Annotated in this window: 59 protein-coding genes (2 of these 59 only partly in view); 29 read left to right on the top strand and 30 right to left on the bottom strand. The window is 73.4% G+C overall.

Annotated elements, in window-relative coordinates:
* Window positions 1-586 carry the final stretch of a carboxylesterase/lipase family protein gene (locus BTM25_RS17070; protein WP_103563859.1) on the top strand. It extends 803 nt beyond the left edge of the window, so the window shows 586 of its 1,389 coding nt (coding positions 804-1,389); the start codon falls outside the window, past its left edge; it ends in the stop codon at window positions 584-586.
* A gap of 4 nt (window positions 587-590) precedes the next feature.
* On the opposite strand, the gene lhgO is transcribed toward BTM25_RS17070, so the two are convergent.
* On the bottom strand, window positions 591-1,775 hold the full coding sequence (gene lhgO / locus BTM25_RS17065; RefSeq protein ID WP_103563858.1) for an L-2-hydroxyglutarate oxidase: 1,185 nt from the start codon (window positions 1,773-1,775) through the stop codon (window positions 591-593).
* Between the two features lie 83 nt (window positions 1,776-1,858).
* On the opposite strand from lhgO, the gene BTM25_RS17060 reads away from it, so the two are divergent.
* Window positions 1,859-2,242: a hypothetical protein gene (locus BTM25_RS17060; protein ID WP_146059065.1), complete on the top strand. Its 384-nt coding sequence runs from the start codon at window positions 1,859-1,861 to the stop codon at window positions 2,240-2,242.
* A 7-nt stretch (window positions 2,243-2,249) separates the two neighbouring features.
* On the opposite strand, the gene BTM25_RS17055 is transcribed toward BTM25_RS17060, so the two are convergent.
* From BTM25_RS17055 to BTM25_RS17040, 4 genes are all read right to left on the bottom strand, one after another.
* Window positions 2,250-2,441: a hypothetical protein gene (locus BTM25_RS17055; protein WP_103563856.1), complete on the bottom strand. Its 192-nt coding sequence runs from the start codon at window positions 2,439-2,441 to the stop codon at window positions 2,250-2,252.
* A gap of 109 nt (window positions 2,442-2,550) precedes the next feature.
* Window positions 2,551-3,354, bottom strand: coding sequence for a histidinol-phosphatase (gene hisN / locus BTM25_RS17050; RefSeq protein ID WP_103563855.1), 804 nt, complete (start codon window positions 3,352-3,354; stop codon window positions 2,551-2,553).
* 69 nt (window positions 3,355-3,423) lie between these two features.
* Complete coding sequence (gene rsgA, locus BTM25_RS17045; protein ID WP_103563854.1) at window positions 3,424-4,434, bottom strand: ribosome small subunit-dependent GTPase A; 1,011 nt, start codon at window positions 4,432-4,434, stop codon at window positions 3,424-3,426.
* Between the two features lie 64 nt (window positions 4,435-4,498).
* Window positions 4,499-5,194 carry a DoxX family protein gene (locus BTM25_RS17040; protein ID WP_103563853.1) on the bottom strand — a complete coding sequence of 232 codons (696 nt, stop codon included), beginning with the start codon at window positions 5,192-5,194 and terminating at the stop codon, window positions 4,499-4,501.
* A 9-nt stretch (window positions 5,195-5,203) separates the two neighbouring features.
* Here BTM25_RS17040 and BTM25_RS17035 point away from each other — a divergent pair, with 9 nt between their 5' ends.
* Window positions 5,204-6,070, top strand: coding sequence for an SOS response-associated peptidase (locus BTM25_RS17035; RefSeq protein ID WP_328589648.1), 867 nt, complete (start codon window positions 5,204-5,206; stop codon window positions 6,068-6,070).
* Window positions 6,071-6,215: 145 nt separating this feature from the next.
* Here BTM25_RS17035 and BTM25_RS17030 read toward each other — a convergent pair whose 3' ends face one another.
* Window positions 6,216-7,019, bottom strand: coding sequence for a class I SAM-dependent methyltransferase (locus BTM25_RS17030; protein WP_103563852.1), 804 nt, complete (start codon window positions 7,017-7,019; stop codon window positions 6,216-6,218).
* Window positions 7,020-7,237: 218 nt separating this feature from the next.
* On the opposite strand from BTM25_RS17030, the gene BTM25_RS17025 reads away from it, so the two are divergent.
* The 10 genes from BTM25_RS17025 (at window position 7,238) to bioB (ending at window position 16,210) form a co-directional block, all read left to right on the top strand.
* Window positions 7,238-7,987 (top strand): sigma-70 family RNA polymerase sigma factor, encoded by a 750-nt coding sequence (locus tag BTM25_RS17025; RefSeq protein ID WP_235828448.1) that lies wholly within the window; start codon window positions 7,238-7,240, stop codon window positions 7,985-7,987.
* Between the two features lie 3 nt (window positions 7,988-7,990).
* Window positions 7,991-8,296 carry a mycothiol system anti-sigma-R factor gene (gene rsrA / locus BTM25_RS17020; protein WP_103563851.1) on the top strand — a complete coding sequence of 102 codons (306 nt, stop codon included), beginning with the start codon at window positions 7,991-7,993 and terminating at the stop codon, window positions 8,294-8,296.
* 37 nt (window positions 8,297-8,333) lie between these two features.
* Window positions 8,334-9,260, top strand: a complete 927-nt coding sequence (locus tag BTM25_RS17015) for an NAD-dependent epimerase/dehydratase family protein (RefSeq protein ID WP_103563850.1) — start codon at window positions 8,334-8,336, stop codon at window positions 9,258-9,260.
* Between the two features lie 535 nt (window positions 9,261-9,795).
* On the top strand, window positions 9,796-11,139 hold the full coding sequence (locus BTM25_RS17010) for an HD-GYP domain-containing protein (RefSeq protein ID WP_205648127.1): 1,344 nt from the start codon (window positions 9,796-9,798) through the stop codon (window positions 11,137-11,139).
* Window positions 11,136-12,443 (top strand): HD-GYP domain-containing protein, encoded by a 1,308-nt coding sequence (locus BTM25_RS17005; protein ID WP_103563849.1) that lies wholly within the window; start codon window positions 11,136-11,138, stop codon window positions 12,441-12,443. The genes BTM25_RS17010 and BTM25_RS17005 overlap by 4 nt, the downstream gene beginning before the upstream one ends.
* Before the next feature lie 160 nt (window positions 12,444-12,603).
* Window positions 12,604-13,941, top strand: coding sequence for an acetyl-CoA carboxylase biotin carboxylase subunit (locus BTM25_RS17000; RefSeq protein WP_103563848.1), 1,338 nt, complete (start codon window positions 12,604-12,606; stop codon window positions 13,939-13,941).
* Window positions 13,942-13,991: 50 nt separating this feature from the next.
* Entirely contained in the window at window positions 13,992-14,204 is a 213-nt protein-coding gene (locus BTM25_RS16995) for a biotin/lipoyl-binding carrier protein (RefSeq protein WP_146059064.1), read from the top strand.
* Window positions 14,205-14,219: 15 nt separating this feature from the next.
* Window positions 14,220-14,408: a biotin synthase auxiliary protein BsaP gene (gene bsaP, locus BTM25_RS16990; RefSeq protein ID WP_103563847.1), complete on the top strand. Its 189-nt coding sequence runs from the start codon at window positions 14,220-14,222 to the stop codon at window positions 14,406-14,408.
* Window positions 14,409-14,483: 75 nt separating this feature from the next.
* Window positions 14,484-15,218 (top strand): dethiobiotin synthase, encoded by a 735-nt coding sequence (gene bioD, locus BTM25_RS16985; RefSeq protein WP_168212132.1) that lies wholly within the window; start codon window positions 14,484-14,486, stop codon window positions 15,216-15,218.
* Window positions 15,215-16,210, top strand: a complete 996-nt coding sequence (bioB, locus tag BTM25_RS16980; protein ID WP_103563845.1) for a biotin synthase BioB — start codon at window positions 15,215-15,217, stop codon at window positions 16,208-16,210. The genes bioD and bioB overlap by 4 nt, the downstream gene beginning before the upstream one ends.
* 53 nt (window positions 16,211-16,263) lie before the next feature.
* On the opposite strand, the gene BTM25_RS16975 is transcribed toward bioB, so the two are convergent.
* From BTM25_RS16975 to BTM25_RS16960, 4 genes are all read right to left on the bottom strand, one after another.
* A complete protein-coding gene (locus tag BTM25_RS16975) occupies window positions 16,264-16,470 on the bottom strand; it encodes a hypothetical protein (protein WP_103563844.1) in 207 nt (68 codons plus the stop codon).
* On the bottom strand, window positions 16,455-17,102 hold the full coding sequence (locus BTM25_RS16970; protein WP_168212131.1) for a Uma2 family endonuclease: 648 nt from the start codon (window positions 17,100-17,102) through the stop codon (window positions 16,455-16,457). The genes BTM25_RS16975 and BTM25_RS16970 overlap by 16 nt, the downstream gene beginning before the upstream one ends.
* 125 nt (window positions 17,103-17,227) lie before the next feature.
* A complete protein-coding gene (locus BTM25_RS16965) occupies window positions 17,228-18,037 on the bottom strand; it encodes a GntR family transcriptional regulator (protein WP_235828447.1) in 810 nt (269 codons plus the stop codon).
* 36 nt (window positions 18,038-18,073) lie between these two features.
* Window positions 18,074-19,246 (bottom strand): 8-amino-7-oxononanoate synthase, encoded by a 1,173-nt coding sequence (locus BTM25_RS16960; RefSeq protein ID WP_103563842.1) that lies wholly within the window; start codon window positions 19,244-19,246, stop codon window positions 18,074-18,076.
* Between the two features lie 25 nt (window positions 19,247-19,271).
* Between BTM25_RS16960 and BTM25_RS16955 the strand changes: the two genes are divergently transcribed.
* Window positions 19,272-20,939, top strand: a complete 1,668-nt coding sequence (locus BTM25_RS16955; RefSeq protein ID WP_103563841.1) for a sensor histidine kinase — start codon at window positions 19,272-19,274, stop codon at window positions 20,937-20,939.
* A gap of 105 nt (window positions 20,940-21,044) precedes the next feature.
* On the opposite strand, the gene BTM25_RS16950 is transcribed toward BTM25_RS16955, so the two are convergent.
* Together BTM25_RS16950 and BTM25_RS16945 are read right to left on the bottom strand one after the other, a co-directional pair.
* Complete coding sequence (locus BTM25_RS16950; protein WP_103563840.1) at window positions 21,045-21,305, bottom strand: WhiB family transcriptional regulator; 261 nt, start codon at window positions 21,303-21,305, stop codon at window positions 21,045-21,047.
* Between the two features lie 293 nt (window positions 21,306-21,598).
* Window positions 21,599-22,540, bottom strand: a complete 942-nt coding sequence (locus BTM25_RS16945) for a diacylglycerol/lipid kinase family protein (RefSeq protein ID WP_103563839.1) — start codon at window positions 22,538-22,540, stop codon at window positions 21,599-21,601.
* Window positions 22,541-22,660: 120 nt separating this feature from the next.
* On the opposite strand from BTM25_RS16945, the gene BTM25_RS16940 reads away from it, so the two are divergent.
* A complete protein-coding gene (locus tag BTM25_RS16940) occupies window positions 22,661-23,074 on the top strand; it encodes a hypothetical protein (RefSeq protein ID WP_103563838.1) in 414 nt (137 codons plus the stop codon).
* Window positions 23,075-23,116: 42 nt separating this feature from the next.
* Here the strand turns inward: BTM25_RS16940 and BTM25_RS16935 are convergent, their stop codons facing one another.
* The 4 genes from BTM25_RS16935 to sodN form a co-directional block, all read right to left on the bottom strand.
* Complete coding sequence (locus BTM25_RS16935; protein WP_235828539.1) at window positions 23,117-23,848, bottom strand: RNA polymerase sigma factor SigF; 732 nt, start codon at window positions 23,846-23,848, stop codon at window positions 23,117-23,119.
* Between the two features lie 83 nt (window positions 23,849-23,931).
* Window positions 23,932-24,360, bottom strand: coding sequence for an ATP-binding protein (locus BTM25_RS16930; RefSeq protein WP_378186400.1), 429 nt, complete (start codon window positions 24,358-24,360; stop codon window positions 23,932-23,934).
* A 140-nt stretch (window positions 24,361-24,500) separates the two neighbouring features.
* Window positions 24,501-24,980 (bottom strand): GNAT family N-acetyltransferase, encoded by a 480-nt coding sequence (locus BTM25_RS16925; RefSeq protein ID WP_103563837.1) that lies wholly within the window; start codon window positions 24,978-24,980, stop codon window positions 24,501-24,503.
* Between the two features lie 110 nt (window positions 24,981-25,090).
* Entirely contained in the window at window positions 25,091-25,492 is a 402-nt protein-coding gene (sodN, locus tag BTM25_RS16920) for a superoxide dismutase, Ni (RefSeq protein WP_103563836.1), read from the bottom strand.
* 150 nt (window positions 25,493-25,642) lie between these two features.
* Here sodN and BTM25_RS16915 point away from each other — a divergent pair, with 150 nt between their 5' ends.
* A complete protein-coding gene (locus tag BTM25_RS16915) occupies window positions 25,643-25,999 on the top strand; it encodes a S24 family peptidase (protein WP_103563835.1) in 357 nt (118 codons plus the stop codon).
* Between the two features lie 50 nt (window positions 26,000-26,049).
* Here the strand turns inward: BTM25_RS16915 and BTM25_RS16910 are convergent, their stop codons facing one another.
* Window positions 26,050-27,240, bottom strand: a complete 1,191-nt coding sequence (locus BTM25_RS16910; RefSeq protein ID WP_103563834.1) for an NAD(P)-dependent malic enzyme — start codon at window positions 27,238-27,240, stop codon at window positions 26,050-26,052.
* A 356-nt stretch (window positions 27,241-27,596) separates the two neighbouring features.
* Here BTM25_RS16910 and BTM25_RS16905 point away from each other — a divergent pair, with 356 nt between their 5' ends.
* From BTM25_RS16905 to BTM25_RS16890, 4 genes are read left to right on the top strand one after another with little or no spacing between them, the layout of a single operon-like run.
* A complete protein-coding gene (locus tag BTM25_RS16905; RefSeq protein WP_103563833.1) occupies window positions 27,597-28,568 on the top strand; it encodes an ABC transporter substrate-binding protein in 972 nt (323 codons plus the stop codon).
* Window positions 28,569-28,572: 4 nt separating this feature from the next.
* Window positions 28,573-29,505, top strand: a complete 933-nt coding sequence (locus BTM25_RS16900) for an amino acid ABC transporter permease (protein ID WP_103563832.1) — start codon at window positions 28,573-28,575, stop codon at window positions 29,503-29,505.
* A complete protein-coding gene (locus tag BTM25_RS16895) occupies window positions 29,502-30,269 on the top strand; it encodes an amino acid ABC transporter ATP-binding protein (protein WP_328589646.1) in 768 nt (255 codons plus the stop codon). The genes BTM25_RS16900 and BTM25_RS16895 overlap by 4 nt, the downstream gene beginning before the upstream one ends.
* Window positions 30,270-30,303: 34 nt before the next feature.
* Complete coding sequence (locus BTM25_RS16890; RefSeq protein ID WP_103563831.1) at window positions 30,304-31,272, top strand: zinc-binding dehydrogenase; 969 nt, start codon at window positions 30,304-30,306, stop codon at window positions 31,270-31,272.
* Here the strand turns inward: BTM25_RS16890 and BTM25_RS16885 are convergent.
* From BTM25_RS16885 to BTM25_RS16870, 5 genes are all read right to left on the bottom strand, one after another.
* Window positions 31,269-32,096: a PadR family transcriptional regulator gene (locus BTM25_RS16885; protein WP_103563830.1), complete on the bottom strand. Its 828-nt coding sequence runs from the start codon at window positions 32,094-32,096 to the stop codon at window positions 31,269-31,271. The two genes, BTM25_RS16890 and BTM25_RS16885, sit on opposite strands and share 4 nt — an antisense overlap.
* Window positions 32,093-32,935 (bottom strand): DUF4097 family beta strand repeat-containing protein, encoded by an 843-nt coding sequence (locus tag BTM25_RS16880; protein WP_103563829.1) that lies wholly within the window; start codon window positions 32,933-32,935, stop codon window positions 32,093-32,095. Before BTM25_RS16880 ends, BTM25_RS16885 begins: the two co-directional genes overlap by 4 nt.
* A gap of 96 nt (window positions 32,936-33,031) precedes the next feature.
* Complete coding sequence (locus BTM25_RS29710) at window positions 33,032-33,208, bottom strand: DUF6104 family protein (protein ID WP_168212130.1); 177 nt, start codon at window positions 33,206-33,208, stop codon at window positions 33,032-33,034.
* Between the two features lie 71 nt (window positions 33,209-33,279).
* Window positions 33,280-36,993, bottom strand: a complete 3,714-nt coding sequence (locus tag BTM25_RS16875; protein WP_103563828.1) for a multifunctional oxoglutarate decarboxylase/oxoglutarate dehydrogenase thiamine pyrophosphate-binding subunit/dihydrolipoyllysine-residue succinyltransferase subunit — start codon at window positions 36,991-36,993, stop codon at window positions 33,280-33,282.
* 419 nt (window positions 36,994-37,412) lie between these two features.
* Complete coding sequence (locus BTM25_RS16870; protein ID WP_103563827.1) at window positions 37,413-38,081, bottom strand: AIM24 family protein; 669 nt, start codon at window positions 38,079-38,081, stop codon at window positions 37,413-37,415.
* Between the two features lie 202 nt (window positions 38,082-38,283).
* Between BTM25_RS16870 and BTM25_RS16865 the strand changes: the two genes are divergently transcribed.
* Together BTM25_RS16865 and BTM25_RS16860 are read left to right on the top strand one after the other, a co-directional pair.
* On the top strand, window positions 38,284-38,976 hold the full coding sequence (locus tag BTM25_RS16865) for a DedA family protein (RefSeq protein WP_235828446.1): 693 nt from the start codon (window positions 38,284-38,286) through the stop codon (window positions 38,974-38,976).
* 172 nt (window positions 38,977-39,148) lie between these two features.
* A complete protein-coding gene (locus BTM25_RS16860) occupies window positions 39,149-40,051 on the top strand; it encodes an SDR family oxidoreductase (protein WP_103563825.1) in 903 nt (300 codons plus the stop codon).
* An 82-nt stretch (window positions 40,052-40,133) separates the two neighbouring features.
* Here the strand turns inward: BTM25_RS16860 and BTM25_RS16855 are convergent, their stop codons facing one another.
* On the bottom strand, window positions 40,134-40,982 hold the full coding sequence (locus tag BTM25_RS16855) for a hypothetical protein (RefSeq protein ID WP_103563824.1): 849 nt from the start codon (window positions 40,980-40,982) through the stop codon (window positions 40,134-40,136).
* A gap of 279 nt (window positions 40,983-41,261) precedes the next feature.
* Here BTM25_RS16855 and BTM25_RS16850 point away from each other — a divergent pair, with 279 nt between their 5' ends.
* The 4 genes from BTM25_RS16850 to BTM25_RS16835 are packed head-to-tail and all read left to right on the top strand — an operon-like array spanning window position 41,262 to window position 45,114.
* A complete protein-coding gene (locus tag BTM25_RS16850) occupies window positions 41,262-43,688 on the top strand; it encodes a sensor histidine kinase (protein WP_103563823.1) in 2,427 nt (808 codons plus the stop codon).
* Complete coding sequence (locus BTM25_RS16845; RefSeq protein WP_103563822.1) at window positions 43,685-44,116, top strand: roadblock/LC7 domain-containing protein; 432 nt, start codon at window positions 43,685-43,687, stop codon at window positions 44,114-44,116. The genes BTM25_RS16850 and BTM25_RS16845 overlap by 4 nt, the downstream gene beginning before the upstream one ends.
* Before the next feature lies 1 nt (window position 44,117).
* Window positions 44,118-44,528: a DUF742 domain-containing protein gene (locus BTM25_RS16840; protein WP_103563821.1), complete on the top strand. Its 411-nt coding sequence runs from the start codon at window positions 44,118-44,120 to the stop codon at window positions 44,526-44,528.
* The gene (locus BTM25_RS16835) at window positions 44,509-45,114 is read left to right on the top strand and encodes a GTP-binding protein (protein WP_103563820.1); all 606 of its coding nucleotides are present in this window, start codon (window positions 44,509-44,511) and stop codon (window positions 45,112-45,114) included. Before BTM25_RS16840 ends, BTM25_RS16835 begins: the two co-directional genes overlap by 20 nt.
* A gap of 48 nt (window positions 45,115-45,162) precedes the next feature.
* Here the strand turns inward: BTM25_RS16835 and BTM25_RS30710 are convergent, their stop codons facing one another.
* A complete protein-coding gene (locus BTM25_RS30710) occupies window positions 45,163-45,834 on the bottom strand; it encodes a cupin domain-containing protein (protein ID WP_103563819.1) in 672 nt (223 codons plus the stop codon).
* A 143-nt stretch (window positions 45,835-45,977) separates the two neighbouring features.
* Between BTM25_RS30710 and BTM25_RS16825 the strand changes: the two genes are divergently transcribed.
* Both BTM25_RS16825 and BTM25_RS16820 read left to right on the top strand, forming a co-directional pair.
* On the top strand, window positions 45,978-46,541 hold the full coding sequence (locus tag BTM25_RS16825; protein WP_103563818.1) for a DUF1707 SHOCT-like domain-containing protein: 564 nt from the start codon (window positions 45,978-45,980) through the stop codon (window positions 46,539-46,541).
* Between the two features lie 132 nt (window positions 46,542-46,673).
* Window positions 46,674-49,055, top strand: a complete 2,382-nt coding sequence (locus BTM25_RS16820; RefSeq protein WP_103563817.1) for a hypothetical protein — start codon at window positions 46,674-46,676, stop codon at window positions 49,053-49,055.
* Between the two features lie 137 nt (window positions 49,056-49,192).
* Here BTM25_RS16820 and BTM25_RS16815 read toward each other — a convergent pair whose 3' ends face one another.
* Window positions 49,193-51,046 carry an endonuclease/exonuclease/phosphatase family protein gene (locus BTM25_RS16815; RefSeq protein ID WP_235828445.1) on the bottom strand — a complete coding sequence of 618 codons (1,854 nt, stop codon included), beginning with the start codon at window positions 51,044-51,046 and terminating at the stop codon, window positions 49,193-49,195.
* Window positions 51,047-51,160: 114 nt separating this feature from the next.
* On the bottom strand, window positions 51,161-51,346 hold the full coding sequence (locus BTM25_RS16810; RefSeq protein ID WP_407923391.1) for a ferredoxin: 186 nt from the start codon (window positions 51,344-51,346) through the stop codon (window positions 51,161-51,163).
* A gap of 107 nt (window positions 51,347-51,453) precedes the next feature.
* On the opposite strand from BTM25_RS16810, the gene BTM25_RS16805 reads away from it, so the two are divergent.
* Window positions 51,454-52,134 carry a class I SAM-dependent methyltransferase gene (locus BTM25_RS16805; RefSeq protein ID WP_103563815.1) on the top strand — a complete coding sequence of 227 codons (681 nt, stop codon included), beginning with the start codon at window positions 51,454-51,456 and terminating at the stop codon, window positions 52,132-52,134.
* Here the strand turns inward: BTM25_RS16805 and BTM25_RS16800 are convergent.
* The 4 genes from BTM25_RS16800 to BTM25_RS16785 form a co-directional block, all read right to left on the bottom strand.
* Complete coding sequence (locus BTM25_RS16800) at window positions 52,131-53,246, bottom strand: prenyltransferase (protein ID WP_103563814.1); 1,116 nt, start codon at window positions 53,244-53,246, stop codon at window positions 52,131-52,133. The two genes, BTM25_RS16805 and BTM25_RS16800, sit on opposite strands and share 4 nt — an antisense overlap.
* On the bottom strand, window positions 53,236-53,997 hold the full coding sequence (locus BTM25_RS16795) for a class I SAM-dependent methyltransferase (protein ID WP_207657003.1): 762 nt from the start codon (window positions 53,995-53,997) through the stop codon (window positions 53,236-53,238). The genes BTM25_RS16800 and BTM25_RS16795 overlap by 11 nt, the downstream gene beginning before the upstream one ends.
* 46 nt (window positions 53,998-54,043) lie before the next feature.
* The gene (locus BTM25_RS16790; RefSeq protein ID WP_103563813.1) at window positions 54,044-55,339 is read right to left on the bottom strand and encodes a glycosyltransferase family 4 protein; all 1,296 of its coding nucleotides are present in this window, start codon (window positions 55,337-55,339) and stop codon (window positions 54,044-54,046) included.
* 242 nt (window positions 55,340-55,581) lie between these two features.
* Window positions 55,582-55,673, bottom strand: partial view of a cytochrome P450 gene (locus BTM25_RS16785; protein WP_103563812.1) — the 3' end only. Its footprint extends 1,120 nt past the window's final position; only the last 92 of its 1,212 coding nucleotides appear in the window; its start codon lies beyond the right edge, outside the window; it ends in the stop codon at window positions 55,582-55,584.

Below are 55,673 nucleotides of genomic sequence, written 5' to 3'. Positions count from 1 at the left end.
CCGCTGGGGGGCCACGACCGCCGCGAGCGGGATGGCGTTCATGCCGGTCCTGGACGGCGACGTCTTCCCGCGCCGCGCCGACGAGGCCATCGAGGCGGGGGCGGGCCGGGACGTGGACGTCCTCGTCGGGCACACCCGTGAGGAGTTCAACCTCTACCTCGTCCCGAACCGGCTCATCGACGTCATCACCGACGACCTCTTCGACGCGGTGACGTCCGGGCTCGGCGTGCCGTCCGACGTCCTCGCCGCGCACCCCGCCGCCGGGCGCACCCCCGGCGAACGGCTCTGCGCGGTCGTCACCGACCACGTCTTCCGCCGCCCGGCGCACCGTCTCGCGCGCGGCCACGCCGGACGGACGTGGATGTACGAGTTCGCCTGGCCCTCGCCCGTCCTGGACCTCGGGGCATGCCACGCGCTCGAACTGGGCTTCGTGTTCGACACGCTCGACAGGCCCGGCACGAGCGCGCTGGCCGGGGACGCGCCGCCGCAGCCGCTCGCCGACGCGATGCACCGCGCGTGGGTCTCCTTCATCACCGACGGAGACCCGGGCTGGGCCCCCTACGACGCCGTTCAGACGTTCGCCTGAGCCGCTACGCCACGATGTGCTCGGCGATGGCCAGCGACGACGTCGCGGCCGGGGACGGCGCGTTGCGGACGAGCGTGACCGGGCCGCGCCGGGTGATGCGGAAGTCGTCCACCAGCGAGCCGTCGCGGTCCACCGCCTGCGCGCGGACGCCCGCCGGCGCCGGGACCAGGTCGGCGGCCGTCACCTCGGGCACGAACGCCCGCGCGCGTGCCGCGAAGGCCCGCTTCGAGAACGAGCCGTGGAGTTCTTCGGCGCCCGTCCGCCAGTGCCGCCGCGCCAGGCGCGGGAACCCCGGCCAGCGCAGCGTCTCCAGGAGGTCCGCCGGACGGACGTCGCGCCGCCGGTACCCCTCGCGGGCCAGCGCCAGGACGGCGTTCGGCCCGACGTCCACGCCGCCGTCCACCCGCCGCGTGAAGTGGACGCCGAGGAACGGGTACCGGGGGTCGGGCACCGGGTAGATGAGGCCGCGGACCAGGTCCGTCCGGGACGGCGCCAGCCGGTAGTACTCGCCGCGGAACGGCACGATCGCGGGCGCCGGTCCGTCCCCGGCGAGCCGCGCCAGCCGGTCCGACCAGAGACCCGCGCACACGACGAGCCGGTCGAAGACCAGTTCCTCGTGCGGCGACCCGACCGCGACCCGGTCCCCGAGCGGGCGCAGTCGCCGCACCTCGAACCCGAGCCGCAGCGCGCCGCCCGCCGCGACGACGTCGTCGGCGAACGCGCGGGCCACGGCGGCGAAGTCCACGATCGCGGTCGTGGGGGAGTGCAGCGCGGCGATCCCGGCGGCGTGCGGCTCGACCGCGCGCAACTCCGCCCCGTCCAGCCGCCGCAGCCCCGGCACGCCGTTCGCCGTCGCCCGCGCCTCGATGTCGAGCAGCGCCGCGAACTCGGCCGCGTTCCGCGCGACGACGAGCTTCCCGACCTCCCGGTAAGGCAGCCCGCGCTCGACGCAGTACTCCTTCAACAGCCCGATCCCGCGCCGGCACAACGTCGCCTTCAACGACCCCGGCTTGTAATAGAGCCCGGCATGCGCGACACCGCTGTTGTGCCCGGTCTGGTGCGCGCCGACCCGATCCTCCTTGTCGAGGACGGTGACCACGGCGCCCGGCCGCGTCGCGGCCAGCCGCCGCGCCACCGCCAGCCCGACGATCCCCGCCCCGACAACCCCGATCCGCTCCACGCCGGGCACCCTAGCCTCCCGCACCGGTACTTTCTCAACGGCGAGGGCGCGTCGAGCCCTCGCCGCCTCTTATCGGGAGACAGACCTTCATCATGAACCGAGCGGCCGTCGCTTCCGCGTCCATGCTCCTGCTCGTGACGCCGCTTCTCGCGGGCTGTACCGATGGCGCCGCGAAAGCGCGGGAACGCTCGGCCGCGCAGGCGCAGGCGTTCGCCCGGTCCCTCCCCGGCACGGCGACGGCCACGGAGATCAGGTGGGCGGCGCACACGAGCCGGGGCATAGCGATCCAGTCGATCGGCGCCGTCGGCGGCACGACCCGGGTCGTCCTGCGGAGCGTCGCGCAGTATCACGGCCTGTTCGCCCCGAGCTACACCGTCATCTTCCGCTGCTACCGGCTGGACCTTTCCAGGAGACCCCGGCCCGCCGTCACGCTCGCCGAGATCTCCTGCACCATCCCGGGGCCGATCCGCTCCTGAGCGCGGGTCAGCTTCCGATGCGCTTGCGGGCCTGGCGGTTGACGCGCTTGCGCTGCGACGGGTCGAGCAGCAGGTACCCGGCCACGGGCAGGCCGATCGCGCCGAGGATGATCAGTGTGCTCAGCCACCACGGGAAGACGAACAGCGTCAGCAATCCGACGACGACACCGCCGATGGCGATCTTAGTTCCGGTCGACATCTCCACCTACCTTCGCGAGGGACCGCCCACCTGCCCAACGGACGGGCGCGGGCCGTCGTTCCGATCCACGATATGTCGCGAGCGGCGGATCCGTCACCAGGGACGACGGTCAGCGGACGATGGAGAGCGAGCCTCCGCCGAGCGCGCGCAGCACGTCGGCGTGCAGCAGGCCGTTCGTGCAGACGACGCTGCCGCCGTCCGGGCCCGGACGGCCGGACAGGTCGGTGAACATGCCGCCCGCCTCCTCGACGATCACCTGGAGCGCCGCGAGGTCCCACAGGGACACCTCGGGCTCGCAGGAGACGTCCACCGCGCCCTCGGCGACCATCATGTGCGACCAGAAGTCCCCGAACGCGCGCGTCCGCCACACCGAGCGGGTCAGGTCGAGGAACTTGTCGAGGCGGTCGCGGTCCTCCCAGCCGCTGAGGCTGGAGAACGACAGTGAGGCGTCCTTCAGGCCGGACACCGACGACACCTGCATGCGGCTCGCGCGGGTCAGGCTCCGGCCCGTCCACGCGCCGCCGCCGCGCGCCGCCCACCAGCGCTTGTTCAGCGCGGGCGCCGACACGACGCCGACGACGACCTCCTCGCCGTCCATCAGCGCGATCAGCGTCGCCCAGACCGGTACGCCCCGGACGAAGTTCTTCGTCGCGTCGATCGGGTCGATGATCCAGCAGCGCTGCCCGTAGCCGGTGCGGCCGTACTCCTCGCCGAGGATCGCGTCGCGCGGCCGGGCCCGCTTGAGCGTCCCGCGGATCTGCTCCTCGACGCTGCGGTCGGCGTCGCTGACCGGCGTCAGGTCCGGTTTGGTGTCGATGGCCAGATCGAGGGCGCGGAAGCGCCGGCTCGTGATGTCATCGGCCCCGTCCGCCAGTACGTGCGCGAGACGCAGGTCATCGGAATAGCCCGCCACGGCGAGCCACGGTACCGGACGCCCTCCCCGGCGCGCATCGCCCGCATTCCTCCCCCCGTGTCCGGGCGGCTACAGGTCGTCCCCACCCTCGCGGGCCTGGAGCAGCCGGCGCAGCGAGTGCAGCCGGGCCTCGGTGGCGTGCCCGTCGGCGACCCATCCGTCCAGACCGCAGTCGTCCTGGAGGTGGTCGCACTGCGGCGGGCAGCGCTCGGCGGAGCCCTCCGCCAAGTCCTCGAACGCGCCGATCACGTTCTCCGGCGTGACGTGCGCGAGACCGAAGCTCCGCACCCCCGGCGTGTCGATGATCCAGCCGTCCCGGTCCGGGAGCTCCAGCGCCAGCGCCGACGACGACGTGTGCCGCCCCCGGCCGGTGACGGCGTTGACGTGGCTCACCGCGCGTTCGGCGTCCGGGACCAGTGCGTTGACCAGCGTGGACTTCCCGACGCCCGAATGCCCGACGAGCACGCTCACCCGTCCGGACAGGTGGCCGCGCAGCTCCGCCAGGTCCCCGCCGCGCTCGGTCACGACGAACGGGACGCCGAGCGGCGCGTACTCGGCCACCAGCGCGTCCGGGCCGGCCAGGTCCGCCTTGGTCAGCGCGAGCAGCGGTTCCATCCCGGCGTCGTAGGCCGCGACGAGCGTCCGGTCGATCAGGCGCGGACGCGGCTCGGGATCGGCCAGCGCCGTCACCACGACGAGCTGGTCGGCGTTCGCGACGATCACCCGCTCGAACGGGTCGGTGTCGTCGGCGGTGCGGCGCAGCGCCGAGGTGCGCGGCTCGATCCGGACGATCCGGGCGAGCGCGTCCGGGCCGCCGCCGAGATCCCCGACGAGCGCGACCTTGTCCCCGACGACGACGCTCTTGCGGCCCAGCTCGCGCGCCCGCATCGCCGTGACGGGCCGTTCCCCGTCCGTCCCGGCGTCCACCAGGCACCGGTACCGGCCCCGGTCGACGGCAGTGACCAGCGCGGCCACGGCGTCCTCATGGGCCGGCCGGATGCGCGTGCGCGGACGCGAGCCACGTCGGCCGGGCCGGACCCGGACGTCGTCCTCGTCGTAGTCGCTCGTTCGCCGTGCCAGGGTCCTACCCCCGTCCGCGCGGGGCGGTAGCGAGATCAGCGGGCATGGCGCTCAGATTATCGGCTCACCGTCCGGCCAGGGAGAGCACCTTGCCGACGGGCTTCACCGCGCCGGACGCCTTGCCCGATTTGCGGGCCGCCTTCCAGTTCGCCTTCTGGGTCGCCTTCACGGCCTTGGCCGCCTTGCGCCCGCCCGCCTTCCCGGCCGCGCGCCGCGCGTCCCGCACCTGGCGGGCCAGCTCGCGCTGCGCGTGCCGCAGGTCCGCCGCCGACTGCGCCCGCCGCACCCGCGTCTCCGCGACGGCCTGCGTCTTGGCCTGCTTGACCTGGTGCTTCAGCTTCTCCGCGCGCGTGCCCGGCGCGGCGGCCACCATGAGCAGCGCGCCGAACAGCCCGGCGTTCTTCAGCAGGTGCGAGCGTTCGCTGACGCGGCGCTCGGGGTCGTCCTCGGTCCAGTAGCGGTGCTCGGTCGCGATCGCCGGGACGAGCTGCGCCGCGAGCAGCAGGCTCGTCAGCCGCCGGAACCGTCCGGCCAGCAGCAGCGCGCCGGTGCCGAGGCTCAGCGCGCCCTCGATGCGGACGAGCGTCACCGGGTCCTTGGTGGGCATCCAGTCGAATCGGTCGGCGAGGTTCTTCAGGGCGGGGCCGGCCTGTTCGGCGCGCTGCTGCGGCTTGCGCAGCGTCTCCAGCCCGGCGACGAGGTACGGGGCCGCCACGAGCGGGCGGGCCAGCAGGGTGATCGGTGTGCTGATGGGTCGCATGCCGGTCTCATGCCCATCAAATGCCTGATCAAGCACGCGGCTCCCGCCGCCCCGGACGTCCTCCGCCGCGAAATGTCGGAGGGGCCGGGCAAGATGGCGTCCATGTGCGGTCGCTACGCCACGGCGCGGGCCCGGCAGGAGCTGCTCGACCAGTTCGCCGTCGGCCTCGATGACATCGACGGGGACCTGGAGCCCGACTACAACGTCGCGCCCACCAAACAGGTCCCGGCCGTCCTGACGCGGGCTCCGCGCGACGAGCCGACCGAGGCCGTGCGCGAGCTGAAGACGCTGCGGTGGGGGCTCGTCCCGTCCTGGGCCAAGGACCTCGCGATCGGCAGCCGGATGATCAACGCGCGGTTCGAGACCGTCCACGAGAAGCCCGCCTACCGCCGCGCGTTCGCCCGCCGCCGCTGTCTGCTGCCCGCCGACGGCTACTACGAGTGGTACAAGTCCGAGGGCGAGGGCAAGCCGCGCAAGCAGCCGTTCTTCATCCGCCCGAAGGACGGCTCGATCATGGCGATGGCCGGGCTCTACGAGCTGTGGAAGTCGCCGGCCGACGAGTGGGTCTGGACCTGCACGGTCATCACCACCGACGCGCCGGACGCCCTCGGCCGCATCCACGACCGGATGCCGATGATCGTCCGCCGCGACCGCTGGGACGCCTGGCTCGACCCCGCCCTGTCCGACGCCGACGAAGTCCGGGGCCTGCTCGTGCCCGCGCTCGGCGGCTCGCTCGCCACCGCGATGGAGGCCTTCCCGGTCGGGCAGGCGGTGAGCAACGTCCGCAACAACGGGCCGCAGCTCATCGAACCCCTGTCGGACGGCCCGGACGGCCCGGACGGCCGGGAAGGCCCGGGGGAGGGAGCCCTGTTCTGAGCCCCGCCCCCGGCCGTCCACTCGCGCCCCGGCCCGCGCGCCCGGCGCGTCCCCCGGATCCGTGCCGCCGGATCCGTGTGCCCGGATCGTGCGCCCGGTCTACGTGCCAGGGCCGCGTGCGTGGTCCGCGCCGAGTCGGGTGCGGTCAGGAGTCCGGGCGGCGTGCGGACGCCAGCAGGTGCACGCCCAGCGAGTCGTCGCCGGCGGGCGCCGACAGCTCGGTGTTCACCAGGCGCGGCAGCGTCGCGGGCGACCGCGTCAGCATGTGCTCCACCGTGGACGGCGACAGCACCGTCCGGGGCCGGATCCACTCCACCTCCAGGCCCGCCTCGGTCAGCAGCTCGCGGAGCTGGTCGGTGCCGAAGCAGCGCGTGATCGTCCCGTCCGGCCAGGGGACGAGCAGCACCTCCGCCGCCGGGACGTCCGACAGGTGCGCCCACCGGTTCTGCTCGGCCAGCAGCGCCATCCCGAGCGTCAGCGAGTCCACCGAGACCAGCAGCTTCCCGCCGGGCCGCAGGACCCGGGCGATCTCCGCGACCGCCGCCTCGGTCACCAGATGCCGCGACAGGGCGCGGTTCTCGGCGATGACCCCGTCCACCGACCCGTCGGTCAGGTAGTGCAGCCGGTCGGTGTCGGCGATCAGCGTCCGGACGCCGTTCGGCCGCGACTCCGCCCGGACCTCGGGTTTCTCCGCGTCCGGCGCGGGCTCCACCACCTCGATCACGCGGTGGCCCGCCCCGGCGGCCTGCGCGGCGCTGCGGCCGTCGTCGCCGGAGACGTCGAGCAGCCGCCCGGGCCGGCGGGGGAGCCAGCGCGCGAGCTGCGCCTCGGCCACGGCCCAATAGAACGCCCAATAAAGCGCGAGCGGCTCGTCGTCAGCCGCAGGGGCTCCCGCGTCATGGCCGCGGCGGCCGGTCGTGCTGGGAGGCTCGGGAGGTCGCGCCGGCACCGGTAGCAAGGCCGCTCCTGTTCTCGCCGTGTACGTCAACTTCTTCCCCGTCGCGCCCGGCGTCACCCTCCGCGGGTCGGGTCGCCGCGCGCCGGTTTCGGGGGCGGTCCCGCGCGGGGGTCGGCGCGCGGGACCGGACGCGTCCACGGTCCGGTCGGGAATCCGGACACGCCCTTCGGTGTTGCACCGTCTCACAGGATGCGAGGAGGTTCCCTTCGATGACCACAGTCGTTGCCGAACGCCGGGGCGGGTCCGTCCCGACGCCACCCGGCCTGGTGCCCGCCCCCGGCGGAGTGCCGCGGCGACGCGGCCCGCTATCGTCGGTCGGGGACGACGCCACCGGTGTCGCCACAGCCAAGGGGGTGGGTCAGGTACAGGGGACCACTGAGACCGTCGAGCAGCGCCAGGAGCGGTTCCAGCGCGATGTGCTCCCGTACTTGGATCAGCTTTACTCGGCCGCGCTGCGGATGACGCGCAACCCCGCGGACGCCGAGGACCTCGTGCAGGAGACGTTCGCCAAAGCCTTCGGATCGTTCCACCAGTTCAAAGAGGGAACGAACCTCAAGGCGTGGCTGTACCGCATTCTGACGAACACGTTCATCAACACCTACCGCAAGAAGCAGCGCCAGCCGCAGCAGTCGGGCGCCGAGGAGATCGAGGACTGGCAGCTCGCGCGCGCCGAGTCCCACACCTCCAGCGGGCTGAAGTCCGCCGAGGCCGAGGCGCTGGAGCACCTGCCGGACTCCGACGTCAAGCGGGCCCTGCAGGACCTGCCCGAGGAGTTCCGCATCGCGGTGTACCTCGCCGACGTCGAGGGCTTCGCCTACAAGGAGATCGCCGACATCATGGCCACGCCCATCGGTACCGTGATGTCGCGGCTGCACCGCGGCCGGCGTCAGCTTCGGGGGATGCTCGAGGACTACGCCCGGGAGCGGGGGCTCTCCGGGGCGAGCGGAAAGGGTGAATGACGCATGAGCTGCGGCGAAGCGCATGAGACCCCGTGCACCGAGGTGCTGGCCCGCGTCTACTCCTATCTGGACGGCGAGCTGGACCAGGGCGGTTGCGGCGAGGTCCGCCAGCACCTGGACGAGTGCGGGCCGTGCCTGCGCGAGTACGGGCTGGAGGAGTCGGTCAAGAAGCTCGTCCACAAGTCGTGCGGGTGCGAGCCCGTCCCGGCGGACCTGCGCTCCCGGATCCTCGGGCGCATCGAGCAGATCTGCGGCGAGCTGAAGGACGCCGAGACGTCCCCGGCGGGAACGCCCGCCGAGAAGGGCTGATCCGGCCGGTGCGCCGGTGCGCTTGTATCGTGCTGCAATGCGCGTACTCGTCACCGGCGCCGCCGGGTTCATCGGCTCCCATCTCGTCGACCGGCTGCTGACCGACGGCCACGAGGTCGTCGGCCTCGACGACCTGTCCTCGGGCGCCAACGTCCGCGACGACGTCGAGTTGTGGCAGATGGACGTCGCGGATCCGGCCGTCGCGGCCCGGGTCGCGGCCTTCCGCCCCGAGGCGGCCTGCCACCTCGCGGCGCAGGTGAGCGTCCGCGCGAGCGTCGCCGATCCCGCGCACGACGCCCGCGTCAACGTGCTCGGCACCGCGAACCTGCTGGAGGCGATGCGCGCGGCCGGCGGACGCAAGGTCGTGCTGACGTCGAGCTGCGCGGTCTACGGAGTGCCCGACGCCCTGCCCGTCCCGGCGGACGCCCCGCTGCGCCCCGCGTCGCCGTACGCGGCGTCGAAGGTGGCGGGCGAGGTCTACGCGGGCATGTACCGGGCGCTGCACGGCCTGGACTTCACGACGCTGACGCTCGCGAACGTCTACGGCCCGCGCCAGACGCCCGAGGGCGAGGCGGGCGTCGTCTCGATCTTCACGGACGCGCTGCTCTCCGGCCGTCCGACGCGCGTGTTCGGCGACGGCTCCCAGACCCGCGACTACGTCTACGTGGCCGACGTCGTGGAGGCCTTCGCCCGCGCGATCGGCGAGGCGGGCGGCGGCGGGCGCTTCAACGTCGGCACCGGCCGCCAGACCACCGACCGCGCCCTGCACACCCTGGTCGCGCGAGCGGCGGGCGCCCCCGACGACCCGGCGTTCGCCCCGCCGCGCCTGGGCGACCTCCCGACGATGGCGATCGACCCGTCCGACACCGGGACGGCCTTGGGCTGGGAGCCGTCCACGGAACTCTCCGACGGTCTGGAAAAGACGGTCGCGTGGGCGAGGTCGCGCGCGCCCCAGCCGTCCTGACAGCCGCCTTCACCGCCCCGCGCGCGGGCACGTGCAGATTCGCGTGCAAGCAAGGTGTGCATGTGCATTGTGCGCGTACGCAGCGTCGACAAAAGAGCCCGCAGCGTCACTTAGCGTGGTCATTAGTTCACGCTTTGCTCACGATTCGCAGCATCCCTGTGTGGCTTAGTACACCCACGTTAGGCTTGGCCCAGAATCAGTTAAGGGATCCTGGGGTGTGCGTCCTGTAAGGTGCGCGCCCCTCCCGGGCCTGTCCCGGAGGGCCCCAGGGCACGTGGGGGGAGACTCGTGACCATGACCAAAAACACAAAGCGCACGAAGACAGCCAAGCGCGGCATTTCCTGGGTTTGAGGGCGTTGAGCAGCGACCCCGGCCGTCACGCGAGTGCGTTAACTGAGCGCCCGGGGGGACGAAGCCGGAGGCGAGTCCCCCCGGGCGGGAAGATCGCGAAGCGATGCAGCACTCGCCCAAGGCACGGTTGCGGAGCGAGCGCCAGCGAGCGCAGCAGGCCGGGACTTGAATAAGAGGAGCGGCTATGCGTGAGCTGCCCGCGGCTGCGTGGGTGTTCGTGTGCGGCGTGGTCGCGCTGGCGGCGGGCATCGTCGTCACCGCGCCGTTCACCGGTCTGGACTGGGCGACGCTCGCGGTCCTCGTCGTGCTGTTCCTCGTCTGCGACTCCGCTCCGGCGCAGCTCACGGTGGAACGCGCCCGGGTGTCGCTGGGCTTCGCGGCGAGCTTGGCGTCGGTCGTCATGCTCGGCCCGGCGGGCGCGGCGCTGCTCGGGTTGAGCGCCGTCGTGACGGGCCAGCGCATGTTCGCGCCGGTCAAGCGGATGTTCAACGCGGCGCAGTTCGCGCTCGGCGGGTTCGCGGCCGGGGTCGTGTTCGACCTGCTCGGCGGGTCGAAGTTCCCGCCGGGCGGGCCCGCGTGGGTGGAGCACGTGATCGGGCCGTTCGTCGCCGCCGCGATCACGTTCGTGCTGGTGAACCTGGCGCTGACGACCGGCATCCTCGTCCTCGCCAGGCAGGCCACGCTGCGCGCGATGCTGCGCGAGAGCGGGCGCCTGGTGTTCGGCTGCCTCGGCTACAGCATGTTCGGCCTGCTCATCGCGGGTCTGTGGCCGGGGATCCGGGCGTTCGCGGCGGTGCTCGTCCTGCTGCCGCTGTTCATCGCCCGCTGGGCGCTGGAGCAGGCGCACGACCAGCAGCGCGCGCACGCGGCGACGCTCGCCGCGCTCTGCCAGGCCGTCGAGACCAAGGACTACTACACGCGCGGGCACTCCGAGCGGGTGTCGCGCGGCTCGGTGATGATCGCGCAGCAGATCGGGATGCGGCCCGCGCGCGTCGAGGCGATCCGGTACGCGGGGATGCTGCACGACGTGGGCAAGCTCGGCGTCCCGACGACCGTCCTGCAGAAGGACGGCCCGATGACCGAGCACGAGCTGGCCGCGATCCAGCTCCACCCGATGCGCGGGCTGGAGATCGTCCGCGAGATCGGGTTCCTGGACGAGGCGCTCGCCGGGATCATGCACCACCACGAGAAGATGAACGGGCGCGGCTACCCGATGGGCCTGGCCGGGGACGAGATCCCCGAGTTCGCGCGGGTCATCTCGGTCGCGGACGCGTTCGACGCCATGACGTCCAACCGGTCCTACCGCGCGGCGCGCAGCATCGAGGAGGCGGTCGCGGAGCTGCGCCGCTCGTCGGGCGACCACTTCGACCCGGTCATCGTGGACGCGTTCCTCGCGGCCCTGGGCCGCGAGGGCTGGGATCCGCCCGGCCCCGTCGCGCCCCCGGAGGACGCCGCGCAGGCCACCGCGCAGGACCACGACGACCCGACCGCCCCGATCCGCGTCACCCGAGACGGGGCCGCCCGGTGAATGCTGGGACGGGGTACCGGCGGTCCGGGTGGCAGACGATCGATCCGGGTCAGGCGTTGCTGATGGCGACGGCCGGGCTGGTCGTGCTGGTCGCGGTCACCGAGGTCGCGGCGGTCCGGCTCGTCCAGCCGGACATGGCGGTGTTCTTCGGCGTGCTCATCGCGCTCGGCGAGCTGTTCCGGATGGTGATGCCGGGCAACCGCGAGGTCGCTCCGGTCGGCACCGCGGGCGCGCTCGGCTACGCGCTGCTCGCCGGGGTCGGGCGCGGCGCGGACGGACGCGACGGCGCGGGGTTCCTCGACGTCGTGCCCGCGACGCACTCGGCGTTCCAGGTCGTCGCGGTCGCCGCCGCCGGGATGCTCGTCGGGACGCTCCCGCACCTGGCCGTCGGGCGCTCGCCGCGGCCGGACGCGATGGCGCGGCGCCTGCTCACGATTGCGATCGTGGCGTTCCTGTTCCGTCCGATCCTCGAACTGCATCCGGCGTGGCAGGTGCTGCTCGCGGTGATGGGCGTCGTGGTGGTGCTGTCGTGCTTCCTGGAAGTGCTGGTCACGGCGGTGCTGCGGGCCGAGTCGGTGCGGTTCGGGATCGCCGTCCGGGACGAGATCCGCGCCAAGCTCGCCCTGTGCGCCGCGACGAACGCGACCGCGATGCTCATCGCCGTCGCGACGACCGTCATGGGCCCCGCCGCGCTGCTGGTGTTCACCGCGCCGATCCTCGTCACCCAGTTCGCGTTCCGCCGCTACGCCGGGATCCGCGCGACGTACCTGCAGACCGTCCGGGCGCTGTCGCGGGTCACCGAGGTCGGCGGGTACGTCGAGACCGGGCACTCGCGGCGCGTGTCGCGGCTCGCGGTCGCGATGGGACGCGAACTCGGCATGTCCGAGGAGGAACTGCTCGAACTGGAGTACGCGGCGCTCATGCACGACATCGGGCAGCTCGCGCTCGGCGACCCGATCCCGGGCGGCGCGACCGTCCTCGCCTCGCCCGCCGAGCAGCGCCGCATCGCCGAACTCGGCGCCGAGGTCATCAAGCAGACCGGCGTGCTGGACCGGGTCGCCGCCATCGTGCGGCTCTCGTCCCACCCGTACCGGACGGGCCAGAGCGACGCCGAGCCGTCCCCGCCGCTCGCCGGGCGCATCATCAAGGTCGCCAACGCCTACGACGACCTCGTCGGCGACTCGCGCGACCGGGACCGGGGCGCGGCCGTGCTGGAACGGCTCCGGCTGGACTCGGCGGCCGAGTACGACCCGGCCGTCGTGGAGGCGTTGTCGCGCGTCGTGGACCGCCGCCCCCGCCACTGACACCGACCGGCATGTCCGTCGCGCCGGGGTGTGCCGGGTGAAGGGCGGGTACCGACAAAACCACGCGCGGGTATTTGTCGTCCGCGCCGCCGCCGGGGCGGCCCGGACCGGGCTAATCTCGGCGCGAAGACCTGCCGGCAGACGAGAGGGAGCCGTTTCCGTGTTCGAGTCCGTCCTCGTGGCGAACCGCGGCCAGATCGCCAGCCGGGTCGTCCACACCGTGCGCGCGATGGGGCTGAAGGCCGTCGCGGTGTACTCCGAGGCCGACGCGGAGACGCCGTTCGTCGCCGAGGCCGACGAGGCGATCCTCATCGGGTCCGCCGACCCGTCGCGCAGCTACCTCGACGGCGCCGCGATCCTGGAGGCCGCGCGCCGCACCAACGCGCAGGCGATCCACCCCGGCTACGGGTTCCTCGCCGAGAACGCCGCGTTCGCCCGCGCCGTCGCCGACCGGGGCCTCGGCTGGATCGGCGCGCCGCCGCTCGCCATCGCCCGGATGCGCGACAAGATCAACGCGCGGAACCTCATGAAGGAGGCGGGCGTCCCGGTCTGCCCCGGCGTCTGGGAGCCCGTCCCGGACGAGGACACCGCCGTCGAGGAGGCCGAGCGGATCGGCTACCCCGTCATGGTCAAGGCCGCGGCGGGCGGCGGCGGCGTCGGGATGGGCGCCGCGCACGCCGAGGACGCCCTGCGCGCCGCCTACCGCACCGCCCGCAGCCGCGCCGAGCGGTTCTTCGACGGCTCCGACATCCTGCTGGAACGGTTCGTCACCGGCGCGCGGCACGTCGAGATCCAGATCCTCGGGCTCGCGGACGGCACCGTCGTCGCCCTCGGCGACCGCGACTGCTCGGTGCAGCGCCGGCACCAGAAGCTCGTCGGCGAGTCCCCGTCGCCCGCGCTGGACGCCGAACTGCGCGCCCGGATGGCGGACGCGGCCGTCCGCGCGGGCGAGGCCGTCGGCTACCGGGGCGCCGGGACGGTCGAGTTCCTCGTCGCGCCCGCCGCCCGCGAGTTCTACTTCCTGGAGCTGGGCGCGAGCCTGTCCGCCGAGCATCCCGTCACCGAGCTGGTCACCGGCATCGACCTGGTCGAACAGCAGCTCCGGGTCGCCGCGGACGAGCCCGTCACGTTCACCGGCACCGCGCCGCGCGGCCACGCGCTGGCGTTCCGGATCTACGCCGAGGACCCCAAGTGCTTCCTGCCCGGCCCGGGCCGCGTCCGGGTGTGGGAGGAGCCGGTCGGCGACGGCATCCGCGTCGACGCCGGATACGCCGAGGGCGGCGCGGTCTCGCCCGTCTACGACCTGCTCATGGCGCAGCTCTGCGTCCACGCCGCCGACCGTCCGGCGGCCCTGGAACGGGCGCGTGCCGCGCTCGGCGCGTTCCGCGTCGAGGGGCCGCGCTCCAACATCCCGTTCTACCTCGAACTGCTCGACCGTCCCGAGTTCCGGGACGGCGGCCACGACACCGCGCTCGTCGGACGGATGCGGGACGCCTGACCGGCGCCGCCCCCGCCGGGCGGCACTTGCGATGGAGAAGGGAGCCCGCCGTGACCGAGGTCCGCGCGGAGATGGTGGCGAAGCTGCTGGAGGTCACGGTCGCCGAGGGCGAGCGTGTCAACGAGGGCGACACCCTCGTCCTGCTGGAGTCGATGAAGATGGAGATCCCCGTGCAGGCGGAGGGGCCGGGCGTGGTCACGCGGCTCGCCGTCGTCGCGGGCGCCCAGGTCCAGGCGGGCGACCTGCTCGCGGTGATCGAGTAAGAGTAGGGTGCCGCCGTGGAGACGACGACCTACTGCGACCGCTGCGGCACTCCGGACGCCGACGGCCCGCACGACGCGTGCCGCGCCGCCCGCGCGATGGAGCCGCCGCGCTACTGCCCGGCGTGCCGCCGCCGCATGATCGTCCAGGTGACGCCGCTCGGCTGGACGGCCCGCTGCTCCGAGCACGGCGAGACGCGCGGCTGATACAAAGTCCGGGCCTCCAACACTGTGGGATCCGGCAGCGACAGCGGTTTAGGGGCGCACGCTAGTGTGCCGCACGTGAGTGTGCTCGTGGTGACCGGTACCTGTACCGGAGTCGGGAAGACCGTCGTCACCGCCGCGCTGGCCGCGCTGGCGGCGGCGCGTGGGGCCTCGGTGGCGGTGGTGAAGCCCGGCCAGACCGGCGTCGAGCCCGGTGAGCCCGGCGATCTCGACGACGTCCGGCGGCTCGCCGGCGTCACCGACCTGCACGAGTGCGCCCGCTTCCCCGACCCGCTGTCGCCCGCGGCGGCGGCGCGGCACGCGGGCCTCCCCCCGGTGCGGCTGCCCGAGGTCGCCGGGGAGGTCGGGACGCTCGCCGCGTCCCGGTCCCTGGTGCTGGTGGAGGGCGCGGGCGGGCTGCTCGTCCGCTACGACGACGAGGGCCGCACCATCGCCGACCTCGCGCGGTGGCTCGGCGCGGCCGTCCTGGTCGTCACCCGGCCCGGCCTCGGGACGCTCAACCACACCGCGCTGACGCTGGAGGCGCTCGCGCACCGCGGCGTCCAGCTCGCCGGGGTCGTCGTCGGGGCGTGGCCGGACGACCCGGACCTCGCCATGCGCGGCAACCTGCGCGACCTGGAGACGATCGCCGCCCGTCCGCTCGCCGGGGCGCTGCCCGCGGGCGCGGGGGCGCTCGACCCGGCCGAGTTCCTGCTCGCCGCCCGCGGGGGCCTAGCCCCGGCGTTCGGCGGAGCGTTCGACCCCGTGGCGTTCCACGCCGCCCACGGTCTGCCCCAGAAGGAGATCCCGTGACCGACATCCTCGACGTCGCCCGCCGCCAGGTGCTCGACGAGGGCCGCGGCCTGTCCGCGTCCCAGGTGCTCGACTGCCTCAACCTCCCCGACGACCGGCTGAAGGACCTCCTCGCGCTCGCCCACGACGTCCGGATGCGCTGGTGCGGCCCCGAGGTCGAGGTGGAGGGCATCGTCTCGCTGAAGACCGGCGGCTGCCCGGAGGACTGCCACTTCTGCTCCCAGTCCGGCACGTTCCAGTCGCCCGTCCGGGCGGTGTGGCTGAACATCCCCGAGCTGGTGGAGGCGGCGAAGGAGACCGCGAAGACCGGCGCGACCGAGTTCTGCATCGTCGCGGCGGTGCGCGGCCCGGACGAGCGGCTGATGAACCAGGTCCGCGAGGGCGTCGCGGCGATCAACGCGGCCGTGGACATCAACATCGCGTGCTCGCTCGGGATGCTGACGCAGGAGCAGGTGGACGAGCTGGCGGCGATGGGCGTCCACCGCTACAACCACAACCTGGAGACCGCCCGGTCGCACTTCCCGAACGTCGTCACCACGCATTCGTGGGAGGAGCGCTGGGACACGCTGCGGATGGTGAAGGACGCCGGCATGGAGGTGTGCTGCGGCGGCATCATCGGCATGGGCGAGACGCGCGAGCAGCGCGCCGAGTTCGCCGGGCAGCTCGCCGAGCTGGAGCCCGACGAGGTGCCGCTGAACTTCCTGACGCCGCGTCCGGGCACGCCGTTCGCGGACCGTCCGCTGGTGGAGGGCGCGGAGGCGCTGAAGACGATCGGCGCGTTCCGGCTGGCGCTGCCCCGGACGATCCTGCGCTACGCGGGCGGGCGCGAGCTGACGCTCGGCGACTTCGGCACCCGCGAGGGGATGCTCGGCGGCATCAACGCGGTGATCGTCGGCAACTACCTGACGACGCTGGGCCGTCCCGCCGAGCAGGACCTGGAACTGCTGACCGAACTCGAAATGCCCATCAAGGCCCTGTCCAAGACCCTCTGACCCCGCACTTGGACGGCCCGTCCCGCCCGCGCCGCGGGACGGGCCGTCATGAGTCAGTCCTCGTCGCCGTACGACGACACGTGGATGACGCCGCCGATGATCTCTACGCGGGTGCCGTCGTGGGGCATCCGCAGATAGTCGTGAAGCTCCCCGGACGCGAACATGTTGAAGGGCTCGTCCGGAAGAAGGACCCTCGTGTCACCCGTGAACCTGATCTTGTAGCTCTTCATGTCCGGGCCGTCGCTCACCAGGTCGTCCACTTGCTCGTGTCGATGTCGATGTCGAACGGCTCGGGCAGGTGGATCGTCTTGCCGAACTCCCACTCCTCGGAGTGGAGGTATGCGCCGACGCCACCGTCGGGAACCGAGTACAAGATCGTCCGGGCGATTTTCGGGTCACGGTCGATCAGCAGGTAGTAAGGAATGCCGGCGCGGGCGTAGCTGACCCACTTGCTCTTCGTCCGCGAACCCGACGGGCGAGGGCGGTCGTTCTTGGCGTTCCGTTGCGACGTGACCTCGACGACGAGTTCGATCTGGTCCGGGGTGAGGATGTTCTCGCCCGTCTCGTTGGCCGTGTCGAGAACCTCCTCGTCCAAGACGACGAGGTCGGGAATGTACTCTTCCAGCGCCTCCCCGATGGTCAGCCCGGTGTTCTGATCAGTGGTCCAGGGGAACTCGTCGCGATGGTCTTTCGCGCGGCGCAGCGTTTCAGCGATCCGGCCGACGATGAAGTTGTGGCGAAGCGCGGCGGCGGGGGACACGACGATCTCTCCTCCGATGATCTCGACTCGGGGGCCTTCGTCGGGGAGGTGAAGGATGTCGTGGAGTTCGCCGCTGACCCATAGCTTGTGCAATGAGTCCGGGAGCGTCGCCTCATATTCCTGAATTTTCACTTTTGTCACTTTAGGTGACTCCTCCCTCACGATCTGCTCCCGTCATCGTAGGGTCGGGTTGAGACGAGCGTACCCAGAACGTGGGATCTCGTCGCGCTCTGTGACGTGCCGTCCGATGAAGGACGTCAGTCGCGGCGGAGGCGCGTGATGAACTTGTAGCGGTCGCCGCGATAAAGCGATTGTGCCCATTCGACGGGCTGGCCGGTGGAATCCACGGCGTGGCGGGAGAGAAGAAGAAGAGGAAGGCCGACGTCCACCGCGAGGAGCTGGGCGTCGTGCGGGGTCGCGAGGACGGTCTCGATCGTCTCCTCGGCCTCGGCGAGGTGGACGTCGTACGCCGTCGCGAGCGTTTCGTAGAGCGAGCGGTGCCGGGGGAGTTCGCGGCGCAGGCCCGGGAAGCGGCGGGCGGGCAGGTGCGAGGTGTCGATGGACATGGCCTCGCCGTCGGCGAGCCGGAGCCGGTGGATGCGCAGCACCCGGCCGCCGGGACGGATCGCCAGCAGCGCCGCCAGCCGCTCGTCCGCGCTGACGTAGCCGATCTCCAGGATGCGGGTCTCGGGACGCAGGCCGTGGTGGCGCATGTCCTCGGTGTAGGAGACGAGCTGGAGTTCCTGCGCGACCTTCGGCTTGGCGACGAACGTGCCCTTGCCCTGGATGCGCTGGAGGCGTCCCTCCACGACGAGTTCGGCGAGGGCCTGCCGGACGGTCGTCCGGGACGTCTCGTACTTCTCCGCGAGAGTCCGCTCAGGCGGCAGCGGGCTGCCGGCCGGGAGCGACTGGATCAGCTCGACCAGCAGCTCTTTCAGCTTGTAGTACTTGGGGATGCGCGGCGCGGACGGGGTGTGGTGCTTGCCCAGGTCCGCGAGCGCGGCGCGGTCGTAGGGGTGTTGCGCGCCGTCCCCGTGCCGGGGGCCGCCGCCTCTGACCTCCGTCACGGTCTCTCCTCACGTTCATCACCGGTTCTCCCGATGTTACGTGTGCAGACTACGGCCGGTAGAACGTGCCACGGCGCGAAGGGCGTCCGCGAGTGTCGTGAAATCCGCCTCCCCGAGCGTCGCACGGGCCGTGACGCGCAGGCACGCGCGTCCCTTGGGCACCGACGGCGGACGGAAGCAGCCGACGCGGGCGCCGTGGTCGCGGCAGATCCGCTGGGCGTCCAGCGCGGCGTGCGGTTCGCCGAGGAAGACCGGGACGACCGCGGCGGCCGGGTCGGCGGTGGCCAGGCCCGCGGCGCGGGCGAGGTCCCGGACGCGCCGCGCGTTGGCCCGCGCGCGGCCGGGCAGGTCCGGTTCGGCGGCGAGGACGTCCAGCGCGGCGAGCGCGGCACCGGCGGCGGCCGGGTTGAGGCCGGTGTCGAAGATGAACGCCCGTCCGGTGTCGACCAGGTGCTCGATGACCTCGGGGGCGCCGAGCACCGCGCCGCCCTGCGCGGCCAGCGACTTGGACAGCGTGAGGGTCAGGACGACGTCGGGCTCCCCGGCGATCCCGGCGGCGTGCGCGGCGCCCCGCCCGCCGGGGCCGACGACGCCGAGCGCGTGCGCCTCGTCCACCACCAGCAGGGCGCCGTTCGCGCGGGCCGCGCGGTGCAGGTCGGCGAGGGGGGCCAGGTCGCCGTCCACGGAGAACACCGCGTCGGTGACGACGAGCGCGTGCTCCTCCTCGCGGGCGGCCAGGACCTCGGCGACGGCCGCCGCGTCCCGGTGCGGCGTCACGACGACGCGGGACCGTGACAAGCGGCACGCGTCCACGATCGACGCGTGGTTGACCTGGTCCGACACGACCAGCACGCCGGGGCCGCCGAGGCCCGCGACCGCCCCGAGGTTCGCCAGGAACCCCGACGAGAACACCAGGCCCGCCGCGCAGCCCGTCAGCGCGGCGAGGCGCCGGTCCAGTTCGGCGTGCAGCGCGGTCGTCCCGGTGACGAGCCGGGAGCCGGTCGAGCCCGTCCCCCACTCCCGGACGGCCGCGACCGCGCCCGCCGCCAGCCGGGGGTCGCCGTTCAGCCCGAGGTAGTCGTTGGACGCGAGGTCGATGAGGCCGTCGTGATCGGCCGTCCGGGGCGCCAGCGCGCGGCGCAGCCCCGCCTCGGCGCGGACGGCCGCGGCGGCGCGGAACCGGGCGAGCGGATCGGTGACGTCGGTCATGCCCGCATCCTGCCATGATGGGAAGGTGCCCACCTTGAGCGATCTGGTCCGTGACCATACCGATCTCACCGAGGCGGACCTCGAATGGCTGCACGCCCTCGTCTCGGACTGGCAGCTCCTCGCCGACCTGTCCTTCGCGGACCTGCTGCTGTGGGTGCCGCTGCGGTCCGCCGACGCGCTGCCGGAGGATCCGCGCCGCCGCGCGCCCGCGCCCGCCGACGACACCGTCCCCGGCTGGGTCGCGATCGCCCAGATGCGGCCGACGACCGGCCCGACCGCCTACTCCGAGGACCTCGTCGGCCGCGTCGTGCGGACCGGACGGCGCGGGCTCATCGACGTCGCGTGGCGCGAGCGCCGGATCGTCCGGGAAGGCGACCCCGAGTGGGGGAGCGGCATCCCCGTCCGCGAGGAGTCGATCCCCGTCCGGCGCGGCGCGAAGCTGCTCGGCGTCATCCAGCGCAGCACCAACCTCAGCTCCGCGCGGACGCCGTCGCGGCTCGAACTGACCTATCTCCAGAGCGCCAGCGACCTCGCCCAGATGATCGCCGACGGGCGGTTCCCGGTGCCGGGGGAGGACCCGAACCTCGTCCGGTCCCCGCGCGTCGGGGACGGGCTGATCCGGCTGGACCGCGCGGGCCGCGTCACCTACGCCAGCCCCAACGCCCAGTCGGCCTACCGGCGGCTCGGGTTCCAGGCCGACCTGGTCGGCGCGTCGCTCGGCGAGGTCACCGCCGGGCTGTGCGACACCGGGGAGCCGCAGGAGGAGGCGCTGAGCGTCGTCCTGTCGGGACGCGCGCCGCGCGAGGTCGAGGTCGAGGCGCACGGGACGGTCCTGCAGATCCGGACGATCCCGCTGGTCGTCGGCGGGAACCGCATCGCGGCGATCGCGCTGTGCCGGGACGTCACCGAACTGCGCTGGCGCGACCGCGAGCTGATGACCAAGGACGCGACGATCCGGGAGATCCACCACCGCGTCAAGAACAACCTCCAGACCGTCGCGGCGCTGCTGCGCCTCCAGGCGCGGCGGCTGCGCGTCCCCGAGGGGCGGGCGGCGCTGGACGAGGCCGTCCGGCGGGTCGGGTCCATCGCGATCGTCCACGAGACGCTGTCGCACACCCCGGACGAGCTGATCGACTTCGACGACATCGCCGACCGGGTGATCATGATGGCGGGCGAGGTGTCGACGCCCGAGACCCAGGTCGCGCCCAAGCGGACGGGCAGTTTCGGCGTGCTGCCCGCCGAGATCGCGACGCCGCTGGCGATGGCGCTGACCGAACTGCTCCAGAACGCGCTGGAGCACGGGCTCGCCGACCGGTTCGGGACGCTGGAGGTCGTCGCCGTCCGGTACGGCGAGGGGCCGCCGCCGGACGCCTCGCCCGCCGGGTCGGCGCTGCCGAGCGTCCGGGTCTGGGGGGAGTGGCCGGGCAGCGAGGGCGGGCCGCCGAGCCGCGCCGTCCCCGACGACGCCGACGGGCGGCGGCTCGTGGTCGTCGTCCTGGACGACGGCGCGGGCCTGCCGCCGGACTTCGACGTGGAGAGCAGCAACAGCCTGGGATTGCAGATCGTCCGCACGCTCATCGTCGGGGAACTGGGCGGCCGGCTGGAATTTCGCCGCCGTGAAGAAGGCGGGACGGAAGTCGTCGTCGATGTGCCGCTCGACCAGCAGCATCGGCCGGGTCCGCCGCCGCGCTGAAAATGCCGAACGCCCGTGGATTGCCCACGGGCGTTCTTCGGTACTGCCGGCGTCGCGCTCTCCGGCCGAATGGTTCGGAGGCCGCGCCGGAACAATCGGCTGGTGTCAGAGACCCGCGTTCGCGCGGGCGCGGGCACGGGCGGCGCGGCGCTTGACGGCGCGGCGCTCGTCCTCGCCCATCCCGCCCCAGACGCCGGCGTCCTGGCCGGATTCGAGTGCCCAGCGCAGGCACGCGTCGGTCACGTCGCAGCGGCGGCAAACCTGCTTGGCCTCTTCGATCTGCAGGAGCGCGGGCCCGGTGTTCCCGATCGGGAAGAAAAGCTCGGGGTCCACGTCACGGCAGGCAGCGCGGTGGCGCCAGTCCATGCGGTCCACTCCTTCGTCGCGGTGGTGGAAGACACTCAACTTGTGAACGGTTTCACATGTCGCGAACACCCCGAGACGCAAAAAGTTTGGTCAGGTGGATTGTTCGGCGGCGTTCCGGCCGTGCTCGGGGCGGCAGCGTTGCGACCCCGGCGGAGAACGCACTTTGAGCGTGTCAGGGCCGCGCAGGACGACGCAAGACCTCCGAGAAACGTTTCTCAAGGTATGGATGTCGGATGTGTCACATCAGTGGGTCCGGGCGGTTGCTTTCCTGTTAACGGACGCTGTGACCAGCCTCATATGACGATCCGCACGGCTTTCGGCACGGCGCGGAACGTGATCGTCGCGTGTTCGCCCAGGTAGTCGCCGTCCAACTCGAACGCCACCGGACGCGTCGCCCGCAGCGTGACGTGCTCGGCGTCGTGCACGTTCACGATGTGCCGCCCGCCCATCGGCCGCGACCGCGCGACGAGCATCTTCGCGAACGCCGAGAGCACCGTCCCGGCGCTCAGCGAACGCGTTCCGAACACGTCCAGGCCGAGCGCGAAGTTCGCGCGCGGGCTCGGATTGAGCGGAAGCGGGCCGAGGAAAGTCCACGGCGCGGTGTTGGAAACGAACACGAGAAAGACCCCGGAAATCGGCGCGGCGCCCGGCGCCTCGACCGTCAGCGCGGGGCGGCGCCGATCCGTTCCGGCGAAGAATTGGCGCACGGCGGCGCGCACATAGAGTGACGGGTCCGCCTTCGCGCCGGCCAGCCGCAGCCGCTCGACCTCCCGCACGACCTCGGCGTCCAGGCCGACGCCCGCGCAGAAGGTGAAATAGCGCTCGGTGCCGTCGGGGAGGGACGCCGCGCCGAGCCCGACCGTCCGGTGCCGTCCCGCCCGCAGCGCCGCGAGGACGTGCCGTGTCGCGCCCACCGGGTCGCCCGGCAGCCCGAGCGCCCGTGCGAAGACGTTCGCGCTGCCCGACGGCAGCACCGCCAGCGCGGGCAGCTTCAGGTCCGGGCCGTCGGTGAGCAGTCCGTTGACGGTCTCGTTGACCGTCCCGTCGCCGCCGAGCGCGATCACGACGTCGAACCCGTCGCGCGCCGCGTCCCGCGCCAGCTCCGTCGCGTGCCCCCGGTGCGCGGTCTCGGCGAGGACGAGGTCGAGATCGCCGGCGAACGCCCGGACGAGTGTGTCCCGGGCCTGCCGCGAGGTGGAGGTCGCCTTCGGATTGGCGATCAGCATGGCGCGCACGGCGCCAGGTTATCCACCGCGCTCCGTGCGCCGAACCGACAACCCGGCTTGGAACGTGCCGAAGGCGTCATCGCGTTCCCCGGTCGGCCCCACCCGGACCGGACGAGTAGGGTTTCGGATGTGTCCCAGCGACCCGCCCTCGCCCACGCCGCCGCCGCGCTCGAAGCCGTCGAAGGGCTCACGGCCACCGGGATCGGCGTGTTCGTCGGCGTCGAGACCGCCGTCGGCAGCCCGGTCGACCCCGTGAGCGCCGTCGGCGTCACCGTCCTCGCGCTGATCGGCGGCGTCGCCATGCTCGCCGTCGCGCGCGGGATCCTGCTCGGCGACGCCCGCAGCCGCGCCCCCGGCGTCCTCACCCAGCTCTTCGCGCTGCCCGTCGCCTGGTCGCTGTGGCAGAGCGGACGGCCGGAGATCGCGCTCCCGCTCGGCGCCGTCGCGCTCGCCGCGCTCGTCGCGCTGCTCAGCCCGGCCAACACCGCCTGGCTCGCCCGCGAGGCCGACGACGACCGCGAGCCCGCCGGAACCGACTCCTGACGACGGGACGGGCACCGCAAGGTCCGCGCTGCCCGTCCGCGACTACTCGTCGGCCGTCAGCCCGTCGCGGAGCTGCGCCAGCGTCCGTGCCAGCAGCCGCGACACGTGCATCTGCGAGATGCCCAGTTCCGCGGCGATCTGCGACTGCGTCATGTTCCCGAAGAACCGCAGCAGCAGGATCCGCTTCTCCCGCGCCGGGAGCTTCTCCAGCAGCGGCTTCAGCGACTCCCGGTACTCCACGCCCTCCAGCGACTCGTCGATCATGCCGAGCGAGTCCGCCACGGCGGGCGCGTCCTCGTCGCCGGAGTCGGGCGCGTCCAGCGAGACCGTGGAGTAGGCGTTGGCGGACTCCAGGCCCTCCAGCACCTCCTCCTCGGTCATCTGCAGGTGCGCGGCCAGCTCGCTGACCGTCGGCGCGCGGCCCTCCCGCTGGGCGAGGTCGCTGATCGCCTTCGTCAGCGACAGCTTCAGCTCCTGGAGGCGGCGCGGCACGCGCACCGCCCAGCCCTTGTCGCGGAAGTGCCGCTTGATCTCCCCGACGATCGTCGGCGTCGCGTAGGTGGAGAACTCCACCCCGCGGCCGAGGTCGAACCGGTCGATCGACTTGATCAGCCCGATCGTCGCGACCTGGATCAGGTCGTCCAGCCACTCGCCGCGGTTGCGGAACCGCCGCGCCAGGTACTCCACGAGCGGCAGGTGCAGCTCGACGAGCTGGTCGCGGATGCGCTGGCGCTCGGGGTCGCCGTCGGGCAGCTCGGCGAGCCGCTCGAACATCGCCCGGGCGCGGGCGCGGTCGGGGACCGCGCTGTCGGAACGCTCGTTGCCGGTGCTGTCCCCGGCCACCGTCGTCTTCTCCGTCACAGGGCCAGGCCCCCCGACCGGCGCTTCTGCAACGTGACGATCACCCGGTCGTCCGCGGCCGCCTTCGCGTCCACCTCGCCGGCGAGCGACGACAGCACCGTCCAGGCGAACGTGTCGCGGCTCGGGACGGCGCCGTCCACCGTGAGCACCGACACGGCGATGCTCATGGCCTCGTCGGTCAGCTCGAACTCGCAGGTCAGATCGGTGCCCGGCACGGCCTGTGGAAGCAGCATCGCGCACGCCTCGTCGACCGCGATCCGCAGGTCCTCGATCTCGTCCAGCGTGAAGTCGAGCCGGGCGGCGAGCCCGGCCGTCGCGGTGCGCAGCACCGACAGGTACGCGCCCGCGGCCGGGAGCTTCACCGTCACGACGTCACGCACGGAATCCTCCGTACTGGCCGCCATCGCGGCGGTTTCCTCGGTCACGTCACTCCTCGTGGGATGGTCCGCTGTCTCCGAAACTACCGCTAATCACGACCTCGGCGAGCATCGCCGCGCGTGAGGTTCCGGGTGATCTTCCGTCGTGCGGTGAGCATCGGTGTCCGGTTCGCCCGGTGCGTAGGTGATCATGAACTCTGGGCTCCGGCCGCGTCCCGCAGCGCGTCGCCGGTCAGCCGGTAGACGGTCCACTCGTCCTGCGGACGCGCGCCGAGCGACTCGTAGAAGCCGATCGCCGGAGCGTTCCAGTCCAGCACCGACCACTCGACCCGGCCGTAGCCGCGCGCGACGGCGATCCGCGCCAGCTCCAGCAGCAGCGCCCGGCCGTGCCCGCCGCCGCGCGCCTCCGGACGGACGAACAGGTCCTCCAGATGGATGCCCGGACGGCCGAGCCAGGTCGAGAACGTCCGGAACCACACCGCGAAGCCGACCGGCTCGCCGTCCTGCTCGGCGATCAGCGCGGACGCCGCCGCGTCCGGGCCGAACAACTGGGCGCGCAGGTCGTCCTCGGTGGCCCGCACCTCGTGCGGGGCGCGCTCGTAGGCGGCGAGCTCGTGGACGAGCCGCAGGACGAGCGGCACGTCGTCCGGGGTGGCCTCGCGGATCATGCTCCGAGGTTATCCGCGAATCCGCACGCTGCGTCACGGCCGCCCGGGGCGAACCGCGAAGGCCCGCCCCCGGAGCGGGAGCGGGCCTTCGGGCTCAGGAGATCACAGGCTCAGGCCTGCTTGGTCTCCCAGAAAATCTTGTCGATCTCGGCGATCCGCGCGAGCAGGTCGTCGGCGACCTTGACGTCCAGGCCGCCCTTCGTGCCGGCCGCGCCCGCGAGCTTGGTCGCCTCGTTGAAGAGCGTGTGGAGCTGCGGGTACTTCTCGAAGTGCGGCGGCTTGAAGTAGTCCGTCCACAACACCCACAGGTGCTCCTTGACGAGGTTGGAGCGCTGCTCCTTGATCACGATCGCGCGGGTCCGGAACGCCGGGTCCTCGTTCGCGTTGTACTTCTCGATGATCGCCTTGACCGACTCGGCCTCGATACGGGCCTGCGCCGGGTCGTAGACGCCGCACGGCAGGTCACAGTGCGCGGAGACCGTGGTCCTGCGGCGCAGAAGGCTGACGAACACCTGTGCTTCCCTTCCTTGTAACGGATCATGCTCAGGGCACCGACACTACTCTGATGAGACCGGGCGGGATCGCCCAGGGCGCTCGGTATTTCGGCCTAAGCCCTGCCCGCTTTCTGACCGCTGCGGCGGCGCTTATGCGGGGGGACGGCCATGGACTGGGCAAAGATCATCAAGGGGCGGGCGCTGATCCGCGCCGAGGTCACGGGCGCCTCGATGCTGCCCGCGCTGCGTCCCGGGGACCGGCTCGTCGTCCTGTCCGGCGGGGACGTGGCGGCCGGCGACCTCGTCGTCGCGCGGCGGCCGGACGACCCGGAGACCGTCATCGTGAAGCGCGCCACGTTCCGCGACGGCGACGGCTGGTGGCTGGAGAGCGACAACCAGGACGCGCCCGGCCGCCGAGACAGCTGGGACTTCGGCGCCGTCCCGGACGGCCGGGTGCTGGGCCGCGCGGTGGCCCGCTACCGTCCGCTGCGCCGGGTGGGGCTGCTGCGCCGCGCCCGGCGGTGAACCCGGCGGTGGACCCGCGCCCCCGGAGCCGGGGACGCGGGCGCGGTGCCTCAGATCCGGTTGACGCCCTCGGCGCGGGCCTGCGCCGCGACGGCGGCGGTCACGGCCGGGGCGACCCGCTCGTCGAACGGGTTCGGGATGACGTAGTCGGGGGAGAGGTCCTCGCCGACGATGCCGGCCAGCGCCGACGCGGCGGCGAGCTTCATGCCCTCGGTGATCGAGTGGGCGCGGACGTCCAGCGCGCCGCGGAAGATCCCCGGGAACGCCAGCACGTTGTTGATCTGGTTCGGGTAGTCGCTGCGGCCCGTCGCGACGACGCGGGCGTGCCGCCGCGCCACCTCGGGGTGGACCTCGGGGGTGGGGTTGGAGAGCGCGAACACGATGGCGTCGTCGCTCATCGTGGCGATCGAGGACTCCTGGACGGTGCTGCCCGACAGGCCGATGAAGACGTCCGCGCCGCGCAGCGCCTCCTCGGTGGAGCCCTTGAGCAGCGACCGGTTGGTGATCGCGGCGATCTGCTGCTTGATCGGGTTGAGGCCGTCGCGGCCCTCGTAGATCAGGCCCTTGCTGTCCGACAGCGCGATGTCGCCGATGCCCGCCTCGATGAGGATCTTGGAGACGGCGATGCCGGACGCGCCCGCGCCGGCCACGACCGCGCGCAGGTCCGACAGGGGACGGCCGACGAGCCGGGCGGCGCTCTGGAGCGCGGCGAGCGCGACGATCGCGGTGCCGTGCTGGTCGTCGTGGAAGACGGGGATGTCGAGGGCGGCGCGCAGCCGGTCCTCGATCTCGAAGCACCGGGGGGCGCTGATGTCCTCCAGGTTGATGCCGCCGAAGCTCGGGGCCATCCGGATGACCGTGTCCACGATCTCGTCGGTGTCGGTGCAGCTCAGCGCGATGGGCACCGAGTCGACGCCGGCGAACTCCTTGAACAGCAGCGACTTGCCCTCCATGACCGGCATGGACGCGGCCGGGCCGATGTCCCCGAGGCCGAGCACGGCGGTCCCGTCGGTGACGACGGCGACGACCTTGGACGTCCACGTGTAGTCGTAGGCCAGCTCGGGCCGCTCGGCGATCGCGGTGCAGACGCGGGCGACGCCGGGCGTGTAGGCGAGCGACAGGTCGTCGGCGTCGCGGACGGGGATGGTGGAGCGCATCTCCAGCTTTCCGCCGCGGTGCAGCCGGAACGCCGGATCGTCGTCGAATGAGTGCGGTTCGGTGGGGAGAGGTTGAGCGGACACAGCGACCCCTGTCAGAGAAATGGGAATTCTGCGATGCCGCCGCGGTGGTGATGGTCTGGTGGCCGACCACTCGGGGACATCTCGCGACGTAACGGGGGTCACCCGTTACCTGATTGTGCCACATGGGCGTGGCGGCGCCCCGGGGCGGGACGGGTGGTGGACGTCACGTGACGCCGTCCAGAACGGGCTGCTCACCGTCGTCGCGGCCCGTCCCGACCGGGTGTCCGGGACGCCGCCTTGGTCACCCAGTGTCCGAATCGTGTCTCCCCGTTTAACCGGATCGAAACTTTCGCAGTGGAAAAATGCGCTCTGACCTCGGGTATCACGATCCGACGTACTCCCCTGGAGGGAAGCCTGTGAAGACCGGTTCTCTGCACCGCCGCGCCGCTGCGGTCGGGTCCCTCGTCCTGGCGGGCGCCCTCGCGCTGTCGGCCTGCGGCGGCGACGACGGCACCGAGGGCGGTTCCACGGCGCCCGGCAAGGACGTCGGGGACGTCTTCGCCGCGATCAAGCCGGACCCGGCGCTCAAGGCCAAGCTCGCCGCGTCCATCGCGTCGGCGGGCAAGGTGACCGTCGCCACCGACCCGTCGTACGCGCCGAACGAGTTCTACGCGGCGGACAACAAGACGATCATCGGCCTGGACCTGGACCTCGGGAAGGCGCTCGGCAAGAAGCTCGGCGTCGAGTTCGCGTTCCAGAAGGCGGGCTTCGACGCGATCATCCCCGGGATCAAGGCCGGAACGTACCAGCTCGGCATGTCGTCGCTCACCGACAACAAGGACCGGGAGAAGACGGTCGACTTCGTCACCTACTTCACGGCCGGGTCGGCGCTGATGGTGAAGGCGGCCAACCCGTCCGGGCTGAAGCCCGACGACCTGTCGCTGTGCGGGAAGAAGGTCGCGGTCGAGAAGGGCACCGTCCAGTTGGACGAGCTGTCGGACGTCATCGACCCCGCCAAGGGCACCGGCGCCCGCACCAAGAAGTGCAAGGACGCCGGAAAGCCCGCCCCGGTAGCGCTGCCCTACCCCGACCAGAACGGGGCGAACCTGGCGCTGTCCAGCGGGCGCGCGGACGCCGTCCTCGCCGACTCCCCGGTGATCGACTACGCGGCCAAGCAGTCGAACGGCCAGTTCGAGGTGTCCGGCGCGACCTATGACACCGCGCCCTACGGCATCGCGGTCGGCAAGGACCTCGGGACGACCAAGGATGCGCTGCTCGGCGCGCTGAAGGCGCTCCAGGCCGACGGCACCTACGCCAAGCTGCTCCAGAAGTGGGGCGTGGAGAGCGGATCGCTGGGCGCCCCGGGCATCAACGGGGCGCAGAGCTGATCCGATGACGAGCCTCGTCAAGGACAACGAGCCGGCGGGACGGCCCGAGATCCGGGCCGTCCCCGTCCGGCACTACGGCCGGTGGGTCGCCGCCGCGCTGATCCTCTACGTCGCCGTGTGGGCCGTCTACAGCGTCGCGCACAACGAGCGCTTCGGCTGGGACGTGATGGGCCGGTACTTCACGGCCGACGCCGTCCTGTCGGGCATCGGGACGACGCTCGGCCTCACCGCGATCGCGATGGTCATGGGCGTCGTCGGCGGCGTCCTGCTGGCGGTGATGCGGCTGTCGCCGAACCCGCTGATCTCCGGGACGTCCTGGCTCTACATCTGGGCGTTCCGGGGCACGCCGGTGCTCGTGCAGATCCTGCTGTGGGGGTTCATCAGCGCGCTGATCCCGCGCTTCTCGATCGGGATCCCGTTCGGTCCGACGTTCGCCGACTTCAGCGCCAACGCGGTGATCACGCCGTTCGTGGCGGGCTGCCTCGGGCTCGGGCTGAACGAGGCCGCGTACATGGCCGAGATCGTCCGGGCGGGCATCCTGTCGGTGGATCCGGGCCAGGACGAGGCGGCGTGCGCGCTCGGGATGAGCCGGGCGAAGTCGATGCGCCGGATCGTCCTGCCGCAGGCGATGCGGGTGATCATCCCGCCGACGGGCAACGAGACGATCTCGATGCTCAAGACGTCGTCGCTGGTGTCGGTGATCGCCGTCGCGGACCTGCTGTACTCGGTGCAGATCATCTACGGCCGGACGTATCAGACGATCCCGTTGCTGCTGCTGGCCAGCGCCTGGTACCTGGTCATGACCTCCGTCCTGACGGTCGGCCAGTTCTACCTGGAGCGCTACTTCGGACGCGGCGCGGCGCGGCGGCAGACGATGCTGGAGCGGCTGTGGGCGAACCTGCGGACGGCGCGGCCCGCCGGGAAGGGGACGCGATGACGCCCGAGTTCATGGTGCGCGCGGAGAACGTCCACAAGCGGTTCGGCCGGACGGAGGTGCTGCGCGGCGTCGACCTCGCGGTGCGGCCGGGCGAGGTGATGTGCGTCATCGGGCCGTCCGGCTCGGGCAAGTCGACGTTCCTGCGCTGCGTCAACCACCTGGAGAAGATCGACGGCGGGCGGCTGTGGGTGAACGGGCGGCTCGTCGGCTACCGCGAGAAGGGCGGGCGCCTCCACGAGCTGCCGGAGCGGGACGTCGCCCGGCAGCGCCGCGAGATCGGCATGGTGTTCCAGCGGTTCAACCTGTTCCCGCACATGACGGCGCTCCAGAACGTGATGGAGGCGCCCGTCCAGGTGAAGGGGCGGGGCCGGACGGAAGCGCGCGAGCAGGCCCGCGCGCTGCTGGAGCGGGTCGGGCTCGGCGACAAGACCGGCAGCTACCCGGCGCAGCTCTCCGGCGGGCAGCAGCAGCGCGTCGCGATCGCCCGCGCCCTCGCGATGGAACCGGCGCTGATGCTGTTCGACGAGCCGACGTCCGCGCTGGACCCGGAGCTGGTCGGCGACGTCCTGGAGGTCATGAAACGGCTCGCCCTGGACGGCATGACGATGATCGTCGTCACGCACGAGATGGGGTTCGCGCGCGAGGTCGGCGACTCGCTGGTCTTCATGGACGACGGCGCGGTCGTGGAGGAGGGCGATCCGCGCGAGGTGCTGGCGAACCCGTCGCATCCGCGCACGCGGGACTTCCTGTCGCGGGTGCTGTGATCCCGGCGCGGGGCCGCTGCGTAGGGTGGGCGCCATGTTCGCTGTCACGGCCGCGCGGTTCGACGCGGAAGAGCCCCTGAACGGACTGGAGCTGGGCGAGCGGCCCGCGCCGGAGGCCCCCGACGGCTGGACGACGGTGACCGTCCGCGCCGCCGCGCTCAACCACCACGACCTGTGGTCGCTGCGCGGCGTCGGGCTGCGGGCCGAGCACCTCCCGATGATCCTCGGCTGCGACGCGGCGGGCGTGGACGAGGACGGCAACGAGGTCATCGTCCACGCGGTCGTCGCGGACGCGGCGCGCGGCGGCGGCGACGAGACGCTGGACCCGAAGCGGACGCTGCTGTCGGAGTTCCACCCGGGCACGCTCGCCGAGAAGGTGGCCGTTCCGCGCCGCAATCTCGTCGCCAAGCCGCCGGAACTGACGTTCGAGGAGGCCGCATGCCTCCCGACGGCGTGGCTGACCGCCTACCGGATGCTGTTCACCAAGGCGGGCGTGCAGCCGGGCGCCTCGGTGCTCGTGCAGGGCGCGGGCGGCGGCGTCGCGACCGCCGCCATCGCGCTCGGCGCGGCGGCGGGCCTGCGCGTCTACGCGACGAGCCGCAGCGCCGCCAAGCGGGAGCAGGCCCTCGAACTCGGCGCCGTCGCGGCGGTCGAGCCGGGCGCGCGGCTGCCCGAGCGGGTCGACGCCGTCATCGAGACGGTCGGCGAGGCCACCTGGTCGCACTCGCTGAAGTCGCTGCGGCCCGGCGGACGGGTCGTCGTGTCGGGCGCGACGAGCGGGCAACTGCCCCCGGCCGAGCTGAACCGGGTGTTCTTCCTGCAACTGGAGGTCGTCGGCTCCACGATGGGCACGCGCGACGAGCTGGACCGGCTCGCCAGGTTCCTCGTCGCCACCGGGACGCGTCCGCGCATCGACCGCGTCCTGCCCCTCGCCGAGGCGCGCGACGGGTTCGCGGCGATGGCGAAGGGCGACGTCTTCGGCAAGATCGTCTTCGTTCCCTAGCGGTCCTCGCGGGGACGGAACGCCTCGGCGTACAGCCGTGCACGGGCTTCATTCAGGATGGCGCGGGCACGGTCGAGACCGCCGTCGGCCAGGCCCGCGCCCGCGGCCTCCGCGCGCACCTCGGTCACGAACGTGCTCAGCAGGCGCTCCAGCTTGAGGCGGGCGATGTCCTCGCGGGAGCCGGTGGCGGTGCGCCAGGCGTCCTCCCAGTTGCGCCGCCACTCCTCCTTCCACGCCTGCGTCTGCTCTTTCCAGTGCTCCTTCTGGCGCTTCCACTCGTCCCGGGTCGACCCGGCGGTGCCGCGCCAGGCGTCCCGGGCCGTCTCGGCGGTGTCGCGCCAGGCGTCGCGGGTCGTCTCGGCCGTCTCGCGCCAGGCGTCGCGGCCGGTCTCCGACGACTCGCGCCACGCCTCGCGGGACGCCTGCCGACCCTGCTCGCGCACCGTCCGCGCGGCCTGCGTCAGCTCCTCGCGCAGCGACCGGACGGTCTGCCGCACGTCCTGCTGCACCTCGCGGGCGAACTGCTGCGCGGACGCGGAGATCTCGTCCTCCAGCTCGGCCAGCTCGTCCATGCGGCGCTCCAGCTCGGCGCGGCCCGCGTCGGTCAGCGAGTAGACCTTCTTGCCCTTGACGATCTCGTGCGTGACCAGGCCCTCGGTCTCCAGCCGCGCCAGCCGGGGGTAGATCGTTCCCGGCGACGGCGAGTAGACGCCGAGGAACCGGTCCTGGAGCAGCCGGATCACCTCGTAGCCGTGCCGCGGGCTCTCCTCCAGCAGCTTGAGCAGGTACAGCCGCAGGCGGCCGTGGCCGAAGACGGGACTCAACGGGGGTTCTCCGATCCGGGGACGGTGATCGCGGACGTGTCGCCGGCGGCGCGGCCGAGCAGCGTCACGGCGCCGGAGACGGTCGTGACCGACACCCTGCCCGCGCCGTCGCCGATCGTGCCGCCGATGTTCTTCATGATGCCGACCTCCTGCCGCCGCAGCCCGGCGAAGGTCGTGTCGATGACGCCCGCGGCGCTGTTCAGCGCGACCGACGCGCCGGTGCCCTCCGGCACCCGCAGCGCGACGTCGCCCGACACCGAGTGGACGTCGATCCGCCCGGACGCGAGCAGCCCCACGTCGGCGGTGACGCGTCCGCTGACCGTGCGGGCGCCGAGCCGCGCGACGGTCCCGCCCGCGAGCGCGAGGTCCCCGGAGACGGACGTGAACGAGACCGTCCCGTCCAGGTCGGTGGCCTCGACGGCGCCGGACACCGTGTTGGCGTCCACGTCCCCGGTGACGCCGTCGAGCGTGACCGTCCCGGACGCGCTCTTGATCGACGCGCGGGCGCCGAGTCCGGAGACCAGGCCGTCGGCCGCGACGAGGTTCAGCGTGACCGGGCACTCGCGGGGGACCGTGACCGTCATCTCGACGCGCGCCTTCGGGGCGCGCAGCAGGCCGAACAGGTTCTCGACCAGCTTCTCCTGCGTGATCGTCAACAGCCCCGCCTCGTGGACGAGCACCAGCGGCGGCCCGGAGACCTCGTGGACGACGACCGACGGCTTCGCACCGGGCGCGTCGCTGGCCAGAACCGCGATGCTGCCGGACAGGACGGTCGCCCGCAGCGTGACCACGCCGTCGAAGTCCAGTTCGACGGGCTCCTCGATCGTCCAGCGCGTCATCTGTGCCGCCTCTCACGTCCCGTGCCGCCCGCGTCGCGGCCCCGCCGACAACACGATATGTCGCGACGCTGGAAAGTCAAGATGTATCGCGTTACGTCACTCGTCTTCGTCGTCCAGCCGCGCCAGCCAGGTCGCCAGGCGCTCCACGGGCGTCTCGAACTCGGGGTTCAGGTCCACGAACTCGCGCAGCCGCTCCGCCAGCCAGGCCAGGCTGACGTCCTCGGCGCCCCGCCGGTCCGCCAGCTCCTCGATGCCCCGATCGGTGAAGTACATACCGTTCCCTCCCGGAACGGCCGGGGGCTCCGGAGCGCCGTCGCGCCCCGGAGCCCCCGGCTCGTCCACCGTTATCCGAACAGGCGCTCCAGCAGGGCCTCCTGCTCCGCCTGGTGCACCTTCGCCGACCCCACCGCCGGCGACGACGACGCCCGCCGCGACACCCGCGACAGCCGCAGGCCGTCGATGTGGTGCGGCAGCTTCAGCGCCATGAACGGCCACGCGCCCATGTTCGCCGGCTCGTCCTGCACCCACACGACCTCGGTGTGGTTCGGGTACTTGGCCAGCTCGGCGCGGATCTCGTCCACCGGCGGCGGGTACAGCCGCTCGACCCGCACGATCGCGGTGTCGGTGCGGCCCTTGGCGTCCCGCGTCTTCGCCACGTCGTAGTAGATCTTGCCGGTGGTGAGCAGCACCCGCGTCACGCCCGCCGGGTCGACCGCCGGGTTCGCCTCGGGGATGACCGGCTGGAACCGGCCCTCGGTGACCTCCGCGACCGGCGACGTCGCCGCCTTCAGCCGCAGCAGCGACTTCGGCGTGAACACCACCATCGGCTTCTCCCGCCCCGACAGCGTCTGCCACCGAAGCAGGTGGAAGTAGTTCGCCGGGGTCGTCGGGTAGGCGACCGTCATGTTGTCCTGCGCGCAGAGCTGCAGGTACCGCTCGATGCGGGCGGACGAGTGGTCCGGCCCCTGGCCCTCGTAGCCGTGCGGCAGCAGCAGCACGACCGAGGACCGCTGGCCCCACTTCTGCTCGCCCGACGAGATGTACTCGTCGATGACCGACTGCGCGCCGTTGGCGAAGTCGCCGAACTGCGCCTCCCACGCCACGAGCGCGTCCGGACGGGTCATCGAGTAGCCGTACTCGAAGCCCATCGCCGCGTACTCGCTGAGCAGCGAGTCGTGGACGTAGAACTTCGACACGCCCTGGCCGAACTGCTTGAGCGGCGTGTACTCCTCGCCGGACCTGCGGTCGACCAGGACGGCGTGCCGCTGCCCGAACGTCCCGCGCCGGCTGTCCTGCCCGACGAGCCGCACCGGGCGGCCGTCGATCAGCAGCGACCCGAACGCCAGCAGCTCACCGGTCGCCCAGTCGATCGCGTCCTCGCCGACGGACTGCACGCGCCGCTGGAGGATCGGCTGCAGGCGCGGGTGCACGCTGAAGCCCTCCGGCAGGTTGACCTGCGAGTCGATGAGCAGCTTCACGACGTCGGCGGGGATCGCGGTCGGGACCGACGCGTGGTCGATCGGGATGCGCTCCTCGACGTCCGGCTTCACCACCGAACCGGGCTCCAGCGGCTTCTTCACCGCCTCGCGCGTCTCGGTGAACGCCCGCTCCAACTGCTCCTGGTAGTCGCGCAGCGCCGCCTCGGCCTCCTCGACCGTGATGTCGCCGCGCCCGATCAGGGCCTCGGTGTAGAGCTTGCGGACCGAGCGCTTGGCGTCGATCAGGTCGTACATCAGCGGCTGCGTGAACGACGGGTTGTCGGACTCGTTGTGGCCGCGCCGCCGGTAGCAGACCATGTCGATGACGACGTCCTTCTTGAACGTCTGCCGGTACTCGAACGCCAGCCGCGCCACCCGCGCGCACGCCTCCGGGTCGTCCCCGTTGACGTGGAAGATCGGCGCCTGGATCATCCGGGCCACGTCCGTCGAGTACACGCTGGACCGCGAGTACTCCGGCGCCGTCGTGAAGCCCACCTGGTTGTTCACCACGACGTGGACCGTGCCGCCCGTGCGGTAACCGCGGAGCTGCGACAGGTTCAGCGTCTCGGCGACCACGCCCTGCCCGGCGAACGCCGCGTCCCCGTGGATCAGGACGGGCAGGACCGTGAACCCGGCCTCGCCGACGTCCAGCAGGTCCTGCTTGGCGCGGACCACGCCCTCCAGCACCGGGTCGACCGTCTCCAGGTGGGACGGGTTGGCGACCAGCTCGGTGTGGATCGTGGACCCGTCGGCGGCCGTGAAGTCGCCGGACGCGCCGAGGTGGTACTTCACGTCGCCCGAGCCCTGCGCGCTGCGCGGGTCCAGGTTGCCCTCGAACTCGCCGAAGATCTGCCCGTAGGACTTGCCGATGATGTTGGCGAGCACGTTCAGGCGGCCCCGGTGGGCCATGCCGACGACGACCTCGTCCAGCGAGTCCGTCGCCGCCGCCGAGATCACCGAGTCCAGCAGGGGGATCAGCGACTCGCCGCCCTCCAGCGAGAACCGCTTCTGCCCGACGAACTTCGTCTGCAGGAACGTCTCGAACGCCTCGGCGCTGTTCAGCCGCCGCAGGACGTGGAGCTGCTCCTCGCGCGACGGCTTGTCGTGCGGGACCTCCACGCGCTCCTGGATCCAGGCGCGCTCCTCGGGGTCCTGGATGTGCATGTACTCGATGCCGACCGTCCGGCAGTACGCCATCCGCAGCACGCCGAGGATGTCGCGCAGCTTCATCGTCGGCTCGCCGCCGAACCCGCCCGTCGCGAACTCGCGCTCCAGGTCCCACAGGGTGAGGCCGTGCTGCAGGATGTCCAGGTCGGGGTGGCGGCGCTGCTTGTACTCCAGCGGGTCGGTGTCGGCCATGAGGTGGCCCCGGACCCGGTAGGCGTGGATCAGCTCGTGGACGCGGGCGACCTTCGCGACGTCGTCCTCGTGCGACGCCGAGATGTCCTTCACCCAGCGCACCGGCTCGTACGGGATCCGCAGCGCCTCGAAGATCTCGTCGTAGAAGCCGTCCGCGCCGAGCAGCAGCTCGTTGATGCGGCGCAGGAAGTCGCCCGACTGGGCGCCCTGGATGATCCGGTGGTCGTAGGTGGAGGTCAGCGTCATGACCTTGCTGATCCCCATCCGGGACAGCGTGTCGCCCGACGCCCCCGCGAACTCCGCCGGGTACTCCATCGCGCCGACGCCGACGATCGTCCCCTGCCCCGGCATCAGGCGCGGCACCGAGTGGACCGTGCCGATCGTGCCCGGGTTCGTGAGGCTGATCGTCGTGCCCTGGTAGTCCTCCAGGGTCAGCTTGTTGTTGCGCGCCTTGCGGACGATCTCCTCGTACGCCGCCCAGAACTGGCGGAAGTCGAGGGTGTCGGCGGCCTTGATGCTCGGCACGACGAGCTGCCGCTGGCCGTCGGCCTTCTGCAGGTCGATCGCCAGACCGAAGTTGACGTGCTCGGGCCGCACCAGCACCGGCTTGCCGTCCACCTCGGTGTAGGCGGCGTTCATCTCCGGCATCGCCGCCAGCGCGCGGACGATCGCGTAACCGATCAGGTGCGTGAAGGAGACCTTCCCGCCGCGTCCGCGCTTCAGGTGGTTGTTGATGACGATGCGGTTGTCGATCAGCAGCTTCGCCGGGACGGCCCGGACGCTCGTCGCCGTCGGGACCGTGAGGCTCGACTCCATGTTCGCCGCCGTGCGCGCCGCGACGCCGCGCAGCCGCACCTCCTCCGCGCCCGCCGGGACGGGCGTCGCGGCCGGCTTGGCCGCCACCGCCTTCTCCTGCGGCTTGGCGGCCGGCTTCTCCGTCGTCCGGACGGCGGGCTCGGCCGGCTGCGCGGGGGCCGGAGGTGTCGGCGGCGCCGCCGCCGTCGCCGGGGCGGAACCGTTCGCGGGGACCGTCGCCTCGGGGGAGGCGGTCGCGGCGGGGCGCGAGCCCGGCCGGTAGTCCGCGAAGAAGTTCCACCAGGCCTCGTCAACGGAGGTCGGGTCTTCGAGGTACTTGTGGTACAGCTCGTCGACCAGCCACTCGTTGGCGCCGAAGTCTGGGTGCATGGGGTCGGCACTTGATTGCGACGACTCTGTCGACACGGCGGAGATCGCCCTCTTCCGCAGCTCGCAGGTGGGTTCTGAAACACGTCAAGGCTACTCGCACTGACGCCGCACATCTGCCAGCTCATCGCCCTTGGCCGGTGGATCCCCCTCCGTCCCGGGCAATACGCCCCACACCGCCCGATCTCACCCCGGGGCTCGCGCCAAGGCAAGATCACTCACCCGGCGCGCGGCGCCGACCGAGGTCGGATCCCCGGCGCGGCGGCTCGCCTGACGGCTCGCCGCCGCGCCGAACCCGCGCGCGGGCGCGTGCGCTCGCCCTCGACCTCCCGGACGACGCCGCGCGCGAACATGCGTCCGCTCGCGGTTCGTGCCCGCACATGCGGTCTGCGTCCGCTGCGCGGGCGTGCACACGCATGGTCTGCGCCCGCTGCGCGGGTGGTGTGTTGGTGCGGGTGTCAGTGGGTGTGGGTGGGGACGGTGGGGCCTTCGCTGGCCTGGACGAGCACGAAGCCCTGGCCCTGGAAGGAGAGCTGCACCGCCTCGCCGCTGCCCCGGCCGATCAGGGCGGCGGCCTTGATCGTGCGGTTGACGCCTGTCTGGAGGGCCGTGCTCCAGGCCACGGCGGACTGGGCGTCGGCGAAGGTGGGGGCGCGGCCCGCGTCCAGCAGGACGGGGGTGCCGTGGGTGTGCAGCGCCACCCAGCCCGTGCCCGTCAGCGTGGTGTTGAACAGGCCGCCCGCCATCATTCCCGCGCCCTGCACCCGCTTGATGTCCGTGGCCAGGTGCGAGTCGTAGGCGAGGATGTTCGCGCCGTTGACGGTCAGGGACTCGTTCTCCAGGTAGAAGAGGTGGATGTCCTCGGCGTTGTGCGCGAGGAACAGCAGGCCCTGGCCGTTGGCGCGCATCAGGGGCGCGCCCTCCTGCGTGATCATCTTCTTGATGAACTTGCCGACGCCGCCCGCGCCCTGGTACTCGAAGTCCATCTGGCCCTGGAACGCCACCATCGCGCCCTGGCGGGCGATCACGTCGCCGTTCAGGTGGACGCGGAGCATCTTCGGGTTCTGGAGGACGAAGTGACCGGGGACCTGCCCTTGGTCCATGTTGTTGAAGAACGGGCTGCGCATGGCGCTCCTTGCTGGGGTTTCGGACGTGGAGACGTCAGCCTAGGGACGTCCGGTGACAGGATCCGTCCTCCTGAAGGCTGATCGGGTCCCCCTCCGAGACGACGAGGGTCGTCCCTGCGGTGGGCCCCGGCAATCCTCCCGCAAGGGGAAGGACCGGCGGAGACCCCCGGCTACGATGGCGAGTGGGCCGAATCGGGTCCTGGTGAAGCCGCACGAAGGCTCGGGGGGCCTGATGCTGGAGAACTTCAACGCCCTGGTGGACGGGCTGCCGCCTGCGGTGGTCTATCTGATCATCGGCGCGCTCGTGTTCGCCGAGGCGGCCCTGTTCTTCGGGTTCCTCTTCCCCGGCGAGACCGCGATCGTGGTGGGCGGGGTGCTCGCCGCGAGCGGCCACCTGTCGCTGCCGCTGCTGCTGGTCATCGCGGTGGGCTCGGCGATCACCGGCGACTCGGTCGGGTACGAGATCGGCCGCAAGTACGGAACGCGATTGCTCGCCACCCGTCCGATGGAGAAACACACGGCGAAGGTGGCCAAGGCCCAGGACCTCATCCGCCGCCGGGGCGCGTTCGCGGTGTTCCTCGGCCGGTTCACCGCGTTGCTGCGCGCCCTGATGCCCGCGCTGGTCGGCGCCTCGCGCATGCCGTATCCGCGCTTCCTGGTCTTCAACGCGATCGGCGCGGTGACCTGGGTCGTCGCCTACACGCTCGGCGGCTACTTCGCCGGGCAGGCGTTCGACCGGGCCGCGACGATGGTCGGCCGGGGCCTGGCGATCGCGCTGGCCGTGCTCGTCGTCGTGGGCGTCGTGGTGTGGAGCGTCCGCAAGCGCCGCCGCGAGGCGCAGGAGGAGGACGAGGCCCAGCAGGACGCCGGCCACGACACTCCCGTCCCGCGCTGACGGCGTCCTCGCGCGGGGCCTCCCGCGCCGCGCGGGTCGTCCGGGCGGGGTCGTCACCGAGTCGGATTCGGTCAGGTGGTACCACTGGGTAACCCTTTGGTGGTTACCTGGGGACGTCCGGCCGGACGACCGGCGGACGACCGCAGTGACTCGGCGATGTGAGGAGACAGGGATGTCGGAACTGCGCTACGACGGGCGGGTCGCGATCGTGACCGGCGCCGGGCACGGGCTCGGCCGCCGGCACGCGCTGGAGCTGGCCGCGCGCGGGGCCAAGGTCGTCGTCAACGACCTCGGCGGCGACCGGTCGGGCGTCGGCGCGTCGGCCGGTCCGGCGCAGGAGGTCGTGGACGAGATCACCAAGGCGGGCGGCGAGGCCGTCGCCGACCCGGGCAACGTGGCCGACCCCGAGGGCGCGGCGGGCATCGTCGCGACGGCGCTGGACGCGTTCGGCAAGGTCGACATCGTCGTCAACAACGCCGGGATCCTGCGCGACAAGTCGTTCAAGAACATGACCGTCGAGGAGTTCGACGCCGTCATCGCCGTCCACCTGCGCGGCTCGTTCCTCGTCACCAGCGCCGCGTGGCCGCACCTGCGCGAGCAGGGCTACGGGCGCGTCGTCAACACCTCGTCCCCGGCGGGCCTGTTCGGCAACTTCGGCCAGGCCAACTACGCGACGGCCAAGATGGGCCTCGTCGGGTTCACCAAGACGCTCGCCCACGAGGGCGCCAAGTACGGAATCAAGGCCAACGCCATCGCGCCCGTCGCGTGGACGCGGATGACCGAGGACCTGCTGCCCGCCGACTTCGCCGCCGCGCTCGGCGTCGAGCAGGTGACGCCGCTGGTGGCTTTCCTCGCGCACGAGAGCGTCGCCGAGTCCGGGCAGGTCTACACCGTCGGCGGCGGCCGGATCGCCAAGATCTTCGTCGCCGAGGGGCCGGGCTGGGGCACCAAGGAGACGCTCTCGGTCGAGTCCGTCCGCGACAACTGGGACGCGATCAACGCCGCCGAGCCGCTCGCGGTCTTCGGCAACGTCGGCGAGCAGATGGGGCCGCTGATCCAGCAGCTCACGTCCTGACCCGCGCGCACGCTTCACGCCGCCGCGCACGCCGCCCGGCGCGGAACGGCGGTTCCGGGGCCGGACGGCGGTGCGGGGCGGATCAGGTGGCGAGGGCCCCCGCCAGGGCCTCCACGTAGCGGAGCGCGGCGAGGCGGGCCAGCGCCGGGTGCGCGCCGATCGGCGCGGAGTGCCCGGCGCCGAGGGCGGCGGCGGCCTCGGCCAGCAGCGCCAGCTCCGGTTCGTGGCCGATGAGGTGCGGCGCGATCGCCACGGAGGCCGCACCCGACGCGCGGAGCCGGTCGGCGGCGGCGCGCAGCGCGGCCGGGTCGCCGAGCGGCGCCGTGAACACCGGGCTGGCCAGCCGGGACGCCAGCAGCACGCCGGTGACCTCGGCCTGCGCCGCCGCGTCCGGACCGGCGCCCGGCGCGGCGACGATCACGCCGCCGGCGACCGTCACCATCGTCATCATGCGGATCCGGTCGGCGCGGGCGAGGCCCGCGTCGGCGAGCCGGTCGTGCAGCGCCTCGGCGAGCAGCGGATGCGGGCCGAGCGGATCGGCCGCCACGACCGGGACCGGCGCGCCCGCCGCGGCGGCGCCGACGGCCGCCGCGACGCCCGGGTCGGGCAGCGCGGCGAACGGCACGACGACCGCCGCCGGCTCGTCCGGCCGGTGCCGCGTCAACCCGGCCAGCAGCGGGCCGAGCGCCGCCCGGTCGCCCGCCAGATGGCCGATGCGCGCGGGCTGGCCGGTGTGCTCGATCTCCACCAGCCGGGCGACCTCGGCGGCGATGGCCGCGCCGGGACCGTCCGCGGGTCCGGGGACCGCGAGGACCAGGGCGGGGGAGTCGGGGGGCAGCAGGAAGGATTCGTCGCCGCGGTGCCGTCCGCCGCGCGGGGCGCGGCGGCGACGCGACGGAAGTGCCTCGGATGCCTGGCTTTCGGGACTCACGGCGGGAATCGTAACGCCGCGCGGCCCGCCGCGGAGATTCCGCTGCTCCGCCGACGCGAAGTGTGGCGCGCCCGACCCCGGTCAGAACCGGGTTATTTATCGGCGTACGGCAGAAATCGCGGAAGACGTCGCTTCGCGGGACCGCGCGCTCCGCCGGGCCTTCACGGCGACGTAGTAGGCTCCGCAGATCCCCGCACGCCCGTCTCGGGAGGGATCCCCCCGCATGTCGCGCCATTTCGTCGCACAGCCCCCGGCCGGCGGCCCGACCCGCGAGCCGCGATGAAGGGGCGCCTCTCCTCGATCCGGGCGCGGATCACCCTGCTGACCCTCGTGCCGCTGCTCGCGCTCGGCGGACTGTGGGTCTTCGCGACCGGGATCACCTATGGCGAGGCCGACCAGCTCCTGCGCAGCCGCACGTTCGAGCAGAAGTCGCTGCTGCCCACCCAGGGCCTCGTCGCCGCGCTGCAGAGGGAGCGGCGGCTGTCGATGTGGCGGGCCGGCGCCGGTCGCGTGACGCGCGCCGAGGACGCCGAGCTGGCCGCCCGCCGCCGCGAGACCGACCAGGTCCGCGAGAAGGTCCGCACCAGCGCGAACGACTCGGGCCTGCGCGACCTCGCCGCGTCCCGGCCCGCGCTGCTCTCCCACATCGACGCGCTGGTGCGCGGCCTCGGCGCCCTCGGCGCCATCCGCCGCGACCTGGACACCGGACGCGCCGTGCGCGCCGACGTCCTGCGCGAGTACGACGGGATGATCGACGCCGCGTTCGGCGTGTACTCCTCGGTCGTCGCCCCGGACGGCCGCATCACCAGCGACGCCCGCGCCCTCACCGCCATCGGCCGCGCCCACGAGTACGTGGCCCGCGAGGACGCCCTGCTCACCGGCGCGCTCGCCGCCGGGCGCCTGACGGGCGCCGAACGCGCCGACTTCGCGCAGCTCGTCGGCGCGCAGCGGTACACCTACCTCGACGCCGTCCCGAACCTGCCGGGGCCCGACCGCGCCCGCTACGGACGGCTCGTCGCCGGCCCCGAGTTCGCGCGGCTGCGGCTGTGGGAGGACGAGATCGTGCGCGGCGCGCGGACCGTCCAGCCCGCCGGCGGGCGCAAGGCCGCGCGGACCCCGGCGGCGCGCGAGCCGCTGACGGTCCGGCAGTGGTGGTCCACCGCCGACGCGGTCGAGCACGGCCTCTACGAGTTCGAGAACGCGACGCTGTCGGGCGTGACCAAGCGCGCGACCGACATCGCGGTCGGCGCGTTCGCGCGCCTCGCCATCGCGGGCGGGCTCGGCCTGCTCGCGGTGATCGCGTCCGCGCTGCTGGCCTACCGGGTCGGACGGCGCCTGCTGCGCGAGTGCCGGACGCTCGCCGACGCCGTCGTCGACTTCGCCCACCGCAAGCTGCCCGATCTGTCGGCGCGCGTCCGGTCCGGGGAGACCGTGGACCCCGAGGACGTCGACCTGTCGACGCCCGACTTCACGATCACCGAGATCGAGCGGATCGCGGCGGCGTTCGTCGTCACCCGCGACGCGGTGCTGCTCGCCGCCGCGGGCGAGATCGCGGCGCGGCGCGGGATCAGCGAGGTGTTCGTCAACCTCGCCCGCCGCAACCAGTCGCTGCTGCACCACCAGCTCAGCCTGCTCGACCGCATGGAGCACCGCACCGAGGACCCCGCCGAGCTGGCCGACCTGTTCCGGCTCGACCACCTCGCCACCCGGATGCGGCGGCACGCCGAGGGCCTGGTCATCCTCGCGGGCAAGACGGCGGGCCGCGGCTGGCGGCATCCCGTCCCGCTGGTGGACGTCGTGCGCGGCGCCGTCGCCGAGGTCGAGGACTACCCGCGCGTCCGGGTGCGCCCGCTGCCGCGCGTCGCGCTGCTCGGGACGGCCGTCGCCGACGTCGTCCACCTGCTCGCCGAGGTCGTGGAGAACGCCACCGCGTTCTCGCCGCCCGGCTCGCCCGTCGTCATCGACGGGCACCGCGTCGGGCAGGGCTGCGCGATCGAGATCGAGGACCGCGGCCTCGGCATGGAGGAGGCCGCGATCGCGGCGGCCAACGCGCGGCTCGCCGACCCGCCGGAGTTCGACCCGTCCGACAGCGCCCAGCTCGGCCTGTTCGTCGTCGCGCGGCTCGCGCGGCGGCACGGGATCCGGGTGACGCTGCGGGCGTCGGCGTACGGGGGCGTCACGGCCATCGCCCTCATCCCCGGCGAACTGCTCGTGGCGGTGCCCGAGCCCGAGCCCGCCGCGCGGCGGTCCGGGCCGCTGGCGCTCACGCCCGGCCCGGCGATGGCGGTCGCGGCCGAACGGGCGGAGAAGGGCGTCGTGCGGCTCGTCGCCGAGCCCGTCGCGGACGAGCCCGAACCCGAGCCCGAGCCCGCGCCGGTCGCCGAGCGGCCCGCCGTCCACGAGGCGACGGACGCGGGACTGCCGCGCCGCCGCCGCCAGGCCAACCTGGCGCCCGCCCTGCGCGAGCGCCTGGACGCGCAGGGCGACGCCGGGACGGGCCGCCACCGCGCGCCCGTCGCCGAGGCGCCCGTCCCGCTCGCCGCGCCCGTCGCCGACGACGCGGCACCCCCGCAGGAACCGCCGCGCTCACCCGAGGCGATGCGGTCCAAGCTGTCCGCCATGCAGCGCGGCTGGGAGCGCGGCCGGTCCGAACCCGGTCCCGCCCCCGACGAGCCGATCCACCCCGAGGAGGACGAGACCCGATGACACAAGCCCAGCAGGCCGGTCCCGAGACCGCGGGCGCCGACGACCTGAACTGGCTGCTCGACAGCCTCGTCCAGCGCGTCGCCCAGGTGCAGAACGCGGTGGTGCTGTCCAGCGACGGGCTGCGCATCGCGTCGTCCAGCGGCCTGGACCGCGCCCAGTCCGACCACGTCGCGGCGGTCGCCGCGAGCTTCCAGAGCCTCGCGCGCGGCGCCGGGGAGGCGTTCGGCGGCGGCGCGGTGCGGCAGACGATCGTGGAGATGGAGTCGGCGTTCCTGTTCGTCACGGCGGCCGGGCGCGGCGCGTGCCTGGCGGTCCTGTCCGACGCCGACGCCGACCTCGGCCTCATCGCCTACGAGATGGCGATGCTCGTCACCCGCGTCGGACGCCATCTGTCCGCCGACCCCCGCACCGCCGACCCGGACGCGTGACATGCCCGGTTCCGCCTGGTTCGATGACGACGCCGGTCCGGTGGTGCGCCCGTACGCGCTCACCGGCGGCCGGACGACGTACGACGCGGACGTCTTCGACATGGTCGCGCTGATCGTCACCCGGGACGGCGAGGACACCGAGGCGGCGGAGGTTCGTCCCGTTCCGCCCGGTGCGCCGCCGCCGATCTGGTCTCCCGATCCCGAACATGAGATGATCTTGGGCTTTTGCCGCACTCCGCTGTCGGTGGTCGAGATAGCGTCGGAACTGGAACTCCCCCTCGGGGTCGTCCGGGTCCTGCTCGGCGACCTGCTCGACCGCTCGCTGATCGAGGTCCGGCGGCCCGCGCCGGTGGCCCGCTTCCCCGGCGAGCGCGTACTCAAGGAAGTGATCGATGGAATCCGTGCGCTCTGACCCAGGCCCCCGGCAGGGCGATTCCGCGTTGACCGTGAAGATCCTGGTCGCCGGCGGCTTCGGCGTCGGCAAGACGACCCTGGTGAGCGCGGTCAGCGAGATCCGGCCGCTGCGCACCGACGAGGCGCTCACCGAGAAGAGCATCGGGATCGACGACACGTCGGCGGTCTCGCAGAAGACCACGACGACCGTCGCGATGGACTTCGGGCGCATCACGCTCCCGAACGGCCTCGTGCTGTTCGTGTTCGGCACGCCCGGCCAGGACCGCTTCTGGTTCATGTGGGACGAGCTGGCCAAGGGCGCGCTCGGCGCGGTCGTCCTCGTGGACACGCGGCGGCTCGCCGACTGCTTCCCCTCGGTGGACTACTTCGAGCGGCGCGGCGTGCCGTTCATCATCGGCGTGAACCGGTTCGACGGCGCGGGCGCGCACACGCCCGACCAGGTCCGGGACGCGCTGGACCTGCCCGCCGACATCCCCGTCATCGACTGCGACGTGCGCGACCGCGAGTCGGCCAAGCACGTCCTCATCACGCTCGTCGAGCACATCATGCGCTCCATGAGCGGTCGCCAGGCCGTGGGCCGCTGACCGTCGGCCGTCCGGCGCGGGAAGTCCCGCGCCGGACGGCTCGTCCGGCTAGGCGCGGAAGTCGGCGAAGTCGAAGCCGGGGGAGACGACGCAGCTCACCAGGACCTCTTCGGCGGTGGCGGGCCGTGCGGCCTGCCAGTGCCCGGCGGGGACGAGGCCCTGGAACGCGTGCCCGGCCGCGAGGTCGGGGCCGAGGGTGAGCGCCGTCGGCGTGCCGGGACGGTCTCCGGTGCCGCCGAGCAGCAGCGTCAGCGGGCCGCCGTGGTGCCACAGCCACAGCTCGTCGGAGCGCACGGCGTGCCATATCGACTCTTCGCCGGGGGGCAGCAGGAAGTGGATGGCGGTCGCCGCGGCGCGTTCGCCGGGGTAGCCGGACGGGGTGAAGCGGGGCGCCGTCCGCCAGGTCTCGCGGAACCAGCCGCCCTCGGGGTGGGGGAGCAGGTCAAGGGCGGCGGCGGTGGCCGGACGGTCCAGCAGGGCGCTGTGGCGTCCGTCCGGGGCGCGCCGCAGGTAGCGCAGCACGGTGCCGTCCAGGGCGGCGACGTCCACGGTGTCGGTCGGGACGGGCGCCAGGTCGACGGCGACGACCTGGCCCGAGGGGAAGGCCGCGTCGGCGGCCTCCAGGGCGGCGGCGGGCTCGTCCGGCGCCCAGACGGCGCCGGCGAGCGGGAGACGGGATGCGGCGGCGGTCCGCCAGGCTTCGAGCGTCGTCAGGAGCACGGTCCCCAGCCTAGGGGCGGCGCGTGGCCGGACCCGGCCTGACGGCCGCCGTGCCCTGTGGCGGACAAGTTACGATACATCTCGACTTCCCGGCATGGACCGGAGAGCCACAGGCCACAATCCCCGCTCCCGGAGGACAGATCATGAGCCTGGACACGCCCGCCGACCCGCTCGCCCGCGCGTCGGACGGCGATCGCGACGCCGTTCTCGTCCGGCTGCACACCGCGTTCGCCGAAGGCCGTCTGGACGAGCGCGAACTCGACGAGCGCATCGAGCGGACGCTCGCCTCCCGCACGCACGGCGAGCTGAGCGTCGTCTCGGCCGATCTGCCGGCCGCGCCCGCCGGCGCGCGGGGTTCGTCTCCGGTGGGGCGCGGCGCGCGGCTCCACCTCGCGTACAAGGGCGCGCTGAGCCGCACCGGGCGGTGGACGCTGGCGGAGCGGGCGACGGTCGTCGTCTACAAGGGCTCGGGCGTGCTGGACCTGACGTCCGCCGAGTTCGCCGGGGCGCTCACGCGGCTGCGCGTCATCGCCTACAAGTCGGGCGTGGAGCTGATCGTGCCGCCGGGCGTGCGGGTGGAGGCGGACGGCGTCGGGGTGTCGTCCGACGTGCGCGCGGCGGCCCGCGACGGCGCCCCGGTGCTGCGCGTGAAGGGGCTCGGCTACAAGGGGTCGATCACGGTGAAGGATCACGCCGCCCGCGCCTGAAGTGATATGAACCTTTCCGGCGAGTTATGGGGTGATGTTCGCTCTACAGCTCGCCTGAACCGGGTTCGGCGGGATCGGCCCGTGCGGGAGTAATGTGCCCCGGAACACAGGCCGACGGGTGGAGGAGCGGGAGTGGCAGCGAGGATCCCCCGGGACGGCTCCGCCCGGGTCGGCGCGGACGCTCCGGGATCGCGGCACGTCCGGCGCCTCCTGGCCTTCGGGGACGTCCCCGCCGACGACGACGCCCGCTCGCCCTGGCGCCGCTCCCACGACGCCTGGCAGGACGCGGGCATCAGCTGGCACGACGGCCCGGCCCTCGTGACGTCCCGCCCCGCGCCCAAGGCCCCGGCCCCGGCGCCCGAGCCCGTCGCGCGGCGCGGACGGCTCGTCACCGGCGCCGTCGCGGTCGTCGTGCTGGCGGCCGGCGGCGCGGCGTACGCGGTCGCGCGCGGCGGTCCCGAGGCCCCGCCCGTCCCGGCCGCGCGCCCGGCGGACGCCCTCTTCACCGCCGACGCGGCGCTCCCGGACGGGCTCGTCCAGGACCTGCGGGCGGTCGCGGTCGCGGGCCAGGTGATCGTCGTCGCGGGCGCCGAGACCGCCCCGGGGGCGCAGGCCGCCCGCGCCGAGTTCCTCGTCTCCCGCGACGCCGGACGGACCTGGACGCTCGCCGACGTCCGCACCCCCGACGGCGCGGAGTCCCCGCGCGGGCCCGCGCCCGCCCTGCTCGCCGGGGCGCCCGGCGCGTGGGCCGCGCTCGGCGCCGACGGCACCACCCTGTGGACGAGCCCCGACGCCCGCACCTGGACGCTGCGCGGCTCCGGGCCGGGCGGACGCGTGTCCGCCCTCGCCCGCACCGCGCAGGGCTTCGCGGCGGTCGGCACGGACGGCGCCCGCGCGGTCGTGTGGACGTCGCCCGACGGCCGGACGTGGCAGCACGCCGCGGCGCCCCCGGCGACGGCCCTCGACGCCGTCGCCGCGTCCGGGACGACGCTCGTCGCGCACGGCACGGCGGTCGCGACCGTCCGGAAGCGGGGAAAGAAGCGCCCCGTCCGCACGACCGCCGACGGCCTGTGGCGCTCCACCGACGCCGGACGGTCCTGGACGCCCGTGACCGTCCCGCAGGCCGACGGCTCCACCGGGCCGGTGCGCGGGCTGACGGCGGGGCCGGGCGGGTTCTACGCCGTCCGCGACGCCCGCCGCGCGACCGGATCGAAGAAGCACCGCAGGACGGTCGCCGACGGCGTCGTGTTCGCCGCCCCCGACGGCGCCCGCTGGGCCCCGGCCGGACGGCTCGGCGTGGACGGCCTGGAACGCGTCGAGCGCTTCGGCGGCGCGGCGGGCGGGCTCGCGGCCGTCGTCCGCGCCAAGGGCGTGCTCACCGCGCTGCGCAGCACCGACGGACGCACCTGGAGCCCGTCCGCCGTCCCCGGGACCGCTCCGGCCGTCGCGGGCCTCGGCGTGACGGCGGGCGGCGTGCCCGTCCTCGCCGGACGCGCCGCCGACGACCCCTACCTCGCGGTCGGCGCCCCGGTGGACCTGCGGGCCGTGCCGGGCGCGATCGGGGTCCGCCGGGACGTGGCCGCGCTCGCCGCCGCCCCCGGCCGCGTCGTCGCGGTCGGCGGGACGAACGGCGCGGCGGCGCTGTGGACGTCGGCCGACGGCGTCCGCTGGACCCGCGCGTGGACCGGCGCGGCGCGGCCGGACGCGGCGGCGACCGAGCTGACCGCCGTCGTGCACGGCCCCGCCGGATGGCTGGTCGCGGGCCGCGATGACGCCCGTCCCACCGACTCGGTCCTGCTGACGTCCGGGGACGCGGCCGCGTGGCGCACCAAGACGGCCACCGACGCGCGCGTCGCGGCCGTCGCGTACGGCCCGGCGGGCTATGTGGCCGTCGGCACCGGGTACGGCACGGCCGCCGCGTGGCGCACGGCCGATCTCGTGAGCTGGAAGGGCGGCGTAGCGCCCAAGGGCACGGCGAAGGGCACGTGGCTGGCCGGGGTCGCGGCGACCGCGTCCGGCTACGTCGCGGTCGGCGGCCGGCGCACGGCGGGCCGGGACGCGCCGCTGCTGTGGACGTCCCCCGACGGCCTGACCTGGACCGAGGGCACCCCGCCGCCGCTTCCGCCGGGCCTGGTCACCGGGTCGTTCGCGCAGGTCGTCGCGGCGGGCGACAGGCTGGTGGCGGTGGGCCGGGGCGCGACGGCGGCCGGTCCGGCCGGGTTCGTCGCGACCTCGGCGGACGGCGGCGCCCACTGGACGGCCGAGATCCGCCCCGAGCCGGGCGCCACGGCCGCGGTGACCCCGCACGGCTTCGCGCTCGCCGGGACCTCCGGCGGACGGCTCACGGTGCTCGTGTCGCGGGACGGCACGGCCTGGCGACGGGTCGCGGCGAAGGGCGAAGGGACGGTCACCGCGCTGACGGTCGTCGGCCGCGACCTGGTCGCCGTCGGGAGCGCGGCGGGCCACCGGGGGGACGTGCCCTTCCTGTGGCGCGCGCCGCTCCCGTCCCGCTAGCCGTTACAGCGGCAGCCGCATCCCTTCGGGCAGGAACAACCGCTGGCGTGTCCGCAACTGCATGCACCTTTGCTCATGAGTGGGAAATTAGCCCCGGTTTGTCCGAAGCGTCTATGACTGCCGCGGTAAGGCGGCCCTCACTCACCGAGGTCGATCCGGACGAGTGAGGGATCCCGCTCCCCGTCGCTCTCGGCGAACTCCGCCACGCGGTGGACGACGTCCGCGCCGGTCACGCGCCGGACGAGCGCCGGGCTGACGAGAATGTGGTCGAGCTGGCGCGCGATGCCCCCGCCCACCGAGGTGTACCGCCGCTTCAGCGGAATCCGGGCGGCCGTGTCGGTCAGCCCCCCCTCGCGGACGAGCGTCCGCACCGCGCCGCCCGACGACGGCTCGTTGAGGTCCCCGGTGACGATCACGGCCGCGTCGGAGTCCGCGCGCCGCACCGACCGGACGAACCCCGCGATGACCTTGGCCTGCGCGTCCCGCCGCCACGCCGACGGCCGCGCGGGCGGCTGGCGGCGCCCGTACCAGGGCTGGTCGTCGGACGTCGTCGGGTACCACTGCGTCGTCACCACGATGATCTGCCGCCCGCGCCAGGTCATCTCCCCGGCGAGCGGCTTGCGGGTGCCGTTCCACGCCGGGTCGGCGGGGTCGACGCGGCCCGGGCTGCGCGACAGCCGCACGCCCTTCCCGGCCGCGACGACCCGGACGGGCGTGCGCGGCAGCTCGCCGGGCCCGTCCCCGAGCGTCCCGGCGGACGGCCCGGCCGGACGGTCGGTGAACGCGAGCCCCCGGTCCGTCCGGAACAGGAACCCGAGGCGCGCGTTCTCGCCGGGCCGCCCGCCGTCGGCGTTGTCGCGCGGATCGACCGACCGCCAGTCGTAGGCGGGCCCGCCGAGCGCGCTGATCGCGTTGATCAGCTCGGCGACGGACTGGTCGGCGGCGGTCGTGCCGTCGTCGTCGGGGCCGGTGTTGTCCTGGAGGCCCGAGACGGTGATGAGGTCGGGCGCGTTCAGGCCGTGGACGATGTCGGCGGCGAGCGCGACGAGCCGGTCGGCGGGGGTGTCGGGGTTGACGCCGTCCAGCGCGAGCGTCGCGACCGCCAGCTCCCCGGCGCGCTGGACGCGGGTCGTCTCGCGGGACGGCTCGGCGGCCACGCGCGGCGGCGTCGCGGTGAGCAGCAGCGTGTAGTCGCCGAAGCCGTAGTCCAGGACGCCGTCGGACGCGCCGGGCAGCCGGTCCCCGACGTCCAGCGAGGGCAGCGGGGCGAGCGCGTCGTCCAGGACGATCCGGGCGGGGGAGGGGCCGGTCTCGCTGCGCACGCCGCCGCGCGCCGTCCGGCCCGGGACGCCCCGGCCGTTCGCGGGCAGCACCGGCACCTCGCCGCCGCGCGACGGGCCGACCGCGACCGCGTCCTTGATGCGGACCCGCATCCCTTCCAGCGCCTCGTAGAAGTCCAGGGCGTCGCGGCGCGGGTCGAGCCGCGCCGTTCCCTCGGCGGCGCGGGCCGGGCCCCGGTAGAGCGCGGCGGGCGGCCGACGGCCGCCGGGACCGACGACGACCGGCGGCGGCAGCGGCACGCCGTGCCGCTCCACCGTGACGGCCGCCGCCTCGATCTGGGTCCGCGACAGGTTCGCCGACGCCGGGCCGCCCGGACGGTACTCGCCGGCCCGCCCGGTCACCCGCACCGCGTCGCCGACGGTCGCGCGCGGCGGGGTGACGGTGTGGACGAACACGCCCTCGGACGTCGCCTCGCTGCGGTCCGGGTGCTCGTCCTGCATCCAGAAGCCGTTCGGCACGACGGCCGTCACGACGCCCGGCACGGCCTGGACCGTCCGGCCGTCCAGCGGCGACACCGCCCGGCCGCCCTGGACGTCGTGGATCCGGACCTGCGGGGCCGCCGCGTCGGCGGGCCCGCCCGGCACGAGCGCCGCGGGCAGCCCCGCGACGAGAGCCGCCGCCACCAGCCGCCGTCCGCGTGGACGCTCCACCCCGCCTCCATGATCACTTCGTAGGGGCGTCCATTCCAGCACGGACGCCGCCGCCCCGCATCGCGCGCGGCGCAGGGAAAACCGGCGCGCGCGCTCAGCGGCGCAACATTCCGGCTAATCCTCGGCGCGCAGCGCGGCCTTCGGGCAGGACCGGACGGCGTGCCGCACCCGGTCGGCGTCCGCCGCCGGGACCTCGGGCCGCAGGATCACCAGCTCGTCGTTCTCGTCCAGATCGAAGACGTCCGGCGCGATGCCCGCGCAGACGCCGTTCGCCTCGCACGCCAGTGGATCGACGCTCACCCGCACCGGCCGGCCTCCCCTCGCTCGGGACGTGCCACGCAGGATAAGGGGGGCGCAGGCGAAAGCGGGACGAACCGGGTCGGCTAGAGTTCCCGTCCGGAGGTCCGATGACTGAGAGCACCGCGTCCGCGCCCCCGGCCGCCGAGATTCCCGCCGATCTGCTGCGCGCGGCGCGGGCGGCCAAGGGGTTCATGCCCGACGACGAGGGCCGCGCCCTGCACGCCGCCGCGCTGGAGTACGGCGCGCGCGTCGCCGGGCCGCTGCTGGAGGTCGGCAGCTACTGCGGCAAGTCGGCGATCTACCTCGGCGCGGCGGCGCGGGTGCTCGGCTCCACCGTCGTCACCGTGGACCACCACCACGGCTCGGAGGAGAACCAGGCGGGCTGGGAGCACCACGACCCGTCCCTGGTGGACCCGCTGACGGGCCGGATGGACACCCTCCCGACCTTCCGCCGGACGATCGGCAACGCCGGGCTGGAGGACGAGGTCGTCGCGATCGTCGGCGCGTCCGCGACCGTCGCGCGGTTCTGGCGCACGCCGCTCGCGCTGCTGTTCATCGACGGCGGCCACGCCGAGGAGTGGGCGCAGGGCGACTACACCGCCTGGGCGCCGCACGTCGCGGTCGGCGGCGCCCTCGCGATCCACGACGTGTTCCCCGACCCGGCCGACGGCGGGCAGGCGCCCTTCCACGTCTACGAGCGGGCGCTGGCCGGCGGGGCGTTCGAGGAACGCCGCGTCCAAGGATCCCTGCGGATCCTGGAGCGGGTCTCCACCGCCGACGTCCGCTAGCGGCGGACGGGGGCCAACGCGCAGCCGCAGGCGTCGGGGTCGGCGGGGGCGGACGGGCCGAGCCGCCGTCCCGCGATCTCCTTGAACAGCCGCGCGCCCGGCGAGGCGTCGGCGAGGACGTCGGCCGCCAGGATCACCGCCGCCGCCGTGTACGTGGAGCGGTCCCCGGGGAAGTGCCGCTGGTTGGCGAACTGCCAGCCCGTCCAGTACGAGCCGTCCTCGTGCCGCAGGTGCTGGATCTCGGTGAACAGCCGCAGCGCCCGGTCGCGGTCGCCCGCCGCGTCCAAAGCCATCACCAGCTCGCAGCTCTCCGCCGCCGTCACCCACGGCTGGTCGGACACGCAGCGGCAGCCGAGGCCCGGCACGACGAAGGTGTCCCAGCCGTCGGCGAGCCGCGCGCGGGCGTCGGGGCCGCGCACCGGGCCGCCGAGCACCGGGTAGTACCAGTCCATCGACCAGCGGCTCTTGTCGGAGAACGCCTCCGGGTGGGCCGCGACGACGTGCCCGAGCTGGTCGGCGGCCAGCTCCCACTCCGGCCGGGGCTCGCCGAGCCGCTCGCCGAGCGCGACCGCGCAGCGCAGCGACTGGTAGATCGACGAGCAGCCGGTCAGCAGCGCCTCGTCGGCCGCGACGCCGTTCTCGTGCCGGATCCACAGGATCTCGCCGCGCCGGGTCTGGAGTTCCAGCGTGTACTCGACCGCCCGCCGGACGGTCGGCCACATCGCCTTGGCGAACTCCTCGTCGCCCGTCATCTCCAGCTCGTGCCACGTCCCGACCGCGACGTAGGCGGCCTGGTTGGACTCGCCGCCCGGCTCGGTGACCTCGCCCAGCACCCACTTGGCGGGCCAGGACCCGTCCGGGCGCTGGACGCTCGCCAGCCACGTGTAGGCGCGGCGGGCGGGCTCGTGCAGCCCCGCCACCGTCAGCGCCATCGCGGCCTCGACGTGGTTCCAGGCGTCCACGTGCCCCGCGATGCCCCCGGTGGGGGTGAACCACGGGATCGCGCCGGACGGCTCCTGCTGGGCGACGATGCTGCGCGCCGTCGCGACGACGTCGTCGGCGGTCAGCACTCCGGGGACGGACGGCGGCGTGGACGCGGCCTCAGACCGCATCCGCGATCTCCCTGTCCGCCTCGGCGGGACGCTCGGGGTTCGCCGGCTTGGTGAAGTACACGACGACGCTCTTGCCGATCACCGGGTTCAGGGCGCGCTCGGCGAGGCGGGTCGCCAGCGGGCGCTTCATGATGTCCCAGACGAGCACCTGGTGGTAGGCCTTCGCCAGCGGGTGCCCGTCGTTGTTCACGCCGACCGCGCACTTGATCCACCAGTAGGGCGCGTGCAGGCCGTGGGCGTGGTGGTGCCCCCCGACCCGGAACCCGAGGGACTTCAGCTTGGCCTCCAGCTCCGCCCGCGTGTAGATGCGGACGTGCCCGCCGGGGGCGGTGTGGTAGTCCTCCGACAGCGCCCAGCACAGCCGCTCGGGCAGCCAGCTCGGCACCGTCACCGCGAGGCGCCCGCCCGGCTTGAGGACGCGCAGCAGCTCGCGCATCGCCCGCATGTCGTCGGGGATGTGCTCCAGCACCTCGGACGCGATGATCTTGTCGAAGTGGTCGTCGGGGAACGGCAGGTCCAGGGCGTCGCCCTGGACGGTCGTCGCGGCGGCCCCGGCGGGCACCTCGCCCTCCAGCCGCATCGCGCCGAACATCTTCTCGACGCCGTCCAGCTCCCCGGGGTCGAGGTCGAAGGCGACCACGTCGGCACCCCTGCGGTACAGCTCGAACGCGTGCCGTCCGGCGCCGCAGCCCATGTCCAGGACGCGTTCGCCGGGTGCCACGCGGAACCGCTGGAAATCCACGGTCAGCAGGGTCGTGCTCCTTCCGTACGGGGGCCGCCGGGGCGGCCCCTCCATCTCAACGCGCGGACGTGCGCCCGGCCGCGGCCCGCCGCAGGTAGTCCCGCCGCTCGATCGCGGCGCGGTAGTGGTCGACGGTGGCCTGCGCCACGGCGCGCCAGGCGTAGCGTTCCAGGACGCGCTCCAGGCCCGCCGCGCCGACCCGCTCCCGCTCGGCGGGGGAGTCGTGCAGCCGCAGCAGGACCGCCGCCAGCTCCTCGACGTCGCCGGGCTCGACCAGCGGCGCCGCGTCGCCGACGACCTCGGGCAGCGCGCCCGCCCGGCTCGCGACCAGCGGAGTCCCGGACGCCATGTGCTCGACGGCGGGGAGCGAGAAGCCCTCGTACCGGGAGGGGACCACCGCGATCTCCGCGGAGGCGAGCAGCTCGCCCAGCTCATCGTCGCTGATGCCGCTCACGAACCGTACCCGATCGCCGAGGGCCAGCTCGCGGACGAGGCGCTCGGTCGGGCCGTCCTCGCGGGGCCGGCTGACGACGACGAGATGAACGTCACGCTCGGTGGCGACCTTGGCGACGGCGCGCAGCAGGACGTCCACGCCCTTGATCGGGGCGTCGGCGCTCGCCATCGCCACGATCCGGCCCGGGACGCGCTCGCCGCGCGGATGGAAGACGGACGTGTCCACGCCGAGCGGAAGGATTTCGATGTCGGACGGGTCCACGCGGAAGTCGCGGACGATGTCGAACTTGGACGAGCCGGACACCGTCAGCACCGGGCCGACGCGCCGCGCGACCCGCGCCTGCATCCCGACGAAGCTGTAGAAGCGGCGCTTGCCGAACCGGGCGAGGCCGTTCTCTGCGGCCTCCAGCTCGATGCGCCGGTCCACGCTGATCGGGTGGTGGATGCTCGTGACCATCGGCAGGCCGGTCCGGGGGATGGCGAGGTTGCCCCAGCCGAGGACCTGGTTGTCGTGGACGACGTCGAAGTCGCGCCGCCGCCGGCGCAGCTCGCGCAGCACGCGGAGGCTGAACGTCAGCGGCTCGGGGAAGCCGCCCGACTTCATGTGGGCGAACTCCAGGACGTCGATCCAGTCGCGGAACTCCTCGCGCGCCGGGGTCCGGAACGGGTCGTCGTCGCGGTAGAGGTCCAGCGACGGGACCTTCGTCAGGGTGATCTCGTCGCGGTCGAGGTCCGGGTACGGCTGCCCGGAGAACACCTCGACGCGGTGCCCGAGATCGACCAGTTCGCGGCTCAGGTGCCGCACGTACACGCCCTGGCCGCCGCAGTGCGGCTTGCTCCGGTAGGAGAGCAGGGCCACGCGCAGTGGACGATCCGACGGCTCAACTGCCTCAGCCACGCAAGCCCCTTGTCACGAGTCACTCCCGTCCGTCGCGTGGCCGCCCTGCGCGTCCGCACCGGAGTCCCCGCGAGTGGATGTCGAAATCAGACCTTACGGTACCCGGCGACCCCGTATTGGGCAGGGTGTCTAAGAGTGTTTGGAAGGCCGGACGCAACCCGGGCGGCCCGGGAGACCGGAATCAGTCGCTTTCCGTCAACTACGTTAGTTCCGAGTACGGGACGAACGTCACATCGTCCGATTCACGCGTACGCGACGGGGAACGTCCGGATGCCGTTGACCCACGCCGAGCGCAGCCGTTCGGGGCGTCCGGCGGCGCGGATGCCGGGCATGC

The organism is Actinomadura rubteroloni (assembly GCF_002911665.1).
Classification (GTDB): domain Bacteria; phylum Actinomycetota; class Actinomycetes; order Streptosporangiales; family Streptosporangiaceae; genus Spirillospora; species Spirillospora rubteroloni.
The sequence above is the reverse complement of the archived record's forward strand: the minus strand, read 5'-3'. Positions and strand labels throughout refer to the sequence as shown.

Coding starts and splice junctions, on each gene's coding strand:
- BTM25_RS17060 (WP_146059065.1), top strand. CDS start 1,859: ATGAACCGAGCGGCCGTCGCTTCCGCGTCCATGCTCCTGCTCGTGACG.
- BTM25_RS17055 (WP_103563856.1), bottom strand. CDS start 2,441: ATGTCGACCGGAACTAAGATCGCCATCGGCGGTGTCGTCGTCGGATTG.
- BTM25_RS17040 (WP_103563853.1), bottom strand. CDS start 5,194: ATGCGACCCATCAGCACACCGATCACCCTGCTGGCCCGCCCGCTCGTG.
- BTM25_RS17035 (WP_328589648.1), top strand. CDS start 5,204: ATGCCCATCAAATGCCTGATCAAGCACGCGGCTCCCGCCGCCCCGGAC.
- BTM25_RS17025 (WP_235828448.1), top strand. CDS start 7,238: ATGACCACAGTCGTTGCCGAACGCCGGGGCGGGTCCGTCCCGACGCCA.
- rsrA (WP_103563851.1), top strand. CDS start 7,991: ATGAGCTGCGGCGAAGCGCATGAGACCCCGTGCACCGAGGTGCTGGCC.
- BTM25_RS17015 (WP_103563850.1), top strand. CDS start 8,334: ATGCGCGTACTCGTCACCGGCGCCGCCGGGTTCATCGGCTCCCATCTC.
- BTM25_RS17010 (WP_205648127.1), top strand. CDS start 9,796: ATGCGTGAGCTGCCCGCGGCTGCGTGGGTGTTCGTGTGCGGCGTGGTC.
- BTM25_RS16960 (WP_103563842.1), bottom strand. CDS start 19,246: ATGACCGACGTCACCGATCCGCTCGCCCGGTTCCGCGCCGCCGCGGCC.
- BTM25_RS16950 (WP_103563840.1), bottom strand. CDS start 21,305: ATGGACTGGCGCCACCGCGCTGCCTGCCGTGACGTGGACCCCGAGCTT.
- BTM25_RS16935 (WP_235828539.1), bottom strand. CDS start 23,848: ATGTTCGAGCGGCTCGCCGAGCTGCCCGACGGCGACCCCGAGCGCCAG.
- BTM25_RS16925 (WP_103563837.1), bottom strand. CDS start 24,980: ATGATCCGCGAGGCCACCCCGGACGACGTGCCGCTCGTCCTGCGGCTC.
- BTM25_RS16915 (WP_103563835.1), top strand. CDS start 25,643: ATGGACTGGGCAAAGATCATCAAGGGGCGGGCGCTGATCCGCGCCGAG.
- BTM25_RS16900 (WP_103563832.1), top strand. CDS start 28,573: ATGACGAGCCTCGTCAAGGACAACGAGCCGGCGGGACGGCCCGAGATC.
- BTM25_RS16895 (WP_328589646.1), top strand. CDS start 29,502: ATGACGCCCGAGTTCATGGTGCGCGCGGAGAACGTCCACAAGCGGTTC.
- BTM25_RS16890 (WP_103563831.1), top strand. CDS start 30,304: ATGTTCGCTGTCACGGCCGCGCGGTTCGACGCGGAAGAGCCCCTGAAC.
- BTM25_RS16880 (WP_103563829.1), bottom strand. CDS start 32,935: ATGACGCGCTGGACGATCGAGGAGCCCGTCGAACTGGACTTCGACGGC.
- BTM25_RS29710 (WP_168212130.1), bottom strand. CDS start 33,208: ATGTACTTCACCGATCGGGGCATCGAGGAGCTGGCGGACCGGCGGGGC.
- BTM25_RS16870 (WP_103563827.1), bottom strand. CDS start 38,081: ATGCGCAGCCCGTTCTTCAACAACATGGACCAAGGGCAGGTCCCCGGT.
- BTM25_RS16860 (WP_103563825.1), top strand. CDS start 39,149: ATGTCGGAACTGCGCTACGACGGGCGGGTCGCGATCGTGACCGGCGCC.
- BTM25_RS16850 (WP_103563823.1), top strand. CDS start 41,262: ATGAAGGGGCGCCTCTCCTCGATCCGGGCGCGGATCACCCTGCTGACC.
- BTM25_RS16845 (WP_103563822.1), top strand. CDS start 43,685: ATGACACAAGCCCAGCAGGCCGGTCCCGAGACCGCGGGCGCCGACGAC.
- BTM25_RS16840 (WP_103563821.1), top strand. CDS start 44,118: ATGCCCGGTTCCGCCTGGTTCGATGACGACGCCGGTCCGGTGGTGCGC.
- BTM25_RS16835 (WP_103563820.1), top strand. CDS start 44,509: ATGGAATCCGTGCGCTCTGACCCAGGCCCCCGGCAGGGCGATTCCGCG.
- BTM25_RS16825 (WP_103563818.1), top strand. CDS start 45,978: ATGAGCCTGGACACGCCCGCCGACCCGCTCGCCCGCGCGTCGGACGGC.
- BTM25_RS16805 (WP_103563815.1), top strand. CDS start 51,454: ATGACTGAGAGCACCGCGTCCGCGCCCCCGGCCGCCGAGATTCCCGCC.
- BTM25_RS16800 (WP_103563814.1), bottom strand. CDS start 53,246: ATGCGGTCTGAGGCCGCGTCCACGCCGCCGTCCGTCCCCGGAGTGCTG.